Genomic DNA, 57,671 nt, shown 5'->3' on the forward strand with positions numbered 1-57,671 from the left:
AAGCAGATACGTTGTGATAATGGGCCTGAATACGTAAGCCATAAGCTCGCAAGATGGGCTAAAAATCACGATATTGAGCTTGTATTCATTCAGCCAGGTTGTCCGCAGCAAAATGCCTATATTGAGCGCTATAATCGTACTGTTCGGTATGACTGGCTTAATCAATACTTATTTGAGAGTATTGAACAAGTCCAGGAACAGGCCACCAAGTGGCTTTGGTCTTATAACAATGAACGTCCTAACTCGGCTATTGGAGGTATACCACCCAAAAGAAAATTGGCTCTAGCAGCCTAGGTTTCTACTTTTAGTGTCAGTTAAAAATGGGGGGATTACCGATACACCCCAGCATCTTATCCTTTTTCCATCAATATTCATTGATAGGATATGAATAATCAAATTTTTTCCATAAGTGTTGTCTATCTTAATATCTTGAGTATTACTTGTTTTTGTAGTAATTCTCCCAATTGAATTTCCATTACGATGGAACTCTATTAATATCTCGATATTGGATAAAGATACATTTTTTATTTTGGAATCTTTATGATATTTAATATGATAGGATTCCTTGCCTGCATAGGCGTTTATTGCTGTGAAGAAAAAAATAACAATAAGAACAACCTTAAAAAAGCTCATTTTTTCTATTTTAGACAGTCTGATATGCTTCATGTGAGTCATGCCCCCTTATTTTTTTGATATTCCAATAAAAATTTTCATGTTCCCCAGTTCTATAAAATTAATATTAATCCTTCTTCTGCATACATATAATCCCTCCAAGTTTAGACTACACAAAACAAATTTTTGAGGGGCAATGAACGTAAGTCTGATTCAGAGTATCCTTTGACAATATATAACCCAATCATTAATGCATCGTATTCTACTCCTCTGTTCTGCGTCACTGCAATTTTGTGCAGTGACGCAGAAAACCAACCTTGATTTTACCGGGTAAAATCAAAACATTAGCGCATTTTGTCCTGGCGCCCGTCTGGCGTCAGGACAAAATTCTCTTCTTCAAACCCTTGCGCAGCAAGCACCGCTTTGGTACTTTTTAATGAAGCACAACTGAAGAGCTGGTGTGATTCCAGCGAAACGTATCCAACGTCTTGTGCAAAGCCACTTCATTCCCTAACTCTGTGGCTAGACGTTCAGTCGGGAAAACCATCTAGGAATCTCTGCCATCCGGCAGGGCAACTCCCTCGGGAGTTTAAGTCAATTTATTTCAATTTGACCATGGACTTGTGACAAGGCCCATTGTCTTGTCGTTTTTATTAATCAGCAAAATAAGGAGAAATAACCACTAGAAAAACTGTAATAATCGGCGAGATCGTTTGCCTTATAACGATTGTTTTGCCCCCCAACTTCGAGCTTTATGGCTTTTGCCAGGTTTCATTTTTGAGTGAGCCGCTCGACCAACACTAAACCAGAAACAGGGCAAATGAATTTTCGGATTGGATGATGAGACAATATTCCTTAAGACAAACTGCTAATCGGTACTTTCAGCTTGATAACCGAGGCAGCTATCAAGAAAAGAAAAAGCGTGCTTACGTCATACAAAAAATGATTGATGATTTATTTTGCATTGGTGATGTGCCTACCTCATGGCAAGTCATGAAATCAGAGCATATTCAAAAGCTGGTTGAATATTGGAAAAAAGACCGTGTCAAAGACGCCACGATTATGCGTTACATGACAATTATCAGAAATTATTTACAGGATATTGATTGTCAAATACTCAATATTGATAACAAATCCTTGCAATTGCAAAGAAAAAAGCCAAAACGCCAACGATTAAAATGGCAACCTAACCTCTGGGAATCATTCTCTGATAGGACACCACGTATCATCATGGCACTGCAAACACAATTTGGCCTAACTTTTAGTGAAGCAATACATATTAGGCCAGGTATCCATATTAAAGAACATAAACTCTCGCTCACACGCGAGATCACTTTTAACTCGGTGGATAGAACCATTCCTATCAGAAATGAAATCCAAAAAAATATTCTGTCTGATTTAGAACAACTAACCAATAGGCAAAGCCTGGTACATTTTTTTAGCTACAAACGCATCAAGCTAGATTGGAATCATGCACTGGTAGACCACAGCATCCCAATAAAAAAATCCTGGCGTTATTTATATGCAAGACAGATGTACGAATACTTACTACCGATTCTGGGCAACTACCAAACCTGTTTAGTATTACATGATGAACTGGGAATAAAATCCCGCAACACACTATGGGCATACCTCCATGAGTAAATCAAAGCTGAAAAGCGCATTATTTTCGATCAATGAATGTGTCAAAGAGTTAGGCGTATATTCCCATGCCAGCAAAGCCGACACACGCCATATCTTAAATCGCTGCATTAAGGATCTACATGACCAGGGTTTTATGGTTGCTCATGTTAAAGGGCTAAAATCAAAACACATTTATGTGTTAGTAGAGCACTGGAAAAAACTGGGTAAAAACCCCGCTACTATCAAAAATTACATGTCTAAACTAAGGAAGTTATCTATCTGGCTCAATAAACCAGAATTGATCAAGCCGAGCAATGATCATTATCAAATTGACAAGCGGAATTATGTGCCAACACATAACAAAGCCATCACTAACGTAGATTTCTCAAAATGCGAAAATCCAATGATACGTCTATCTCTTGAGGCCCAATGCCTCTTTGGTTTACGCCGTGAAGAGTCAATGAAATTAGTTATCAGTGATGCTTGGAGAGGGGACCGTCTAATATTAAAATCCAGCTGGACAAAAGGCGGTATTGGGAGATCCATAGATATCACCAACGATGAACAAAAAGAATGGCTAGAAAAAGCGATTAAGCAAGTACCTCATGGTCGATCATTGATCCCCAAAGGCAAAACCTATAAACAATATTTAAGGCAATACCAAACTGAAACAGAAAAGCTGGGACTTAAAAAGTGCCATGGTCTGCGTCATGCCTATGCTCAAAAAAGATATCATGAAATCACGAGTCAGCTTTCTCCAGATAAACAGTCATTAAAATGTCCAATTGAGGGTGGAAAATCATCTAAATATTTGTCTCAATCAGAAAAAGCAATAGATCGTGAAGCCCGTGGAATTATAAGTAGAGACCTCGGCCACTCCAGAGTATCCATAACCAAAATTTATTTAGGCTGACACTTTTTGTTTTTTTAGCTTTTCAATACACAATTTCATTTTATAATGTGGCACTGGATGCCATGAAGCTAGAAATTCTCCAATAATTTCAAAACCAACCTTTTTATAAACATGAACCGCACGCTCATTAGAGATCTCAGGATCAATAAGCACTATTTTTGCATCAGAAAATTGACTTAAAATAAACTCATGAATCATCCATACTGATAATCCCTTACCGATATAATCCAATCTGCAAATGAATAAATCTAGAGTAACTGCACCATCAAGATATTCTTCTGATTTCTCTATTTCAGAAGTAATTAAATAAGCGAATGGGATTTCATTATCATAGGCTATCCAATGAGTAGCCCACGATTCCCCATCACTTAAAAATTGATCAATGTCTTTAATCGTATTACTTAGACCATCACCATGAAGCCATTCATTAATATGTGGCTGATGAATCCACGCCAGAACAAGTTCATGTTGAGATTTATTCATTGGTCTGAAACAAAAACGCAACTCATTTGAGGAGGCTTTAATCATCTAAATAATACTCAAATAACGGGGAGCTAATCTTTGAATTGTATCACTTATCAGAAAACTGTGTATTAATAAATTTTCAAATAAGTTCATTTACTATCATTTGGAAAAAGCGCTTGATTTCCAGTTCTGGCTTGATAATCTAAAAGCAACACAACTGAAGAGTCAGTGCGATTCTGACGAAACCTACAGGTCTTGTGATATGCCATCTTGTTCCCTAATTCCATGGCAAAGCGTTTAGCAGGGAAACCCCATCAGGAGTTGTCTTTACGGCCTTGCGCCCGAGGAGTGCTTCGAGCACATCATCATTAATAACCAGGTAAATCAACCGATGTTTCGGTGATCTTTTTGCATAACCCAATTGGGATTAATAGTCCCTTTGGGGCTAATCCTCCCTATTTCCAAGGAGCCTATAATGCAACAACTGGAACCAGCACAATTTGAGATCGAACATTTGCTGTTTGAGCTGAATTGTTGTGTCAATGATTTAAGTCGCCACCGACTGCAAATCAATCCCCATGATATTCAGCAAGCAGAGTTAAGTATGCACAAACTGGAATCTCTGATTTCTTTTGTCAAACTGTTTGATACTCAACGAATCGCTTGTTGATTGAAACGATTTAAGTCTTATCTGCATAACAGAAAACCATCTGCCTATGCGGATGTTTTTCTGTTATGCGCTCACATTTAACAAATAACAGGAGAATACAATGACTGCATCTTTAAACCGCGTTCAATTAATCGGCAATTTAGGGGCTGATCCTAAAAGCATCACCGGAAAAGACGGACAATCTTTTGTCACAGCCACTTTAGCAACCAATGAGTCATTCAAACAGAATGATGAATGGCAAACCAGAGTGGAATGGTATCAGCTAGTGCTTTTTGGAAAGCTGACTAAAGTGACTGAATATTTAAAGAAAGGGGCGCAAGTATACCTTGAAGGCAAACTACGTTCTAATCAATGGACTGACAATGAAGGTAAAGCGCGTCAAGCCTTAAGCATTGTTGTCAGCCATATTCAGCTACTCAGCACACCCAAATCTACTGATGAATCAAGCAGCAAAACCGCAGAACAGCACATGGCTCAGATGCGAGAAATACTGCAACCCGATTCAGAAGAACTACCGTTTTGATCATACCCTACCACGGGAGCAAGCTCCTGTGTGGGATTGCCCCCTTAACACAAGGAGATAATCCCATGGACACCCCTTCAATCTACGTTGCCTGTTTAGCCTCTTACAATAACTCCATATTGTATGGTGTTTGGATAGATGCCACGCAAAGCGAAGATGACATCATAGAAGAAATCTGGGAAATGCTGGATAACAGCCCTGAACCCAATGCTGAAGAATATGCCATACATGATTATGAAGGATTCGGCAGCATCAAAATCCATGAGTACGAATCAATATGCAATATTGTGGAGTACACCTCATTTATCCAAGAACACGGGGAGCTGGGTTTAGCTCTTCTCTCTGACTATTCGATAGATGATGCACAAACTATGTTGGAGGAGCATTACCAAGGTTGTTATGATTCAGAGGTTGATTTTTCCAGGCAGTTATTTGATGACTGTTATGCCCATCAATTGCCGGATAGTTTGATCTGCTATTTTGATTATGAAGCTTTTGCTCGTGATCTTTTTATTAGTGATTATTGTTCGGTAGAGTTTGGTGGACAGGCATATATTTTTTCAAGCTATTAAGCCCCTCTTTGGGGCTTCTTTTCTACTAGTTTAAACTCTAAAACCACTTTGAAACTTCTATTAGGTTTTAAACAAGTATTATAGCCCGTTGATTCAATGTTACAATAATCGATTATTTAACTCAAAATGAACTGAAATGGGTTCTGGTGTATTTATAATTTTATCCGCAATACTCCATGCAACATGGAATACATTTGCCAAACGCAATTCAACTCCCTATTACGAAGTATTGGGAATTATGAGTTTTGCAACTGTATTCTCGCTTCTATTTATTCCTCTTTTCTCTGGTCCATTGTTTGAAACATCTGATTCCTTTTTATGGGCACTAACCTCCGGTTTATTTGAAGGAGGCTATATAATCACATTAGCTATCAGTTTTAGTCAGTCTTCGCTTGGGAAAGCCTACATTATTATGCGAGGTAGCGCCATGGTAATTGTCTGGTTTATCTCAGCATGCTTCCTTGGTGAAAATATAAATTTATTTAGTGTCATTGGTGTATCCTCTGTTCTTTTTGGATTGATACTAACAAGCCAAACTTTTAACCCTGATCAATCAAGACAACTGTTATTTCCTGTTCTATGTGGCATCTGCATTGCTGGTTATCATTTATGCTACGGTCGTTCTTTAGCATATGGTGCAAACCCAGCTGCGCTCTTTTCTGCAGCTTTATGGATTGCTTTGCCTTGTGTTTTTCTTTTGATGAAGAAAAAACAAAGACAAATATTCAAAGAACAAGTTAAATCCAATTGGAAAATGACTTCTCTAGGAGGAATTATAAGTGCATTATCTTTCTTGCTATTTTTAATTGGATTGCGTCATGCTGAAGCTGGTCTAGCCCTTACTCTTCGTAATACCTCAGTGGTATTTGCGCAAATATTTGCTTATTTTATTGGTGAAAAGATTTCCCAATATCAGTGGATTGGAGCTTTACTGGTAGCTTTTGGTGCTAGCTTAATATATCCATACTAAAAGTGCATGAGTCCATTGATCGTTTGTCATCCATAAGTTGACAAAAAATTCCCTTAAAATACTCTATAGAGTTATTAGCACTAGCGCTTAGCTGTAGTAAATAAGTATTTTCATTATCCCACCACAGAGCATCATGTGGCCCATAACAATTATTAACACTGGCAATGTATATATTGCTGGAAATCATATCACTCTTCGGGTTTAGGACAGTTAAATTAAAATTACTGTATCCACTAAATGAATTCATATTTGGCAATCTAGAAAGTGCTGGCTTCTTTATTGGGAAAGAGGCTTTATTGAAAACACGAAACCATGCAATTTGGTTTTTCTTTTCATTCTTCGGAAACATAACAAATTGAATTTCTTCTACTTGATTTTCATTACCATAAATAATTTGGCTATCTGGAATAAAGTCTAAGTTAAGATGGTTTAAATACTTAGTATAGGAATCCGGCCTGCTACTTCTAAGGATATTATGCATTGGCCATCTTAAATTCCATAAACTTGAAGGTGGTTTATATTCATTTCTATTAATGCACGCATTTTCTACGCAGTTGTTGTAGCGTGACCAATACGATAGTTCAAAAAAGCTCTTTTCTAAGATTTCACTTGATGATGAAAGAGGAGAAAAAAATTTACAAAGATCTAAGAACTCCTCATCCTTCAAATTTCCTTCAAGTAAACGAAGTTCAATATTAGTTCCATGGGATAAAAAACTTAACGTTTTAGATTTCGAATAATCATAACCAATCCAACAAATACTTTCCTGATTCAAAACGTGGGGTTTCATTTCCCAAACCCAATGATCGTATAAAGCAGCATGATCTAATGTTGATAAAGGCCCAAAATCATACAAAAATTGCTTACATCTTAAGAGAGCATTTTTATACTTAACAAAGTAGTAATAAGAGGAGAAATGAGCAGAACACCAAGCAGACCATTTTTTAAATTGATAATGACTTGGTTGTTCATTATAAGGAACATCTTCTTCCCTAAGTATAGGGTTATATAAAGTAACTTCATCCGTATGAGGTATCAAAATAACAAAATTTACTTTTTCTTGAGCCTGTGTAGGGGATATTTCGTGCACTAAATTCATTTCTTAATTCCAAGCATATTAAGATTGGGGGTTGTCTATAATTTGGTGGGGCTCAAACTAATAATTATAAATGAATGGTCTTTTCAGCCCCCCTTTCACTTCCTGTATTTTGTCATTACTCATAAAAAAACCAGTTATCGATGCCCGTACATGATTTCCTGCTGCATTTTCTACTTTTTTTATACAATGCAAAATATTATTTTTAAAAATAACCAATCGATTAGGTTTCGGTACGATATAATAGCCTATTCCATCGCCAATATAGTTATTCAACTCTGAGCTATTAAGGTGGAACCCTGCTTTTTTCATCTCATTATTAATTAAAGAGACTTCAGGATATTCAAATTCTTGCTGGTGTATAGGATTAATTAATAATTCGGCTCCCCAATTCATATCCCAATTAGGATGACAGTAATAAACATACGCGCCTGAGATTTTATATTTTCCGTCGGTATGCCAAGAAAGTCCTGAACCCCTTGGGTAAAGGTAGGGCCTAGCATAGAAAAAGTCCCAATCTCTATCTTTAAACCCTATTAAATGAGAAAACTCCGCAGAGCCCACAATTAGTGCCTGTATAAATAAATCAATTGTTGTATCGGTAGGGTAAATTTGCTCTGTAGTGCAGGGTTCAGGCCTTGAATGAGAAATAGTAACGTTACCCCACAGAGGAGCGCCATCCTCGAGACTAAAAGCATTTATCCATCTAGAAGAATGAACAAACTTAAATTTTTCAGTTTGAATAAAATTCCAAATTTTTTCAAAAGGGGATGGCTCTAAGAAATCATCGATTACTGCAAACACATCATTGTTTAAGATTAATTTCATACTACTTCTACAGCAAAATATCAGATGGAATACTTTTTCTCTTCTTTAGTTACCAAGGCATATACTCATCTTTATCTTCTTCTGCATCGATTCTATTAATATAAAATTCTTTCATCACATCTCCTTGTTCAAAATTATTTTTTAGCAGAGTGCCGATTATAAATTCAATAGATGAAAGTGGCAATTGAATTGAGGAGCTATTTTTTTTACACACTAGCCTATGGAAAATTTTGAAAGTGTAGCCAGAAGTGTAGCCAAGAATTCATGCTAGGGGATGTGGATTCGTTATAACCCTTGATGAGACTGGTCGGGACGGAAGGATTTGAACCTTCGACCACTAGCACCCCATGCTAGTACGCTACCAGGCTGCGCTACGCCCCGACTGGATGCGAATAATAACTCGTCTCTTTAAAAATAACAAGATTATAACCAGTCTAAAGAGATGACTTTCTCTCTAACTGGTTAAAAAGCATTAATGCCTGTTAGATGCCGTCCTAAAACTAAAGTATGGACATTATCTGTACCTTCATAGGTAAATACTGATTCCAGATTCAACATGTGGCGGATCACGTGATATTCCAGGCTAATACCATTTGCTCCCAGAAGGTTACGGCAGGCGCGTGCGATTTTCAATGCTTCGCGACAAGCGTTACCTTTCGCTAAAGAAATCATAACGGAGGTTTCGCGTTGTTGATCTTTTAAACGACCAATTTGCAGATTCAGGCATTGTGCCTTAATGATTTCTGTATACATGTCAGCCAAATCTTTCTGAACCAGCTGAAAAGAAGCCAATGATTTATTAAATTGATTACGCTCCAATAGATAATCTCGAGTGATGTCAAAACAGGCCATTGCTGCGCCGATAGCTCCCCAGGCAATACCATAACGTGCCTGGCTTAAGCAACTCAATGGTGCACTTAACCCTTTGTTGCTGCCTGGTAACAGGTTTTCATCGGGTACAAAGACCTCCTCAAAAACCAGTTCACCGGTGATTGAGGCGCGCAAGGACATTTTCTGTTTAATTTCGAGACGTGTGAACCCTTTGAAATCCTTTTCTATAATGAAACCGCGGATACCCTCATCGGTTTTTGCCCAAACAATAGCAATATCGGCAATTGACGCGTTCGTAATCCACATTTTTGCGCCATTTAAACGCCAGCCTCCTGCCACTTTTTTTGCATAAGTTCGCATGCTGGCGGGATCTGAACCTGAATCAGGCTCTGTTAAACCGAAACAGCCGATAATTTCTCCGGCAGCCATTGCAGGGAGAAAGCGTTGTTTTTGAACCTCATTACCATAGCGAAAAATAGGATACATGCACAGGGAACTTTGGACAGAAACAAAGCTGCGTAAACCACTATCACCTCGCTCCAGTTCCTGACAAACCAGTCCATAAGCAACGTAAGATGCTTCGGCTCCACCATATTGAGCAGGCAGAGTTAATCCCAGCAAGCCCAATTCGGCCGATTTTTTAATCAATTGTCTGGGGAAATCACCATGCTCAAACGCATCAGCCATTAAAGGTATAACGTCCTGACTGACAAAACGAGCCACACTATCGCGGATCATTCGTTCATCAGCTTCTAATTGCTCATCAAGAAATAACAAGTCGTCCACGTTCCTTCTCTCCTCTAACTGAATTTAAACCTCTGACAGCGGCAATAATCGTGTCACGATCAGGCAATAAATATTGCCATGCGGTACCTAACGGAATAAAACAGTCTTCGCCTGTAATTCGTTTTATTTTTAACCGATTAGATGACTGTTCGACTAATAAAGTAATAAGACCTTCACTAAGTGACGCACTTTGTCGTCCTTCATCGACAATTAAAACGCGTTTCGCTTTGGCGACCTCACGTAGAATTGCTTCTTCAGGTAAGGGACTTAGCCAGCGTAAATCCACGACTTTTACTGCAATATCATGCTCTTCTTTCAGTATTTTTGCAGCTTGTCTGGATAAATAATAACCATTCGCATAACTGAGAATAACGGTATCCCCTTCACCGTACACCCCAACCTCCCCCGGTTCTATCATTTCATCGACAGCAGGATAATCAAAAAGCCAGGCGTTATCACCAGGTTGGTGTAAATCTTTGGTCATATATAAAGCAATAGGCTCCAGAAAAACCACAACACGACCCTCTTGATGAGCTAACCGCATACAGGTACGCAACATTTTTGCAGCATCAGAACCATTGGAAGGACAAGCAACCAGAACGCCTGGTAAATCCCGAAGCACTGCGATGGAGTTATCATTATGAAAATGACCACCGAATCCTTTTTGATAGGCTAAAGAAGCAATACGAATTACCATGGGATTTTGATACTGGCCATTAGAAAAAAACGATAAGGTAGCCGCTTCCCCTCGTAATTGATCTTCAGCATTATGGAGGTAAGCTAAAAATTGAATTTCCGGAACAGGCAAAAAACCATTATGTGCCAAACCTATTGCCGCACCTAAAATAGTTGTCTCATCCAACAGCGAATCAAAGACGCGTCGTTGACCAAAGCGTGCCTGTAAATCAGCCGTCACGCGATAAACCCCTCCTTTTTTACCAACATCTTCGCCGAAAATTAACATATTGGGATATTGCAACATTAAATCCGTTAAAGCGAAATTAAGGTGTTGACATAAATTACGTTTCAGGGTCAATTGGTTAAAAGCACTTCCAAATACTCGCGCACGTCGTTTCTCATTGGGAAATAAATAAACTCGTTTATTTCGTGTTTTGGGTAGTAATGAAGACATTATTTCCTGGGCCGAAGTCATTTTAGGAAGACGAATTGCCTCCATCGCCTTTACTTCAATAAGCGTTCTGTTATCGTGATATAAATCCAGAATGGCTTTTTGACTCATCCAGCCAGCCTCATAGAGGCTCCTTGCTGTATGCAATAGAGGATCATTCGCTTCTCTGTATTCTATTTCTTTTTGGCTATTGTATTGAGACTCGATATCAGAACCGGCATGGCCTAACAGGCGCGTGCATTTCATGTGTAAAAAAACAGGTTGTTTTTTTATACGTGCCCAATATTCTGCCTGTTTTGCTTTTAAATAAATATCAGCAAGATTTAATCCGTCACAAGCAAGATAATGCCAGCCAGGACGTTGTTTTATTGTGTCTTCAATCCAATGCGTGGGCGTAGGGACAGAAATTCCCAACCCGTTATCTTCACAGATAAAAATCAAGGGCAAAGGATATTGCTGACTGGTAATCCATGAGCAAGCATTCAGAGTAGTTTGTGCCGTAGCATGATTAACAGATGCATCACCAAATGAGCAAAGAATCACTGCATCAGCAGGCAATTTAGAGTTAATTGCCAATTCTTTAGCCCGTGTAATGGATAACGCGGCACCCAATGCCTTGGGTAAATGAGAAGCAATCGTTGACGTTTGTGGCGGGATGGTCAGAGGTACGCTACCCAATACTTTATGACGTCCCCCAGCAATAGGATCGGCGGCAGCGGCAACCAGAGAAAGCAGAATATCACGTACACCATCACAACTTCGTATCTGTTTGGCTCGCTGTAAGTAAAAAGCGCCGCTACGATAATGTAAAAAAGCCATGTCGCTTGCTCTAAACACCTGGCCAAATACCGCATTACCTTCGTGACCACTGCTGCCGATCGTGTAATACGCCAATCCTTTCTCTTTTAATTGACGGGCAATAAGATCTAATAAACGGGATTTAATTTGGGAATCGAATAACTCGATTACACCTTTTTTATCCAACTCGGCTTCCAGAAAGCTGGTTGAACTTGCAGGCTCAGGAAAATTCGCTTGATTGACGCGACTGATAAATTGTTCATCGACTATGCTTGCTCTATCTAACATCATTTACACCCTGTCTATACGAGTCGGTTAATTTACTATCAACAGACTCTGGTCCTTTTTTGCTTTATACTGCGCAATGATACTGTGGGCGCTATCAAGTAATTTGCTTGATAGCCGATAACAGTGGTCATCAGTATAGTGAAATGGCCTTGTATATGACAAGCGAATTAAAGGAATAAAAGACATGGCTGTTGATTTTACTTACACTCCTACCGCACATCTGTTTGCCGGAGAAGAATTAAAACTTACCAAACCAGGGATAAAGCTGTATGTTGGACAAATTTTAAAGGCTAAAATTGTTAAGCGCCTTTCTGAGAATCAGATCATAATTAGTATCGATGATGAAGTCATGAATGCCCAAACTTCGCATCATTTAGAATCAGGTGATTTACTCGAAGCAAAAGTAGCCCACTATGAAGATGGCATTGCTATATTACAAATACTAAGAGAAACATCACAAGCTCTTCCCTTTATTGGCACCGCTTTAGCACAAACGCTACCCAAACAGGCGCCAGCGAATCACTTGCTGGCTTCTCTAAGCGCACTTACAAAAACTGACAGCTTACCCTTATCTGTTAGAGGACAAATTGATCAAATTTTATCAAGCATTGCTTCTATTACTCAGTTACAACAATTAGCTCCCGCTGTAGCCAGCTGCGGACTTTTTTGGGAATCTTCCTTATTGGACTGGCGAAAAACCCACAGAACTGGCATCTTGCAGCATGATTTTAAGGGACAATGTCTTCGTCTATTAGCCAGTCTTATCAAGGAAGGCGCACAGCCTGCCAATCCGGTAACGCCAACAACCCAATCGGAATTATTACCACTTCCTGGAGCTATTCCTCAACCCTTGCCTCGTCTCCCTCTCCCCACGTTTACGGGCTTATCTACCCCCAGGATTTTGCATATTCTTCGGGAGCAAACTGAACAGGTACTGGCACGAATTAAAACCAGCCAACTGACCCATTTATTGCAAACCAATGATCAACCTTTCAATTTAATGCTTGATTTTCCGCTGCATACGGATACAGGAATCGATATTATCCCTTTACTTATTAAAGAATCTCCCCATGAAAAATCCGAACTCCCTTCAGCGTGGTCCATTACTTTTGCAATTAATCTTGCCACGTTAGGTGATATCCAGGCTAAAATAAAACTACAGGATTCAGCTATTGATGTTCATCTCAATGTGGATAAACAGGAAACAATAGAACTATTGGCTGCCAATCAACAAGCCTTTGATGCTTTATTGACGAATGCAGGATTAACTTTACGTTTGTGGTGCCTGCATTCAGGTTTGGAAACTCACGATATTGAGACTTGTGATTTGCGTTTATTGGATGTACGAATATGAAAGATGATAAACACCAAGCGACCATCCAACATCCTGGAGACACAACATCGTTGCAAACACTCAACCGCGGAGAAAGTTTTCTCGCGGAGGAAATTATTAGTGTCGCAAAGAAGCTTGGGGTTCCTCTGCAGGAAAAGGAAGAATTAACCTCCTTGCTTGCCCAGGTACGTCTGCATCCGGAAATCCCCCCTAAACTCTATCTGGCAGTAGCGCAATTGTTTGCTTTTCTTTATTACCTGGATACGACACCAGTGGACAACGAAAACCAGGAGAAAGAAAACTCCGATTAAATTGGCAAATGGTGTTCAAATAATCTACAATTCCTATAAAAGAATGGATTAGAGGTTCATCATGAAATGGATACTATTATCTCCTCTTGTAATCTTGTTAACCGCCTGTAACTGTTGTACTAATACCGCTGTTGAATATCGCCGTGTCACCTATACACCCGCTATAATGACCAAAACCGTGGTCACCCGACCCGCAGTGGTTAGAAGTCCGGTTGTAGTGACAACCCCGGTTTACTATAGCCCTGTTACTATTATTGATACCGATCCAATTGATGTAACCACGACCACTATTGATTATTATTAATCCATTTACTTGTTGGTAAGCCAAGTTTATTAGATGGGTTATTTAACAGAAGATTTTACGCTCAATATTTATTCAAAACTAAAATAATAGTAAAATACCGTCAATTATTGAATCATGAGAGGCTGGATTGAGTTATTATTAATCAACTCGAAATCTAACTTTCTCTTTTATTAATCAGGTCCGCCAATGAAACCCTATGTAATTGCAAGCTTTTATAAATTTGCTCCGCTTAATGATTATGAGTTAATGAGAGAGCCCTTATTAAAAACAATGAAAGAAAAAGGAATTAAAGGCACTATCATTTTGGCCAGCGAAGGGATAAATGGCAGTTTTTGCGCGAAGAAGGAAGACCTTTTACCATTAATGACCCAAATAAACAATTATCCCGGTTTAGAGGATCTGAAGTTTACTGAAACCTATGATGAGTTTAATCCTTTTGATAAAGCAAAAGTGAAACTGCGAAAAGAAATTGTCACCATGGGTGTGGAAAAAGTTGATCCGATAGCTCTTCCGGGAACTCATGTAAATCCGGCAGAATGGAACGAATTAATTACCGATCCGGAAGTTATTTTAATTGATACTCGAAATGACTACGAAGTAAAACTAGGCTCGTTTAAAAACGCGGTTAATCCTGACACGGAAAATTTCCGGGACTTTCCTGACTATGTGAAACATAATCTGCTTGATAAGAAGGACAAAAAAATAGCGATGTGTTGTACTGGAGGTATTCGCTGCGAAAAATCAACCTCTTATCTAAAACAGCTTGGATTTAACAACGTTTATCAACTCAATGGCGGTATATTAAATTATCTGGCATCCATTCCTCAGGAACAATCATTATGGGAAGGAAGTTGTTTTGTTTTTGACAATAGAGTTGCCTTGGACAAAAACTTGAACAGCCACGAAAAAGGTTCTATCGACACCGAGTGGAAAAACAAAAATCGAAAAAAACAAGATCATTCGATTTAAGAACTTTACCCTGCCAATCGTAAGTCCTACGTGCCATGACTTGTTCACGGCATTCAGGAAAATGCTGTATTGTGCCTCGCTCTCTGGATGCTGCGGCCAAGCGCTGAGAGATCTTCTCATTTTTTGCGCACCTGAGAGGTAATTGATTTATTTGAAATTATTTGACTTCACCTAATTTTTATTGATGTCACCCCCGCGAAAAGCGGGGGGATCTTCTCTCAGGCAAAGTAATGAGGTGAGTTGAGACATTAAAAACCTGGAATCATAACCATTCACCTGTTCAATGATGGAAGAGAGTCTGGCAAGTTGTTTTCTTCAGTCTTTTCCATTTCCATGACCTGTCCTTTAAACAACTTTTTAAATGCCGCCGCTAAATGCGCTTTATGGGCCTGCATACTATCAGCAAATTTTTGCCACAAACGAGTTAAATACCCTGTTTCGGCATGATTCGTATTATATTCAAAAAAACGGATAGCGCCTTTATTATTCCCGGAAGTGGCAAAAGCCTGCACTTTTGAGGCAGCGCCTTGATCTTCTTCACTCAAAGCGGCAGCGCACCCCTGAAGATTGTGCTTATTGTACGCAACATCCACTGCTTTTTGTATCGCAGCAACCGTTCCATTACCTGCCACAAACTCCTTCAAAGCCGTAAAAACAGCAAGACGCTCGGTTTCCTCCCCCTTGGATTTTTTTGCCGCCACATCGTCTGGAGAAAAACGGCCAATACTTTTCAACAATTCAACACGTCCTGACACAGCTTGATAACGTTCATTAGCACTCTTGCAACCGGCTTGTGACAAAGGTTCTATATAGATAGAAAGAGCCTGAACTAACATCCCAAATTGCTGCTTTTGATAATCATTATTAGCAAACATTTTAAATAGTGCCTGCACCACCAAAGCCTGTAAGTCATTTGCTGCGAACATAGACTGGATAGGTTCCTGCCATTGCTTTTTTTGCCGGGCAATATCGAATATTACCTGCTGGCCTTGAGCTGAATGTTTAAAATAATGATCACCGTCTTTTGCCTGAGGTAAAAAATGAAGATAATGGGCCTGCACGTTTTCATGTGTTTGGGTTATCGTATCGCGCAAGCTCGGCGGAAATACCCAAGCGTAATGATTGAATGTTGCTAACAAAGCAACGTCCGTCATTAATGTCGCTTCGGCAGTTGCATCATCAAAATCATCAATATTTAATGATCGCCCGTGCTGATTAACCGAAACATTTTGTACATAGACGAAGGCTTCAGTTTCTCCACGCTTCAATTGATTGAAATTATGAAGATGCGCGCCTTTTAAGATACGTGCAGCACTTGCCCGCTGTTTGGTTTTATCAATAAATAAATAATCGGAAATCTTAAGATAGGTGGAGGTCAGCAAGTTATAAATGAGAGGCCCTTTATATCCTCCTGCTTTTGCTCTTAACACGCTTTGACTGTAATCAAGTTTATCGGCTACGTCCCTGACCGTTACCGTATGGCCTTTTTTCTTTTCAGCAATAGCAGGAACCCGTGCTTCAATTGTTTGATCAAAGGGTACTACATTGCCAGTTCCAGCATCATAATGGTTACGTAAAAGAAGCCGTAAAGCCTGTTTTTCTTTACCAAACTCTTTATTATGTGCCGTATGTTCTGTTGCACTAATACGCCCTACAGTCTTGTTGCTGGCATCCGTACGTAAATAATCGAGATTAGTTGCTGAAGTACTAGTAAAAAAATGATCCGTAAGTTCTTTAGACACTTTTCGCTCAAATCGCTGTAATTCGCCTGGGTTCATGGTCTCAGAGAACACCTTGACTAGCAATTTTCGGCATTCAGGCGCTAATTCTTTGCGTGCTTCATCCAATGCCTTGTTTATTTTTTCATAATTGATGACAAGACTTCTTTTATCCGTGTAAGACTCTGCCAAAATAGTGCGAAATTTAGTCAGTACTAATTGATTAATCTCGTGGTTGAGTGCGTGTAAAGCCTCTGGCATTTGGTGTTCATTGGCACCCGAATTCCCCGTGTCGTGTTTCCCCTCTTGTTTAAAACGCTTAAGAGCTCGCCAACACAAAGAAACATGCATACTTAATTCTTCCTGTAGCGCTATGACAGAACCTCGCTCATTAGAAGACATATAAATTTGTAAAATCTGATCAAGTTCCTCAGAAGGTTTATCGCCCTGAACAGCAACGATAAATTGATTGCGTAAATAATCATCCTGAGCGACATCCAGATTACAAAACGTAGTGGAAGAAATTTTCGTCCCCAGCAGCTCTTCTAATAATCCTTGCTTATTGACATCTGGCTTATCAAGTAGTTCCCCATACTCGGGGCGAATCGCAAACACAATCGCGGCATAATCTTCCTCTTGTAAAGTGACCCTCACTAAAATATGACCTTGAGTATCAAAAACAGCGGGGATTCTCTGCTCTTTTACCCACTGCAAACCTTTTTCTACCAGTATTTTTTGATAAACAGCTTCGGCTTTCTTTTGTTTTTTTAATTTTCGAGACTGCCAAAATCGGGAAAATGAGCGATAGTAAGTCAATTCCTTTTTTATTGCCTGCTCTTCCCGAGAGTTACCTGTACTCGCAGGTTGCAACAATAGTCTTTTAACTTGCTTTTTTAAAAAGTTTTCCCGGGCTGCATTTGCCTCATATTTTGGGAATGGCATTAAGTGTCCGCTAACCAGCGCCGCTTGTTGTTCTTCATTCACCTTTGCTTCTGTTAGACAAGCCAGTTGATACAATTCCTTCATTACACCCATAGCGCGTGAATTCCTGGCTCCGGTCCACTTGGCAAACAACTTCTCCAGTTCTGTGCGGTTTAGTTTCTTTTGTAATAATTCGACAGATAATCCCTGGGTTTCAATCTCCTCACGCAATTGGCGGAAAAAATCTGTTTTAAACCAGTTAGGTTGCTTATGAAGATAAGCGTCTATTATCTTGAGGGCAGGTTTCTTCTGTAGACTACTGCATGCTGCCGCCTGATTTTTAAAAGCACGTTGAACGACAACTTGAAGTAATCTATTAAACGTTTCATGCTTTTCACATTGAGCAGCTTCTTGACGGTAATCAGGATTATCCAAAATAGCGTATAATTCGTTGCGATTAAAACCGCTTAGCGGTGAGTCAGCAGATTCTGTCGAGCTATCTGGTCGTACGCCCTTAATTAGCTGATGTTTTGTTGTATAATATTTTAATGAATGGAATACTTTCTCTTGCATTAAAGGGGGCAAGGTGAAAAAATCCTGTGAATTACGTACTACCACCGCAGCAAAGTCTGCATTTACTTTGCAGAGACTATTTATAAATTCCGGTCTAATTTCTTTTTTGCAAAAGCAGAATAATTGGTTGTAAAAGGAGAAGTGGGATGGAGAGATATACTTCTCTACCTCTCTATCGAAAAATCGAGCTACGATTTCGGGAAAATAATCGGGAGCTTTGGGATACAGCCACAACATACTCATAGAAAAGTCATAAACTCTATGAGATTGATCAGAGGCTAATACTCCTTCAAATAACTTGGCAGTGTTTTTAAGGGCAGTAATCAAAGATGAAGATTTACAGAAATCTTCCGGAAGTTGCATGGCAAAATGTGCTGATGCTTTTTTAAACTCTCCTTTTAATTCTCGCTCAAGATGATTGATGGCTACAGAAGATAACGGATTTTGCTGCCAATACTGGTAAGTATAATTAAGCAGTTGCTCTCGTAAAGCGTTACCTGGCCCGGATTCCTGGGATAAACCATGAGCAACAATAATTTCGAGTTGTGAATCAGACAGAGGCACACCCAACTCGCGATAAATTGTTTGAATTAATCGAGCAGCCTGACACTTCGAAGAGGCTTTTTCTTCCGGACTACCTGACTTTCGCCCCAGGTAAAAAAGTTGATAACGCTCTGTTTCGTTTAATTTCATTAACGCTTGAGTTAAATTACCCACGGTTAAATATTGTTTAGCCAATGAAGTAAAAAATGTTTTTTTTACATTATCAGGATGGAATTTTTTTTCCTTTTTGCTCGCAGCATAAGCGTTAATCCGGTCATATAAAGATAAAACCACAACCACTCCGAAACTTCTCTAAATTACTTTTACGTATACTAGCTATCTTATCTTAAGACAAGATTATAAAGAAACAATTAACGTTTTTTTTGCACATTTGTTACAAGAGGATGGCATTCCATGTCGTATGAAGACAAGAACCGTGACAAGTTATTAACGCACTCTATACTGAACCGCCTCCTCTTCATTAAAATGATATTCATGGTACGTGGGATGATCAGGAAAAATTAGCTGAGCAAGGGCCTGCTCATCGAAGTCGGGAACAGGTAAATACGATTGTCTTTTTATTTCATTTTTAATACATTTTTCTCTTTGCACCGTCTTAAAATATATGTCTTTTTGGAACTGGAATAATTTCTTCACATAAGTACTATACCAACCAACATAGTGTAATTGGTACGCTGTAAGGTCTAAATTAGCAAAGTGGGGTTTAATTTGTTTAATAAAATTAATAACCCTCTTTTCATAGAGTTGCCATAACTTCCGCAGAGTCTCTTCTTCGAAAGGCTTATTTGGATCATACTTGGAAATTTCTTTCACTGTACTTTGATAAAAAAAATCCACGGTATTGCACTGAAACATAGTGAGTTCTTCACACTTGATCATAAAGGAATCTTTCATAACTATTTTGGCCTCAATCACATACTTTTCGCTTAACTCGAAGCTTAAAAGACAAAAAAACTATCAGAAAGAACGATAAAATGTCAATCTTTTCTCTTAAGCAACTGCTTCACGAATGACCCAAATACGCTCAGCCTTACCTATAGAATTAGCAGGTTGCGTCCATAAAACCAGAGGCTTATCACTGGTAACAACAGGCATGAATTGAGAAGAAAGCGCCACTGCAAAAGGATATTTTTTCCTCAACGCCTGTAAAGTAACAAGTGTCTTGTTCGCGTCTGTCTGATTATCTCTGAGAATAAGTTCATTACTTCGATACAACACAGCAACAGGCTGTCCTTTAAAAGCCTGTTTGACTACTGTTTCAAGACGTCGCCACTTTGCCTGACGCCCCCGTTGTAATTCAGCTTGCGTTGGATTCTGCTGAAACTTGATTCGCCGATGGGGCGTAAAAACTTTGGCCAGAATATTATTCCCCGGTTTTTGTTGTAAAAAATAAGCGCATAAGGCATCAAGGAGATAACGCCCTGAAAACGCTTTCCCGCCTGCGCGTTTATTAATAAAAATAGCAAACGCTAACGTATGCGCGTTGGCGGTATACAAATAACCTGAAAGGCTGGCCACCCCAGTCATCGTTCCAGTTTTCGCGCGGACAAGATCTTGCTGATCGGGTTTTTTGAACCGCTTTTGCAAGGTTCCGTCACGACCAGACACAGGTAAGGCCGCAATATATTCATACGATAGAGGAAAACGCTCATGTAAAAAGCGCAACAGGCTAACTGTCTGGTTAGGTGTTAACAAATCATGACGCGATAAACCAGAACCATCCGTCAATACAGCGTTACCAAGCTCGATGCCTGTTTGCTGCTGGATGAAATGTTTTAAAATAGGTTGTGCTTCACCCCAATTCACAGGAGACCCGTACAACTTTTCTGCTGCGTGCAAAAATAAACTATCCGCATACAGATTATCCGAGGGCTTTAATGTATCCGCCATCAGTTGAGCAATTGGTTTTGAACTTTCAGTTGCAATAAGTAAAGATCCCACAGGGGCTTTACCTAGCAAGATATTCCCCTCAAGAATAATATTTGCTTCGCTTAACTGTCGTCTTATCAATCCTTGAGCATAGGCCAGGGGATTACGAATAGCCATCTTCTGCATGACGGCCCATTGACCCACCCCCACACAACCACGCACCGTTAAACGATTTTCTTTATCCATAGAAAAATCCACACCACAGTGCTGAGCAGTCGCCTTTGTTTTTACCTGATTATTAATTGTAATGCTGCCACTCGCATCATCTGTTTCAACGATAGCCGGTTCATCGGCCTTGTCGGCCGGATTTACGGTTACGGCTAAACGATTGGTATCCATGATTAAGGGGGCAACAGGGGCACCATAGCTATAAACCAGATCAGAAACCATCCATCCAGGAGGATAGGGATCAACAATAGCATGACTGCTATCGATATAGACATTCCCTTTAATATGATTGATATGCCAACTTTTTAAGCCCGCAAGCAGCGCCGCCAGCCGTTCATGACTAAAAGAAGGATCACCTGATAAGTGTAAGTACAACGAGCCTTTCAAAATACCCTGCTGCAATTGAGTGGCATTTGTACTCAATTGATTTTTGAAACGATAATCAGGCCCCAAAACCATGAGCGCCGCCGCATCCGAAAACAGTTTCATATTACTGGCTGGAATGAAAGTCCGTGTCTGGTTGCGGCGATAGATTGTTGCGCCTGTCGTTAAATCAATAACCTCGATGCCAATATTCATTGCCGGATCAATTTGATTGATCAAACGATCAACGCCGCCTTGCAAGGTCGCATAAGAGGATAACGACAAAAGTGCACACAATAGACTCGATAATGTCCTTTTCATCGATTTGGATTCCTTAGCCTTAAAAAATTTCATCGGGAAGAAAGCGCCTAATCATAGCGCAAGCCCATCTTCTCCAAAAGTCCTGCCAGAGTATCATTATCAAAAAATTTTACCTGGAGCCATCCACCGGAGTCAGCATCGTTAATAATTTGCACAGGAGCACCGACTTGCTCTGCGAGGCTGATTTGTAAACGTTCGATATCCCGATCTTTTTGAGGATTGGTTCTCGTTTTTTCCTGAGTTTTTAATTCCCGCACTTTCTTTTCCAACTGCCTTACTGACCAGTCATTTGCTTCAATTTGATTTGCCAGCATTAATTGCCGAGTATCCGACAGGCCAACCAGCATACGAGCATGACCTAAAGACAATTGACCCTGCCTTATTCGCTCTTGTACCGCTTCACAAAGGGAAAGCAAACGTAAAATATTTGCAATATGGCTGCGTGATTTTCCTACAAGAGTGGCAATTTCATCCTGTTGAAAACAAAACTCGTCCAGTAAACGACGATAACCGGTTGCTTCTTCAATTAAATTTAAATCCTGGCGTTGAATATTTTCAATCAGAGTCACCGCCGCGGCCTGCTCATCACTATAAGCGCCAATCAAGCAAGGTAATTCAGATAACCCGGCCAGCATGGCGGCTCGCCATCGGCGCTCTCCTGCAATAATTTCGTAATGACCGGCAGAAAGTTCCCTGACTACCAGCGCTTCGATTAGACCCTGGGTGGCAATTGATTGCGCTAACTCTTGCAGCGAGTTCGCGTCAAAATTCACTCTCGGTTGATAACGACCTGGTTGAAGATTCTCAATAGGAATCATTTTAAATCGGGCTTTCATTGACTGCCTGTCATTTTATGTTTGCTCATAAAGAAACCAACCGAAATGAAATAACATGTGAGAAATAATTGACGCTAACAACCCATATTGCCAAAAAAGCCATCCGAAAAGAATGGCTTGCCAGGTATTTAACATAAAGATTGAATAAATAAATCGACGATGAGGTTGACAACCTGCGGCTAAATAAACAGGCACCTGCCCTAATGAAAAAAGCATGCCGCTCACAAGGATTGCAGTCCAGACCGATATCGTATTTCTTGATCCTGTCAATAACATGGCAAAAAAAGCAACCATATTCATTAAACCCCATCGCACAAGAATTTCTTCCGCAATGCCGCTATACAGCACGCAACCATCAAGACCTGAAGCCGCATGCATTTTTTGCATAATTTGTTGAGTGTTTTCATCAAGGATACTGGCCACCACACCGTAATACAGAACAAAAAAAACAAGCAAACCACCCAATGTGTACAAGAAGACAGGAAGCAACATTGCCTGTACGTTGTTCACGACAAATTGTCCCTGCAATAAAGCATCCAAAATTGGCGCCGTTAAACCCGTGCGAACTGATAACAGGGAACCAACGAAACTCATCACCATCACCATAATTAACGATTGGGAAACGGCAATACGGCTGATACGCTTTCTCAGAGTCTCGCTGTTATCGGGTAACAAGAAATGAATAAGCCGAGGTATGGCAATAAAAACACCGGGAAGTGACAGAAAAAATAATACCATAACAAGCGGCCAGTTAATCTGCATTTTATTTTTTCCTGAGCAAACTATAAAAAAACCCATCGCCGTTAAAATCACCTGGCAAAATCTGCCAGCCATAATCTACTGCGCGCCCACAAGGTAACCCGGCGCATACCACTTCACAATCCGGTTGATCTACAATAAATGCTGCAATTTGTCGCTCGTTTTCTTCTTTCATTATCGAGCAGGTCGCATACACCAGCAAACCATTCAAGGCTAATAAAGGCCATAACTGATGTAATAATTGGTTCTGTAACCTCGCAACTGCACTAATTTCATCCTCTAACCGTAGTAAACGTATATCAGGATGACGCCGAATTACTCCTGTTGCAGAACAAGGTGCATCAAGGAGGATACGATCAAACAGTTGTCCATCCCACCAGGTTTCCGGTTTAAGACCATCCCCTTGCAACAAGGTTGCCTGTAAGTTTAAACGTACCAAATTATCAGCAACTCGTTCTAAACGTTTTTCATCCAAATCCACCGCAATACACGCAGCAAGTTCTGGTTGGGCTTCCAGAATGTGGCAGGTTTTACCACCTGGCGCGCAACAGGCATCCAGAACTCTTAATCCGGGTTGCAAATCTAAAAGGGATACAGCCAGTTGAGCAGACTCGTCCTGCACAGATACCGCACCACTAGCAAAACCGGGTAAATCATGAACATTGCAAGGAACATCCAAAGTAAATCCTACAGGCGAATAACATTGAGCATGAGCATCAATACCGGCTTGTTGCAAACAGGTCAGGTATTGTTGGCAAGAGAATTGCCGCTGGTTTACTCGTAAGCTCATAGGTGGATGTTCATCATTTGCTTTTAAGATAACTTGCCAGTTCTGGGGCCAATCTTTTTGGATCCGCCGAATAAACCAGTCAGGATGACCATAGAGAAAATCCTGATTAGTTTGCAAAGACGCCAGAATTTGTGCCTTTTCACGACAAAATCGTCTTAAAACGGCATTAGCCAAACCTTTAGCCCAATTTTTTTTTAATGCGTCAAGCAAATCCACGGTTTCCTTTACAACCGCATAATCAGGTTTTTGCATGAAATGTAATTGATAGAGGCCGATCAATAATACCAGCCACACCTCAGGTGCCTTGGGTCGTTTATCCACCAAAGAGTCCGCTAATGCTTGCAGGCGATAATAATGTCGGCAGACACCAAAGCACAATTCTTTCGTTAATGGAGACAAATGGGCGGGTTGCATCAGGTGAGAAAGAGGGGTTTTTGTTTCAACTACCTTGATTAACAGACGCAACGCTTCCAGACGTTCATTAGACTTCTTTCCAAACCCTGCCGTAGAGGTAAACTCTCGTCCTTTACCCTCTGAGGCAGCGTTGGAAAAGGGTTTATTTTTTTTCATCGCAGGACCCGATTCACCTGAAGTTGTGAGCGTCCTGCGTTTAGCCAGTCCGCAACGGACATTGCTTTTGCACCAGGAAATTGTATTTGCTCAACCATCAATGCCTGCTGGCCCGTTGCAACCAGCATTCCTTGTCTATCAAGAGAAACAATTGTCCCCGGTTCAACCGCAAGAGCAACGTCAGTAATTACATGAGCACGATGAATACGCAATACCTCGTTACCCACTTTAGTATAAGCAATTGGCCAGGGATTAAAAGCACGTATCTGCCTGTCAATGTCTACTGCCGATTTGTACCAATCAATAGCCGCCTCTTCTTTTTTAATCTTTTTCGCATAAGTGGCTAAATTGTCATCTTGTGCTTTGGGTATCGCCCTCCCGCAAGATAACGTTTCAAGTGTTGCAAGCAAAGGATTTATTGCTAACTGAGCAAGTTTGTCATGCAAGCTGCCGGCAGTCTCCTCAGGAAGAATCGGACAACTGATTTCTGCCAGCATATCGCCTGTATCCATGCCGACATCCATTTGCATAATGGTTACCCCTGCCTGTTTATCGCCATGCAATATCGTTTGTTGTATGGGAGAAGCACCACGCCAACGCGGGAGTAATGACGCATGTACATTAATGCAGCCCAAACGCGGTAAAGTTAACACTTCGCGCGGTAAAATCAAACCGTAAGCAATAACAACAAGAATATCAGGTTGTAACGCTTTAAGTTCCGCAACCGTTGCTTCAGTTTTGAAATGGGAAGGCTGATAAACAGGTAGATGCTGCGACAAAGCCCAGCTTTTAACCGCAGAAGCTTGTAATTTACGCCCGCGACCTGCCGGTCTGTCGGGCTGAGTATAAACAGCTAATAGCTGATGCCGGGAATGGGCAAGCGCGTTAAGGCAAGGCAGGCCAAATTCCGGGGTTCCAGCGAATATAATCTTTAAATTTTTCATCGTTTGCGCAAGTTTTTTTGACGCTTGAATTTATCAAGTTTTCTGCGTGCCATTGCCCGTTTGAGCGGAGAAAGCAAATCAACAAATAATTTGCCATTCAAATGATCAATCTCATGTTGAAAACACTCCCCCAAAAGCCCTTCCCCGCTCATTTCAAACACTTTACCAAAACGGTCCAAAGCCTGAATCGTGACTTTGCGAGCTCGTTTTACTTTGTCGTAAGCGCCCGGGACTGATAAACAACCTTCCTCGTATTCAGCCTCCCCTTCGGCTGCAATAATTTCGGGATTCACAAGAACCAATTGCTGTTTTTTATCACCGATCACATCAATAACCGATAAACGCAAACCAACGCCGATTTGGGGCGCAGCGAGTCCTACCCCTTTGGCGTGATACATGGTCTCGAACATATCTTCAATGAGCACTTGTAAAGCATCGTCAAACTGCTCGACAGGTTTGGCAACCTGCCGCAATCGTTCATCAGGCAAATAAAGAATCTTACGAATAGCCATATTTCAATCTATGTTACGACCAGGAATGCATGCTATTATCCTCAATACTATGTCATGCTGCAACTCGATTAATAACGTATAACGGAAAACAGAGCGACTGACTATTGAATCAGAACGGATATAAAGTAACCAACCATGAACAATACTTATTATTTTCTGGCCTTAAACCGAATCAGCCACATTGGCCCTCGTACTATTTTAAAATTACTAAACTATTGGCCCGACCTTGAAGAAATGTTTCAACTGTCTGCTGAACAACTACAGCAAGCTGGACTCTCGGCCAGAATCGCTTATTCAATCAGGCAATTTAATTTTGATCAGGTCGATGCTGATTTACGCTGGCAAGAATTACCTAATCACCATCTGTTAACCTGGGATGATGTCAATTATCCTGCTTTGCTTAAAGAAATTCATGACCCGCCCATTGTATTATATGCACAGGGTGATCTGACTTGCCTGCAACAAACAGCGCTGGCAATGGTCGGCAGTCGGAAACCATCCATCATCGGCAGCGAAACAGCCAGACGCTTTGCCTATGAATTGGCTCCTTATCTTACTATTGTGAGTGGTTTGGCTTCGGGCATCGATGGACAGGCGCATGAAGGTTGTCTTCAAGGCAATGGCAAAACGATTGCTGTCATGGGGACGGGTATCGATCATATCTATCCACGTCAACATGCCTCTCTTGCCACCAGAATTTACCAGAACGGTTTACTGCTCACCGAATTTCCATTAAAAACCACGCCTAAAGCTGGACATTTTCCACGCAGAAACCGTATAATAAGTGGTTTATCATTAGCCACGTTGGTCGTTGAGGCGGCAATCCGCAGCGGTTCTCTGGTAACAGCACGGCTTGCTTTGGAACAAAATCGCGATGTTCTGGCTATACCCGGTTCTATTCACAACCCTCAAGCCCAGGGTTGTCATTACTTATTACAGCAAGGCGCACGATTAATTACATCAACACAAGACATCCTGGAGGAATTAGGGATAGACCAACAAATGCAATGGCCCTCACAAGTCCTTGCCAGAGATAATGAAAACCTAGTAAAGTGCATTGGCTTTGAATTAACAACTGTTGATCAACTGGTTTTACGTAGTGGTTTAAGTGTTGAAGAGGTAACCTGTGGCTTAGCTACATTGGAATTGCAAGGTACTATTAAAGCAGTACCTGGCGGTTATATGAGGTCATTATGAAAGATAGCTTGTTTGAAATATTAATGAATTTTTTTACAAAAAGTTTGTCTCAGTTAAAAGAAAACAGCATTAATAGTAGAAAAATGGAGTCGGATCAAATAGATATTGAAGCTGATGATCTTACTGAACCGGAAAACAGATCGATTTTTATAAAATCAGCCCAAAATCATACTATACGTATCTTTACCGATGAAGAAAAAATAAAATTGACGAAAGCAAGCTATCAATTTTTAACCCGTCTCATGCAATGGGGGATTATTGCACCCGAAGTACTGGAATCTATTATTAATCAATTGCTTTTCTCCGAATCACGCTTTGTCAGCTTACAAGAAACAAAATGGGTTATCCGCAATCTATTGGCTGAAAATCTCGATAGCACACAGTTGGCTTTTCTTGATCTTGTGCTATACCACAAAGAAGATAAATTAACGTTACACTAGGATTTGTTGACATTTTGCTAGAAAATCGGCCTGTTTCGGCCAGAATAGCAGATAGGTTAACAGACCCTGATAGCCAACGAAGGAAAGGTTATTTTTATGAGCAAACACCTGGTTATCGTAGAATCACCTGCGAAAGCTAAAACCATACAAAAATATTTGGGCAAGGATTATGACGTTCTGGCTTCTTATGGCCATGTTCGTGACCTGCCGCCTCGCAAAGGTTCGGTCAATCCTGACAAACAATTTGCCATGACTTATAGTCCCATTGAAAAAAATGCTCGCCATATCGAATCCATTGCCAAGGCATTGAAAAAATCTGACTCTCTTTTACTTGCGACCGACCCTGATCGCGAAGGAGAAGCTATTTCATGGCATGTTTACGAATTGATGAAAGAACGTAATTTACTGAAAAACAAAGAAGTGCATCGCATCTTTTTTAATGAAATTACCAAATCGGCTATTCAGGAAGCAATAAGCAAGCCCCGTTCTATTTCCATGGATTTGGTTAATGCGCAGCAAGCCAGACGAGCATTGGATTATCTGGTGGGTTTTAACCTCTCCCCTTTACTCTGGAAAAAAATTCGCCGTGGTCTTTCCGCAGGTCGGGTACAAAGTCCTGCACTTAGACTTATCGTAGAGCGGGAAGAGGAAATTGAGCAATTTGTTTCGCAAGAATATTGGCGTATTATTGCGCAATGCCAGCATGATAAAACACCTTTTGAAGCAAGACTTACTCATTATGAACAGGAAAAATTACAGCAGTTTACGATCAATGAAACTGACTATGCCCATCGTGTCAGAGATAGTCTGCTTAAACAAGCGCAGGGTATTCTTTTAGTTAGTCATGTTGAAAAGAAACAGCGTAAACGCAAACCGGCTGCGCCTTTTATTACATCAACTTTACAGCAGGAAGCTGCACGAAAATTAGGGTTTACCGCACGAAAAACCATGATGGTGGCCCAGCAACTCTATGAAGGAATTGACATCGGTACCGGTACCGTGGGTTTAATTACTTATATGCGTACTGATTCTGTTAATCTCGCAGTTGAAGCAATCGACGAAATTCGCAATTTTATTGGTGAGCGCTACGGAAAGGATAATTGTCCTGAGAAAGCACGTCTTTTTAAAACCAAATCGAAAAATGCTCAAGAAGCGCATGAAGCAATACGCCCTACCTCAATCAAACGAACGCCGGAATTGATGCAACAGGCGCTGACAGGAGATCAGTTTAAACTTTATACGTTAATTTGGAAACGAACCATCGCCTGTCAAATGGCCGAAGCATTGCTCGATACGGTAGCAGTTGATCTCACTTGCGGTGAAGGAAATATTTTTCGTGCCAATGGGTCAACCATTACCTTTTCAGGCTTTCTTACCGTCTATGAAGAAGGACGAGACGATTCTCAACTGGAAGATGAGCAAAATACGTTATTACCCAACTTGAAAGCCGGTGATAAAGTCCATTTGGATAATATTCTCGCCAATCAACATTTTACTGAACCGCCTCCCCGTTATTCTGAAGCATCGCTTGTTAAAGCACTGGAAGAATACGACATAGGTCGTCCATCCACCTACGCTTCTATTATCCATACTTTACAACAACGTGAATATGTTATTGTTGATAAAAAACGTTTTGTTCCTACGGATGTAGGACGTATTGTCAATCGTTTTTTAACGGGTTATTTCACTCGTTATGTCGATTATACATTTACCGCTCATCTCGAAGACACCCTTGATGCGGTATCGAGAGGAGAAAAGGAATGGATCCCTGTATTAGAAGAATTCTGGAAACCTTTTATCCAACAGATTCATACTACCGATGAACAAGTGCAACGTAAAGACGTCACCACAGAGACACTCGATGAGCAATGCCCTAAATGTGGCAAACCTCTGGCAATTCGTTTAGGCAAACGCGGTCGTTTTATTGGCTGCACAGGCTATCCTGAATGCGATTATACACAGGATTTAAGTAATCCGGACACTGAAAAAACCGAACCCCAGATTATTGAAGATCGCCCCTGTCCCGATTGTGGAGGACCTCTTCATATCAAAACCGGACGTTATGGCCGCTTTATAGGCTGTGGCAATTATCCTCAATGCAAACACATAGAGCCTTTGGAAAAACCGGCAGATACTGGTGTTGAATGCCCTAAATGCCATGATGCTAAAATTCTCAAACGTAAATCACGAAAGGGAAAAATATTTTACTCTTGCGGTAGTTATCCCAAGTGTGATTATGCATTGTGGAACGAACCAATCGATAAACCCTGCCCACAATGTGCCTGGCCTTTATTAACAGTCAAGGAAACGAAACGCGCCGGACGACAAATTATTTGTCCCCATGAAGGATGTGGTTACTCTGTGCATGAGGATTGATATTACCTTGCACAATCAACAATGATTAAAGTTTAACTACTAATTTATCGATAGACATGGGTAATGGGCATAATGCCATAATAATGGTAAGTGTCCACGCAATGGCGTGAACTTAAGGCCAATTTTCATTACCCCATTCCACGACTTACCCTTGGGTTCAGGATTAACGTACGTGCTGGATTCCACGGACAAGCCGTGGAACGTAGACATTCTCTTAAGTTGAAGCCATTGAGCGCTCATATAAGGGGGTAACTTAAGAACAATTTTGCATTGTCCAAGTCCTACAGGCCCGAGGAACCCAGAATTAACGTACGTGCTGGATTCCACGGACAAGCCGTGGAACGTAGGCATTCTCTTAAGTTGAAGCCATTGCGTGAACAATTACTAATAATGTTCTCTAATAAATTGCCAGACCCTAGACGGTCTGGCTAATAGATAATGGAGTTAATACGTTAGCTTCGGGCACAACGAACGTCAAGCCCCTGATCCTTAGTGACAATGCGGATCTGAAAGCTGTTGCCAGATTCGAAGTGCTGCCCCCCACGCGATGTATCTGTGTCCTCGGTAGAACTCCAGTAATCAGTATTAAGGCCGCCAAATCCGAAGACATCACCTGAGCGTTCGCGATGTTTGAATTGCCTCATCGTCCCCGTCCCATTGTTCACCGTACAAATCTGGATCGCTGGTTGAGACGAAACTGTGACATAATAAAACGCGCTCTGAGCTAATGGCGTGGCAAGGTAAAACGGCCATCGCTTTGCGTCAGTGTATTGCCACCGTTATTTTACAACGACACAGAACCTGCAAGACCCGAAAAAGACGTCCATGGGCAAATAAAAAGAGCGGTAATCAAATCAGACTAACATTAATCATTTAAGCTAAAATTTGAATCCTGTTATCAACTATGCATTAGCTGTTCAATGTAACGCCTGCAAGTGAGTGGTTTATCAAGATAATTGATCATATAACGGGTTCCACCTGTGCCGGTGATTATCAAAGTGCCATAACGAAAAATGCTACCTAATACAGATTGGCGGATATCAATGGATTCAATTTTGCTTAAAGGAATATCCGTTGTGTTTCTAACTAACATACCTGTGCATAAAATGACTTGTTTGTTTTTGATAGTCAGGGATGAAAAATGGTAGGTAACCCAGGTCATTACTCCCCAAATAAACGCAAAAATAACCAGGAGCAGGGCCACCTCTTTTAACTGAGTAATCATTATACCGACTATCATTGCCAAACAAGCAAAGACGATTGGCCCTAAAAACAAAACCCAATGAAGTCTTGCCAAATATATTACATTATTATCAGTATTATCCGCCATTGTCTGCTCTTTATTGTCACTTTGTTGGGATATATCATATTGTAGATACTACAAATTTGCTATGCTATAGTTTTTTAATTATGTCACAGGATAGCTTGCAATGAGCGTAATTTTGCTTGACACTGGCAAAGCCCAACGTGCCTGTCACAGCATCCAGGAAAAAGCTGGCATCGTGCCTCAATCTCTGGATACCGCGGACAAGCCGCGGTACGTAGGCATCGTTAAAAATCAACGAATACTTAAGACTAAGTGCAGGGGCGGGGAATGACATTGTAATCTTTGTACCGGAGAAAACATTGTAATAGCTCAGGTGGAGGATGTTAATGTTTCCAATGATCAGAGTTGATCTCAACTATTCGATGTGTTCACCCTGCCCCTGTCGAAAATAACGTTTATTAGCAAAGTGAATTAAATGCGTCCTATTAGCCATTGTTTAAACTCTCGACTCCTGGATATTTGCCATCGAGCCACACAACTGGACGACTTAAATAAAAAACTAAACGATTATTTACCTTTTTCTTTAATCGGCCATTGTCAGGCAGGTGCATTTAATCGAGGCTGTCTTCTTCTTATCGCTTCAAATGCAGCCTGGGCTACCGAACTGCGTTATTATCTTCCCGAGCTACGTGATAAATTACGAAAAGCTGGCTTATATCAATTAACGTCTATTAAGATTGCTCTCGCTGAACCTGATGTTCATACACCGTCCAAACAACTTAATAAACTGGCTTTATCCGCTTCTGCGCGAGATAGCATTCGGACAGCAGGAGAGCTTTGTTCTTATCAACCGCTAAAAGACGCACTCTATCAGTTAGCTGATATTAAAGCGCAGGATAAAATCATTGAATAGATCAATACAAATCATTGCAACTTGCTAAGGCATGAATAGTATGAGTTGTCCATAAAATAACAAAACATTGAAACAAGCTGAAGAACGTAGGTATTCTTCTTAAATGCGAATTATACTTCAACAGGAGCAAGACAAAAAGCTGTCGTGGGTTGATAATTTTCCGCATCAAAATAGGTGTATTCCCAAGCATCCTGGCGTACCATTAGTTCACGTAACAAACGATTATTGAGGCCATGGCCTGATTTATACCCTTCAAAAGCACCAATTAATCCACAACCCAAAAGATACAAATCACCAATTGCATCCAGAACTTTATGGGTAACAAATTCGCTATCAAAACGCAACCCATCTTCGTTCAATACTCGGTAATCATCAACTACAATCGCATTATCCAGACTCCCTCCCTTTGCAAGATCGGCTTCACGCAATTTTTCATAATCCGATAAAAAACCAAAAGTTCTTGCACGACAAACTTCTTTTACATAGGATGTGGCGGAAAAATCAAAAGTAGCTGTTTGAGGTTTATCATTAAATACCGGGTGGTCGAAATCAATTGTAAAAGACACTTTGTAACCATCGTAAGGTAAAAACTGGACGTATTTGTCCTCGTCCTCAATACGAATAGGTTTTAAAATACGAATAAAACGCTTGGCAGCGCCTTGCTCGCGAATGCCCGCAGATTGAATTAAGAAAACAAAAGGTGCAGCACTCCCATCCATGATGGGTAGCTCGGATGCATTAACATCCACATAAGCATTGTCAATACCAAGACCGGCAAAAGCAGAAAGCAAATGCTCCACTGTCGCTACTTTCACGCCATTTTTTTGCAGTGAAGTACAAAGCATTGTATCTCCAACACAATCATATAGCGCAGGAATTTCTACCACAGGACTCAAATCAGTACGTCTAAAAATAATGCCGGTATTAATGGGAGCCGGGTGTAAAGTAAGAAGAACTTTTTCGCCGGAATGCAAACCAACGCCTGTCGCTTGAATGACTTTTTTAGGAGTTCTTTGTTTTATCATTCAGTGATCACCTTTTTCGATATCCCATATTTTGCGCGCAATAGACCTGCAAATCATAGCAATAAATTACTGATTTGTCTAAGATTGTCGCTCGTGATATGCAAAAAACTCCTTTTTTAATTGTATTTAAAACCAGTTAGACCTAAAAAAATACATTATTCCTCCAGGCAAACTGATTACAATCAGGTATCCTGCGAATGTCAGCCATTACGAATAACATTCGTTTACCTGTATATAGGGTCCCAAAACGACAAAACTATAACTTTTTATGCCTCTTCTTTCTCTTCCTGACGACGCAAAAATGCAGGAATATCAAGATAATCGACATCCGGAGCTGGCGATTCGTTAACCGATTTGAGTGGGGCAGTTGCCTGCTTACGCATGAATGCAGGTCTATCAAGTTGTTGATAATCAAAAGAACCATCACTACGAGTCGAATCAGCAAGGCGAGTTTTTGCTATCACAGTTTGCTGTTGACGGGTGCGCGGCGAATCGTTACTACCACCAAGACCAGTGACAATCACTGTAACTCGCATTTCATCGGTCATTTCGGGATCAATCACTGTACCAACAACAACAGTCGCATCATCCGAAATGAACTCTTTAACAACATCGCCCACTTCTTCAAATTCGCCAATGGACATGTCCAAACCGGCAGTAATATTGACCAGAATACCTCGCGCTCCCGAAAAATTAACATCTTCCAATAAAGGCGAAGCAATAGCCGCTTCTGCTGCCTGCCGCGCTCTTTGTTCACCTGTAGCACTTCCTGTTCCCATCATTGCCATGCCCATTTCAGACATTACTGTACGAACATCAGCAAAATCGACATTAATTAATCCGGGACGGGTTATGAGGTCAGAAATACCTTTTACTGCGCCTAAAAGGACATTGTTTGCTGCTTTAAACGCATTCAGTAAACTAATATTTTTACCTAAAACACTGAGTAATTTGTTATTGGGAATAGTAATCAGAGAATCAACGTGTTGCGCCAGGCATTGAATTCCTTCTTCAGCAGCCAATGCTCGTTGCTTTCCTTCAAAGGAAAAAGGCTTGGTGACGACAGCCACAGTAAGAATGCCTAATTCTTTCGCAACTTCTGCAAAAACAGGCGCAGCCCCCGTACCCGTTCCTCCTCCCATACCGGCCGTGATAAATACCATGTCAGCGCCTGCCAACACTTCTTTGATCCGCTCGCGATCTTCTTCCGCTGCTTCACGGCCAATCTTGGGATTTGCACCAGCACCCAGTCCTTTGGTTAACTCATCCCCCAATTGAATATGAATTTTTGCATTGGAATTTCGTAGTGCCTGCGCATCCGTGTTAGCGCAAACAAATTGCACGCCATCAATGTGGTGTTCCAACATGTGCTGTACAGCATTTCCACCGCCACCACCGACACCAACGACCGTAATTACGGCAATGTCCTGCTGTCTTTCCGTTATTTCAAACATTCGACCTCTCCACTAATTCTGCGATTAGAATATTAATTAGACTGTAATTCCCAAGCTAAAAATTACCATGAAACCATTCTTTCATACGCCTCCACACCCCTTTACTACTATCGTTCAGAGCAGGAACATTATAACTGCCTTCATATTGCTGTTGAAAGCCATGCAACAGTAAACCGACACAAGTTGCCAGGGATGGATTGACTGTCGCTTCAACCAGACCTGAAACTCGTTGATGTTGAGCATAACCGTGACGAACCGGCATTTCAAAACACACTTCAGCCAATTCAATACCGCCTTGAACGCAAGACCCGCCCCCTGTGATAACTACACCCGCAGCGAGGCGCTGCTCCAAACCATGGCGTCTTAATTCATTACGTACCAAAGAAAATAATTCTTCATAGCGAGCAGAGACTACTTCAGAGAGTACCTTCGCCGAGATTTTCCGGCCTGGCCGTTCATTCATGCTTAATACTTCCAGCATATCGCTTGTTTTGGCAAGTTCAGGCATGGCAAAAGCATGCTTGATTTTAATGGCCTCCGCCGCTTTTGTAGGTGTTCGCAATGCCATGGCAATATCATTGGTGACCTGATCACCCGCAATTGGAATTACAGCGGTGTATTGAATAGCGCCATCATAAAATACAGCAATATCAGTAGTTCCTCCACCGATATCAATCAAACAAACACCTAACTCTTTTTCGTCCTCCGTTAACACAGCATGGCTTGAAGCCAGTTGCTCAAGGATAATGTCATTCACTTCAAGGCCACAACGGCGCACGCATTTAATAATATTTTGAGCAGCACTGACAGCACCGGTTACAATATGTACCCGGGCTTCAAGACGAACGCCCGCCATCCCTGCCGGCTCACGAATACTGCCTTGATTATCAACAATAAATTCCTGCGGTAAAATGTGAAGAATTTTTTGATCGGCAGGAATAGCGACTGCCTTGGCCGCATCAATAACACGCTCTACATCGACCTGAGAAACTTCCTTGTCGCGAATAGCAACTATACCATGAGAATTCAAACTGCGAATATGGCTTCCTGCAATTCCTGTATAGACGCTCCGAACTTCACAGCCTGCCATCAGTTCAGCTTCCTGCACAGCGCGCTGAATCGTGTTGACAGTCGCTTCAATGTCAACAACTACTCCGCGTTTCAATCCGCGTGAAGGATGGCATCCCAGACCAATAATTTCTATGGCGCCATCTGCAGTCACTTCACCAATCAGCGCCACCACCTTGGATGTGCCAATATCCAAACCGGTAATGATATTTTTTTCTTGTTTTTTAGCCATTATCGTTCCGTTCAGTAACTTTTAATTTGAGAGCTACCCCTTTATTTTTTCCATTGCACCGCCATACCTCGCGGATACCGTAAATCAACGCTTGCCAACTGCTCAGATCGCTCTGCAAAAACAGCAGGATAGGCTTTACAGAATCGAGTTATTCGTAATTCCAAATCCCGTTTTCCTAAACGTAACTGCAAACCATTAGCCAGGGTAAGTTGCCAGGCTTGATTATCACGCCACTCCAGTGAAGCCGCATGCAAACCATATATTGATAATATCTTACTCATTTTTTCATAAACTTGTAAGACTTCCTTCTGTTGATTAATAGGGCCAAGAAGACGGGGCAATGAGGAATCGGTTAAAACCTTTCCTTCATTGAACAACTCCCCCTCTGCTGTGAGCAACGCGTTATTCCAGATAGCAACCGGAGTTTTTTCAATTAGCTTAATTTTTAATACATCAGGCCATACACGTTCAATTTGAACGTTTTCTGCCCACTCCAAAGCCGCTAAATCTGCTTGTAAACGTCGCACCGGCAAGGAAAAAAAACTGTTGTCCAGATACCTTGTCAATATGGATTCCAGTTGTTTATGGCTAATATGTTGATAACTTGCAGCGATTTTAACAGTATGAATAGGAAAACGCTGCGGATCAATAATAAATAAATAAAGTAAGCGAGCAATCAAAATAAAGGCAAAAAAAATCAGAACCATCAAGAAACCAGTATAGTTTGCTCGCCGATTAGTCTTCATCGAGTTGTCCCATTTTCTAAACGGGTACCATTTATTATTGCAAGGCTTTTTTCGTTCACCTGGATAGCCTCTTGTTATTATTATTGATAGCTGGTTACTAATTGCTCTCGACAACGCTGATGAGTCATGGCTAAATTAAGTAGCTCATCGAGGAGCTGAGAATAACTGAGTCCGCTGGCCTGCCATAATTTTGGATACATGCTAATCGAAGTGAATCCGGGAAGCGTATTAATTTCATTAAAATAAATTTGGCCACTTTGATCATTTACAAAAAAGTCGACACGCGCCATACCTTTACATTTCAAACGCGTAAAAACTTTACCTGCTATATCTTGTAGCTGTGTTATTAGTTTGTCATCAAGTTGGGCCGGGATATATAAATCTGTCTGACCGCTTTCCAAATATTTTGCCGTATACGAATAAAATCCATCGGCATGATTCACACAGATTTCTCCTGCTATACTGACACGTGGTGGAGAGGAAGGAGTGGGATGTTCAAGTACGGCCAATTCTATTTCACGTCCAGCAATGAATTCCTCTACTAAAATCGCTTCGTCATAACGCAAGGCATTTTCAATAGCATGCAATAATTCATCAATATTCTTTACCTTATGAATACCAACGCTCGATCCCAGAGAACAGGGTTTCACAAATAAAGGCCAACCTAATTCAGCAATAACCTGCTGACAAAATTGCTGTTTTTCTGTAGCGGTACTATGCCAGGACAACACGCGGTAACGGGCCGAACGAATGTTATCCGTACAAGCAACCCGTCTTGCCATGTCCTTATCCATGCCAATAGCCGATGATAATACGTCACATCCTACGTAGGCAACACCCGCGAGTTTTAACAGGCCCTGCAAACAACCATCTTCATAAAGAGGACCGTGAACGACAGGAAAAACAATTTGAGCATCCACCGAAAGACGGCCATCGACTAATAAACTTGGTAAAGACCTGGAGCGCGGGGTAACGACAGGTAAACTTTCTTTAAAAGCCAGCAAATCCTGATACTCATTTTGATAAAAACGACCTTCTTTATCCATGCCCACTGGAATAATATGATATTTATCAGCATTTAAATGCGCTAATACCGAAGCCGCAGAAATTAATGAAATTTCATGTTCACCCGATTTGCCCCCATAGAGCAACAGCAGGTTTATTTTAGACATTACGATCTCCAATAATATGCACCTCACGAATTAATTCAATATTCGTTTGCTGATGCACGGTATCACGCACTAATTCAATCAGCGATTCAATATCACTGGCCAACGCGTTACCTTGTTGATTAATTATAAAATTGGCATGTTTTGTTGAAACAATAGCACCGCCAAGTTGTTTTCCTTTTAAGCCGCAGGACTCAATAAGACGAGCAGCAAAATTACCGGGCGGGTTTCTGAAAACCGATCCGCAATTATATTCGCTGGTCGGTTGAGTATTCGCACGATGGGCCAGTAACTCCTTGATAAGCTGGAGTGATTTTTCTTTCTCACCTTTATTTAAACGACAGGTTGCTGCAACAAACCATTCATCTTGTAAACCTGCGACATGGCGATAAGCAATGTCGAACTCTTCCGGTCGGCGTATTTTTATTTCACCTTCACGAGTCATCGTTTCAACCTCAATAACTGACTGCCAGGTTTCTCCACCAAAACATCCCGCATTCATACGCAAAGCACCGCCCATTGTCCCTGGAATGCCTGCCCAGAACTCACCACCGGCAAGATTAGCACGAGCACAAAATCTTGCCATGGTGGCACAGGAAACACCCGCTTCAACATGGACAAGATTATCGTCAATCAAATGAATGTCTTTAAGACATCCCTGGGTTAATACGACCGTACCAGCAAACCCCCGATCTCTGATTAGTGAATTAGAACCTAAACCCAGCCATAATAACGGCTCATCCCTGGGAAGCTGTTTAATAAACAAAGCCAGGTCGGTAATATTTTTAGGTTTATATAATTTATTTGCACGCCCGCCTACTCGCCAGGTCGTGTAATCAGCCAGGAGTTCATTAAAAAGCAACTCTCCTTGCCACGTTGTCTGATTTACAGCTGTTTCCGCTGGATTTTTCACACTGGCTCTCTGGTTGTTTGCATTAAATTAAGTGCCAATTGACCTACATTCCCGGCCCCCTGCATTAAAATAACATTACCATCTTTTATCACTTCATCCAAAGTTTGTGTAAGATTTCGGGCCGTCACCAATCGGGCGTTAGAATTATGCTGCCTGATCTGTTGCAGCAATTCTTCACTTGACACACCCGGAATTGCCGACTCGCCGGCAGGGTAAATATCCAATAATAATAATTCATCGGCCAAACTTAGCGCGGTAACAAATTGCATAAACAACGATTGCGTTCGAGTATAACGATGAGGTTGAAATACGTGAATCAAACGTCTATCAGGCCAAACACGACGGAATGCCTCAATCGTTGATTTAATTTCCTGGGGATGATGGCCGTAGTCATCCACTACAATTGCTGAACCTTGCTCAAAACGACGCTCGCCCAGCATTTGAAAACGCCTGCCGACCCCTTCAAATTTGAATAAACCATTGATAATCGCGTCATCACTGACACCCAATTCGGTAGCAATAGCAATGGCTGCCAACGCATTAAGCACATTATGACGGCCTGGCCACTTAAATTGGATACTTAATGGGTTATGTGGCGCGGGTCGCTCTACATTAAATTCACTGAGCAAACCATTTTGAGTCCAATCAAATGCCCGATAATGCGCGCCTTCACGAAAACCATACGTGCGAGAAGGGCGTTGAATAGCGGGTAAAATCCGGCATACCTCTTCGTCTTCAATACAAAGAACAGCTAACCCATAAAAAGGCAAGTGATGTAAAAACTCGATAAACGTATTACGCAATTTATCAAAATTATCATCATAAGTGCCCATATGATCAGCATCAATATTGGTGACTACTGCCATCATTGGTTTTAAAAATAAAAACGAAGCGTCACTTTCATCTGCTTCAGCCACAAAATAAGCAGACTTTCCCAATTGAGCGTTGGAATCACAACTATTCAGTTTACCCCCAATAACAAAACTGGGATCAAGCCCTCCTTCCGCCAGTATACTGCTGACCAGACTCGTCGTCGTGGTTTTCCCATGGGTACCTGCAATAGCAATGCCGTGGCGAAAACGCATTAACTCCGCAAGCATGGCAGCACGAGGAATAACCGGTATTAATTGAGCCTGAGCAGCCACAATTTCCGGGTTATCCGCGGCAACAGCGGTTGAGCGCACTACAACGTCTGCACCAGCAATATTTTCAACCTGATGACCAATATACACGTCAATACCTAATGACTTTAAACGTTGAATCACTCGACTCTCACTGAGATCAGAGCCAGTAATCCGATAGCCTTGATTATGTAAAACCTCAGCAATGCCGCACATACCGGCACCACCAATACCAACAAAATGAATTTGTTCTACTCGCCCCATCCTTGGCGATAAAAAATGTCCCATGTTATCCACAAAGTTCCCCTTATTATAAGGTTAGCGATCTTAATCCCAGAGCTTGCCAACGATTTTCATGATCAATCCTTAGTAAAAGCGCAATAACCACACAATTAATAACAATACTTGCTCCACCATAGCTTAGCATCGGCAATGTCAAACCTTTTGTGGGTAACAATCCTGAATTGACTCCCATATTAATAGCAGCCTGCAAACCAAGCCAGAACGTTAACCCGTAGGCTGTAAAAGCAGCAAACAAACGCTCCTGGCTGTAGGCAATAAAACCTATTGTTAAACCACGAATGACTAGTATACTATACAAAATCAGCACCAGGAGAACACCTAATAATCCCAATTCTTCTGCTAACACCGCAAATAAAAAATCGGTATGAGCCTCAGGCAGATAAAACATTTTCTGCACACTTTCACCCAGGCCAGTACCCAGCCAACCGCCTCGTCCAAATGCAATAAGAGACTGGGTTAATTGGTAACCTGAATTAAACTGATCCGCCCACGGGTCAAGAAATGCCGTCAAACGCGCCACACGATAAGGGGATGACACGGCAATTATTGCCAAACCGGCACTAACGACCACCATCAAACCGGCATAATAACGCAACTTTACACCTGCCAAAAACAACATCGCCATGACCGTACCAGTAATAACTACGGTAGCACCAAAATCTGGCTCTTGTAAAAGCAAAATGGTAACAAGACCCAGGATGATCATGGGCTTTATAAAACCAAAAATACTTTGCTGAACGTGAGCCTGTCGTCGCACCAGATATCCAGCCACATAAAAAATCATTGTCATTTTGGCAAGTTCTGAAACCTGAATCCCAATAGGCCCGAAAGCGAGCCAACGACGGCTCCCATTCACAGAACGACCAATACCGGGAATTAAAACGATTAATAACATGAATAAACAAACAAGCAATAAAGGCATGCTTATTTTTTCCCACACGGAACTGTCGATACGCATTACAATAATTGCAATAAAAAAACCCACAATAAGGTAACAAATCTGTCGGATTAAAAAATGAAACGGCTGATGATAATATTTAGTAGAAATTACCACCGAACTGGAAGCAACCATCATCAAACCAATAATTAATAAAGCCAATACCGCCCCCATTAACCATTTATCATAAAGCGCGATGGGCTTGTGTGTGGGTTTACCGCGCTGGTTATAATGACGAGGGTGCATTGTACTCACAATTGACCAACCAAAGCGGCGAACGATTCACCACGGTGGTTAAAATCACGAAACATGTCAAAACTGGCACATGCAGGGGATAATAACACGACATCACCCGGCATTGCCTGTGACCTGGCCATCATCACGGCGCTCTCCAACGAAGGAGCACGCAGGATCGGTATAACATCGATTAGCGCATGTTCAATCTTGTCAGCATCTTCCCCAATCAAAATCACGGAGCGAACGTAATGAGCAACCGATGTGCGCAGCTCAGTAAAATCAGCGCCCTTGCCCAAACCTCCCGCAATGAGAACCATTTTTCCGGCGATAGAACTCCCTATGCCTGAAATGGCAGAAATCGTGGCACCAGTATTGGTTCCCTTGGAGTCATTAATCCAGTCCACTTCATCAAGAGTCCGCACCCACTGGCACCGATGCGGTAAGCCAGCAAACGACGTTAACGCTTTAATAATTGACTCGGCATCAATACCGGCGGCCGTGGCTATAGCGCAGGCAGCCAACGCATTTTGCCAATTATGCTTCCCCTTAAGGCGCAGTTTATCAGTCGCCAGCCAAAGTTTATCCCCTTGAGCCAGATAACTGACACCTTTTTTCTTAATAATTCCCCAATGGTTTGACGCGGGTTCATCCAAACCAAAACTGCTTGATACAACCGATTTTTCAGCAGGCAACGTTTGTTGATCATTTCGATTATATACAGAAAATTTTGCCTGATGGTAAATACGATGTTTGGCTGCGACATAAGCTGCAAGGGTGTGATGTCTATCTAAATGATCTGGTGAAATATTAAGAACGGCGGCTACAAGAGGTTTTAAGGAATAAGTTAAATCGAGTTGAAAACTGGATAATTCCAATATCCACATTGCATAATCCTGACCATCGTCTAATAAATCAAGAACAGGCAAACCAATATTTCCGGCAACCGCAACCGATAAACCAGCAGCTTTCGCCATTTCTCCTACCAGCGTAGTGACGGTTGATTTACCGTTGGTACCGGTGATTGCTATGACTGGTGCTGATATTTCGCGTGCCAGGCATTCAATATCCCCAAAAACAGGAATAGCTAACTTATAAGCCTGCCGTAGAAAAGATTCGTCAAGAGATACGCCCGGACTGGCAATAATGCCTGCCAGTTGCGGATAAATCGTTGCAGGCAACTCGCCTAAAAAGAGATCAACGCCAGGAAATTCGGCGCTGAATTCTGCTAACCCCTCTACTTCTTTCCGAGTGTCAAAAACTATAAAAGGTTTATTACGCCGTTTTAAATAACCCGCAATAGAGTGCCCGGTTTTTCCAAGACCTGCGACCAGATAGAATGGTTGGTTCATAATTGCGCCTAACGTAGTTTTAAAGTTGCCAGACCACATAGTACAAAAACGACAGTCATTATCCAGAAGCGGACGATGACTTTTGGTTCAGACCATCCTTTTAACTCGAAATGATGGTGTAACGGCGCCATGCGAAATAAACGCTTCCCTTTCGTATATTTAAAGTAGCCAACCTGCAAAATCACCGATAATGTTTCAATAACAAATAAACCACCCATAATCAACAATACCAGTTCTTGCCTTACTATAATAGCGACGGTACCTAACGCAGCGCCAAGTGCCAAAGAACCAACATCACCCATAAATACCTGAGCAGGATAACTGTTATACCAGAGAAAACCAAGACCGGCACCTACAAGCGCTGAGCAAAAAATAGTAAGCTCTCCTGTATTAGGCACGAAAGGAATTGCCAGATAATGGGCATATAACACATTGGAACTCGCATAAGCAAAAATGCCTAAGGCGCCTCCCACCATTACAATAGGCATAATGGCTAACCCATCCAATCCATCGGTTAAATTAACGGCATTACTACTCCCTACTATGACAAAATAAGCGAAGACGGGAAATAAAGGACCAAGATGAATAAAGCTGTTCTTTAAAAAGGGAATCGTTAACTGGGAGCTAACAGGCAGATCAGGACTCCAATAGAGGTAAACGATAGCAACAAGGGCAATGAGTGATTGCCACAAATATTTCCAACGTGCCGGTAAGCCCTTGGAGTTTTTGCGGACTATTTTACGGTAATCATCAATCCAGCCAATTAGGCCAAAACCTGTGGTCACTAAAAGAACTAACCATAAAGCAGATTGACGTAAATCACCCCATAACAGGCAACTGGAAAGAACAGCTACTAAAATTAAAACGCCGCCCATTGTGGGGGTTCCTGCTTTGGATAGATGGCTTTGAGGGCCATCATCACGCACCATTTGTCCGATTTGCAAACTTCGTAACCAACGAATCATTAAAGGACCACAAAACAACCCCACCAGAAGTGCCGTTAAAGCAGCTAAAATTGAACGAAAGGTTAAATATTGAAAAACTCTAAACGCATGATACTGTCCTTGTAAGAGCTGCGTTAACCAATAAAGCATATCTCTTTACCCCTTGTAAGATTAAAGTTAACCAATTCAGAGCGAGCCAGAATCATTCCGCAAACCCTAAATCAAATGGCTTTGTGCTAATGGCATTTACTCGTATTCACCGTCCTGTTTAAGCCGCACAAAAAGTTGCCAAGCATAACATAATCTTGTCTGTTCAACCTACCAGTTGATGCACAATTTTTTCCATTGCTGCTGAACGTGAACCTTTTACTAAAACGGTAGTTTCTTTATCCAGTTTAGAGAGCAAATCTCGCGCCAACTCTTCTTGCGTTTTATAATGTAAAGCCGAAGAACCAAACGCCCTGGCGCTGGATTCACTGTGAATACCGCAGGTCATTAACAAATCAATTCCTTGCTGATAAGCTGCCCGTCCTATTTCTGCGTGATGCTGTTGAGCCCAGATACCCAACTCGCCCATATCCCCTAAAACAAGAATACGGCGACCTCGCCGTTTAGCCAATACGGCAACAGCCGTTAGTACCGAACGCAAATTAGCATTATAGGTATCATCAATAATCAACGCTTGATTTTTGCCCTCAAGAAACGTCATCCTGCCCGGAACACCTCGAAACTGGTGTAATCCTTCCTGAATAGCTGACAAAGAAATACCGGCTGCATAACAACATGCTGCGGCTGCCAATGCATTGCTTACCGTATGCTCACCAGGCACCCGCAAGGTGATGTCTACCTGTCCTGCCGGCAAAACCAGCATAAACCGGGCGCATCCCTGTTCATTAAAGGTTAGATCCTTTGCGTAAACATCAACGGCTTTTGCTAAGGAAAAACGGATGATTTTTTTATTAACCAGCAAATCATCCCAAAAATGCGCATACTCATCATCGTCATTAATAATAGCTGTTCCACCCGCCCTAAGTCCTTGATAAATTTCTCCCTTGCTGCGCGCAACGCCATCAATAGACCCAAACCCTTCAATATGTGCAGGAGCGATGTTATTAACAAGGGCTACCTGAGGCTGTACTGCTGCTACTGTGTAAGCAATGTCGCCTGGATGACTGGCGCCCAGTTCAAATACGGCATACCGGTGCTCAGGTTGCAATTGCAATACGCTTAAGGGAGCGCCTATATGATTGTTCAGATTACCTTGAGTAGCGTGGGCGGGTTGGGGCAAAATAGCGGCAATCATTTCTTTAACCGTCGTTTTACCATTACTACCAGTCAGAGCAATAACCGGGCAGGAAATGGTCTGGCGATGGTACGCAGCTAATGTTGCCAATGCCTGTAATGTATCCTCAACCAGGATTTGTGGTATTTTAATTTGCTCCGCTCTATTATTGCAAATTATTGCCGCAGCACCTTGTGTCGCAGCATCCTTAATAAAATCATGACCATCAAATGTTTCGCCGCGTAAAGCCACAAACAAATTACCTGGCTTAATCTTACGACTATCAATACAAACCCCGGTGACATCAATCTGTTCAGAACAGAAATTATTAAATAGTGCCGCAATAGATTGTAAGTTCATGCTACTTTTATCTGGTTAAAACCCTAGTGTACTGATTATTAGCGCAACTCACCAGATCTGCTTCAAACTGTTCTATGGATTGACTGCCGTTGACACGGGACTTCTTTTCGCAAGCTATTTCCTTTAACAATTGGGATATTGCAGGTTCCTGGAACACTTCAGCGATTGCAGGAATTCGGCAATCGGGCCGACCTGATTTATCAAATAGACCTAACCTTTTCAATATCTTGTTGACAAGAGGATCTCCCTTCAGCGCTTGATAAATAACCTGGGACAACGTAGCATCCGGGGGCAAGCCAGACTGACTACAATTAAAAAAATTTAATCCCTGATTCTTGGTTTTATTATAACGATAAGCGCGCATGAAGCGCTTTAAAATGTCTTCCTGAGTTTCCTGTTTTAAATTATGAATCTCGGCATCAGGTTCTTCAAAGCGGAAAAGCTCGCAAGCCCAATTAAAAAAATCCAGCCCAATATATGCATGTCCCGTAGCAATAGGATGTATGTCATCCCAAAACATATAGCCGGGAGCTGGATATACCCCATCTCTCTCTACAAAATCAGGGGAATCTTTATAGGGTATTGTTTTTTTTGCCGGATCAAATTTATACATTTCGGGATGATCATAGATATCTTGTAAAATAGAATTCACATCGTATATATTAAAAGTACAATCAGGAAATTCTTCTTTTAATTTGTTATATTCTTCTACAATTCGCACATTCATGTGATTGGAGCAGGTTTGTGCATTATGCTGTTGCTTTGCGGAAAGCCTTTGAAAACGAGGGGTCAATGATATATCAGGTTGATTAAATATAACGAAATGAGAATATCCGGCCCGAAGCAGTTTACGTGTATTGTTAATTCTCGCCTGTACAGCCCGCTCAACCGCCTCCCTGGCAGGTTTATTATTTACTGTAACAAGATCATTACCCCCTGACCATTCTATAATTAATGTTTCTTTTTTATCGCGATAAGTTACCCCATTTTCCAAATCAAAACTCATTATTTGCTTACGCATACTGTCGAGGTTACTCAGAATCCAGCGCTTGAAAAGCAACGGTATATTCAGAGTCAATTTCCATTTGTAATTCGCCGCCGTTAACCCTCCTTCACAATTTGTGCGTGCCCATGTTTTACCACGATACCGCATTCCTTTATCGTTAGCCAAAGTAAAGTCGTGACAACCAGGCTCTTCGTAAGTATGTATGATTTTTCCGTGACAGATATCATCATCAGCGTATGCTCTTTTCTTCACATGATAGGCAGGCTTTTGGCCTATTTCTTTCAGCAATTTTTGATCATTGGAAATGATGCGATCGGCAATATCATCATCTTTTTTAAAAACACGGCGTGCTATTTTTATAGCAAATCCTTCTGCAAGCCCTGAAAGAAAAAAATCATTCCAAACATAGCCATTGGTAAAACGACCCGCAGGAGAAGCCTCTTTTAAGCCACTTAATGCAGCCATGCTAAAAATGTTCAATAGCTTCCGCTCTTCCATCGTTCCTCGATCAGAGAGGCTATCCCCCATAAAAATCAAACGCTTAATGAGTGGTGATTCCACCTTTGAATTTATAAGAAAAGACCTATAGGAAGAACCAGGAACGTCTGCCCATCGATCTTTGGGTATATCAAATAGAATTTTGAAACAGTTTTTTTTAAGAGCATTGTCCAGCTTTAGAACTTCCCTCTCTTGATTAGGGCTATCCTGATTAGAACTCTCTCGATTAGGCATAAATCCTCCTGGAAAATAACCTGACCTGTTTTTTATTAAGTACCAACATCCTGTTTACTCATCTGACTGACATTCGCTTGCATTCCGCGTTTCAGGCAACCTCATCTTCCTGGATATTCAATACCGATCGATAATAGGCCAAACTGTTTTCGGATAAGGGCCGCTTCTGTTCATCCAGCAAATACGTATCCAAACCATCGCTGAGTTGCTTTGCTGTCTCGTACATAATATGAAAACGTTCAGCATCAATGGTAGGGTTCCCGGAAGCCTGCATAAACAAACAAAGCCCTCTAACACTAAATCCACCGATATTCTGAAGATCAAAAGTACCACTTGGCGTTGCCGCCGCCAGACTACAAAGCACAGGCCCTTGACCGTTAGCATATTGATGACGATGAAATAATTGTCCCTCGCCAAAACGAAGGCCCGCCGCTAAAACCGTCTGTAATAGTTCATAACCCGCCAATTGACGATTTTCTTTAGCCGACAAAAACATCATTAGTGGTTTGCCGTTTTCCGCATCAAGAGGAGAATTATATTGCCTTTGAGATTCTCCACGTATCTCTGCTTTATGGGATGGTGTCTTCGCGCGAGCATCATTGGCATCGCTGGATTCATTTTGCGAATCATAATTCACTTTTCGTACTGCAATGATCTCGTCAAAGGGCTTTCCTTCAGCTATCCCTAAAGAAGGAGACAGAGCTGGAGGAGTCAGACTGCGACGACGCGCTTTCATTAAGCGTCCAATAGCAATGACGACCCCCATTAATAACAACACATTAAGGATAAGGCTCCAATTTGCCTGCATGTTTCATTCCTCTTATCATTAGCCAGGTATTTTTGACATTTCGTCACCTTCCATTCAAAGACTTGAATTTCGGATATGACGCGAGCACACTTATAAGGCTTTTTGACGCAAAATTATAGAAATGTCAACCTGCTTATTATATTGCACTGAATTTATTGTGAATACCATGTTTTTTATGCAGGAATTCTGTTTATCCTGGTTCGCTCATTGATAATGCTTCCTCTACATCCACTGCAACTATTCGTGAAACACCTGGCTCCCGCATAGTGACTCCTATCAGATGATCGGCCAATTCCATCGTGATCTTATTATGAGTAATAAATAAAAATTGCACGGATTGAGACATTTCTTTAACCAGATCGCAAAATCGGCTTACGTTGACATCATCCAAAGGCGCATCCACTTCGTCCAGCATACAAAAAGGAGAAGGATTTAATTGAAAAATCGCAAAGACTAACGCTACCGCCGTCATTGCCTTTTCTCCACCAGAGAGTAAATGGATGGTAGAATTCCGCTTGCCGGGTGGCTGCGCCAGCACTACAATACCTGCGTCTAGCAGATTATCACCCGTTAATTCCAACAGGGCACGTCCTCCTCCAAAAAGACGAGGAAAAAGGGCCTGAAAGGCCGTATTCACCTCTTCAAAGGTTGAACGCAAACGCTGCCGCGTTTCTTTATCCATTTTCTCAATCGCTGTTTCAAGCATTACCACCGCTTCAGTTAAATCCTGATGTTGATTATCCAAATGTTGCCGGCGCTGGAATTCATTATTATATTCCTCAATGGCTACTAAATTAATGGCGCCTAATTTATTGATTTTAATAACAATATCGTCAAGATGACGTTGGCGAAGATCTTCATTGATATCCGATGACAGCGTAGAGAGCAATGTTTCAACATCTGCTTCCAGCTCATCCAATGCCTCTAAAATACTCCCGGCACGAACAGAAAGAGCCTGCTCTTGCATCTGCACTTGCTGTATTTTTTCCTGGGTTACTCTAGCCTGTTTTTCTTCGGTTCTTATTAAAGACTCTAATGCCTCCAGTTCATGAGTTAAGCTACTCGACTGTTCACGCTGCAAACTCAATGCAACATCCAATTCATTGTGTTGCATGATTTTTTCATTCAAAACACTGTGAAGTGTAGCGTCAGGCACTTCAAGTTCCCTGAGGCGATCAGCCACATGACTCTGGCGACTATTTAAAGTGTTCAGGCGTAATTGTTCACGATTGATGTGATCATTAATCTGTTGAATTTTTAAATGTTCTCGCTCCACTTGCAACTGACTGTGGTGACACAGCGTTCTTGCTTCATTCAAGGATTGTTGGGCGAGTAATAGTACTTCACTCCAGCGATCTTTCTCTTGAGTTAATTGATGCTGTTCCTCTTCGTATTGTCGAAAAACCCGAGTGGCCGTTGCCAGAAGACCAGTAGCTTCGTCCTGTTGGCTTGCCAACTCCTCCAGATTATACTCAAGTGCTTCTTTTTCCTCGATTAAGTCTTTTTTCCTCCTCTGACCTTGCTGCAAGGTACGTTCCTGATGATTAATTTCTGCTTCACAAGCATGTAAAGCGTTATGGCTCGTTGATAACGATTGTTTAGCGCTCTCAAGTTGTAACTCATTCTCCTTAAGCTGAGTGTAGGATATATCGCGCATCTCCTGGAGAATTTTTAATTCATTTTGCGTTGCTGTAAGTGTTTCCTGAAGACTTATTAATTCGTCCTGCCGGCACAACAAACTTGCCTCATCCTGAGTTTCTTTACCAGCAATCTTTATCCAACCTCTGCCCAGCCAATATCCATCGGCAGTAATGACTGACTCATCAGTGTCCAGATTGGTTACACAAGCCAATGCTTCGTCCAAAGACGATGCGGTATAAATTTTATCCAAAGGGTGAATCCAGTTGGGTTGAATGCCGGTAATTTTATCGCTCAACCGTGGATCATTCTTTTTACCATGAGCTGGATGACTTTCTGTAAGGAAGAGTGCTGCATTAGTTTGCAACTCACTGATTTGCGGCCATAATTCATCCAGAGAATCGAGCACCACGCCCTGCAAACCATCAGCCAGTACCATTTCACAAGCCGATTGCCATGTTTTTTCTACCTGAATCACCTCAACCAGCCGCGGTTTGTCCAACCACTGGGTCAATCGTGTCGTCTTTATATCTTTCCCTAAAGCAGTCTGTTGAGCCGCCAACAAACTTGCATGTTTTATGGTAAAATGACGCACTTTATCCTGGGTTTGATACAACTGTTTTTCTGTTTTTTCCAATTGCTGACGTAATTGTGTAACTCCAGTTAAAAGGTGTTGGTATTTCTTTTCCTCCTGCTGCAAACTCTCCTGCAAATTAAATCGCAACGCTTGTTGTGCACCGAACGCTTTACCAAGACCGTCTACATCAATTAATTGCAACTCAGCATTAATTTTTTCCAAGCGTAATTGAATCTGTTGTTTTTGTTGATTCAGATGCTGTAACCGTGCTCGTTCCAGTTGTTCTTCACGCTGTGCTTTATTTAAATCGGCCTGTTTTTGTTGTATTTTTACAGTCCAATCATGATATTGTTTTTGCTCGTCCTCCAACGCCCGTTGCTTACCATCAAAACTCTCCTGTTGCACTTGCAAATTTTCTTGTAGTTGTACTGTCAGCAGTTGACTGACTTGTAATGCTTCCTTATCTTGTTGTAATTGGTTCTCAGCCTGTTGCCAGTCTTCCTGTAATTGTTGTTGCTCGTTTTTTAAACGTATTTTTTCCCGCTGATGTTGTTGAATGCTTTCTTCCAGACGGGCAATTTCTGTAGCCAGTTGATAAAAAGTCGTCTGCGTTTGTTGAAATAGCGCGTTAGTCTCATGCAATTTTTCCCGGATTAATGTACTTTGCTTGTACGCATCAGTGGCCTTGGCCTGATATTGCTCATATTCTATCGAAAGCTGGTGCAGTTCGCGCTGTTTTGTTTGTTGTTCATTAGTCAAAGTCTGCCATTTTAAAGCCAGGATTTTAGCTTTGCACAACCGTTCTTCTGCCTTAAGAATTTTGTAGCGCTCCGCAGCTTTCGCTTGCCGCTCAAGCCGTTGCAGCTGTTTATCCAATTCATCACGAATATCGGCAACACGAGCCAGATTTTCGCGTGTATGCTCGATACGTAACATTGTTTCACGCCGCCGTTCCTTGTATTTGGAAACACCGGCCGCCTCTTCCAGATAAGCTCTTAATTCTTCGGGACGTGCCTCAATAAGGCGAGAAATAGTTCCCTGACCAATGATGGAATAACCACGGGTGCCAACACCTGTACCTAAAAAAATATCGGTAATATCGCGCCGTCGACATCGGCTACCGTTGAGATAATAAGACGACTCACCATCTCGTGTTACGACCCGTTTGACTGCTATTTCCTGATAACTGGTATATTGCCCGGTCAAGCGTCCCAGACTATTATCGAAAATTAATTCAATAGACGCCTGACCCACTGCTTTACGGTGAGAAGAACCATTGAAAATGACATCTGTCATTGATTCACCCCGTAAAGTTTTTGCCGAACTCTCACCCATTACCCAACGCACGGCATCAATAATGTTTGATTTCCCACATCCATTAGGCCCAACTACAGCAACAAGTTGGCTTGGGAAAGGCACCACTGTGGGATCAACAAACGATTTAAACCCTGCCAGTTTTAACTGTTTCAGATGCATTAAAAATCAAATTATTAATAATAAAAAAATGATTATAATGCTAATCTAAAGCTTAATAAAAGCATCATTGTCTTGCGCTTAATCTTCTCTATACCAATGGAGTATTGTAAATCTCACTGACGTGACATAAGGATAGAACCATGCAAAGAACACAACGCCATTTTTTCAGGAATATTCTACTGACGGCCTTTTTCTGCTGTCTAATGCTGTCGAGTGGGCAGGCGGCCATGCCCTTATGGACGTTTGTACCCCAAACACCGACCGATATTACCTTAGCCAAAGGAAGTAGCGCGCAGGTTATCTACACTGTGCATAATCAATCCCCCAGACCAAAAACGCTGGTGATGAAACCGATTGCCGGGATAAGTCACAGCGCACTCTGCCAACTTCCCGCCCAAGGAATCTGTACGCTGATACTCAATGTGAATGGCGCTACCTTGCAGGGAGATGTCGTGGGTGGCCCGGTATTGTGCCAACAGGGCAACGACTTGCAATGCTACCAGCCAGGTTCGGCCAATATTTTACGCATTCGTCTGATAGAGCAGCCCCCCGTTCAGCAATTCACCGTCACGCCATCGGCGGGTGCGAACGGAACGATTTTGCCTGCAACAGCACAGGTAGTCAATGCCGGTGCAAGCCTGACCTTTACGGCAACACCCAATACCGGCTTCGGAGTCAATCAGTGGTTGCTGGATGGCAATGTGGTGCAAAATGGCGGGACTACCTTTCAGTTAAACAATATCCAGGCTAATCATACCGTAGAGGTGACCTTTGGTCAGACAACGCTGTCTCCTCTCACACAAAACCTGGCACTGTCAATCAACAGCCCCGGAGCTGACCCCGCTCTAATCGGCAATGCACGCATCATCCGCATAGAAAATACAGGCTCCATGCCAGCAGAAAACCTGCAGGTGAATACTTCCGGATTTCCAACCGGCACCTCAATTACCAGTAATGGTTGCACGGGTACACTTAACGCAGGTGCTACCTGCGACATTACCATCACCCCGGGTGGCACAGCCAGCCCCGATAACAGTGCTAATGCCTGTACCACGTCACCAGGGACTGAGCCTGAGCCGACTATTGTCACAGTCAGTGCCGATAATGCCCCATCGACAAACATCAATGTCCTGATATTAGGGTATGGTTGTATTTATCAAGGCGGGTTTTTGTTTTCTGTCGATGATTCCACCTCCAATAGCGGCAGTATCGCCGGGAAAGTGGCGGCATTGACGGATGAAGAAGAAAATCCAGGTGATTTTAGTTTCCTATGGGCAACAATATTGGATGATACGGCAGCGGACAGTATCACGGATGGACTTGCCAATACCAATACTCTTGCAACCCCGGTGGGTCAATATCCAGCCGCGCAGGCGTGTCTGAACAAAAGTGACCAGGGGTTTGCTGACTGGTTCATGCCCGCTATTTGCGAGTTGGGGCGATATGTAGGTTTTGGTTCTGATGCTGGTTGTGGCACTACTAATCCTAATTTATATACCACTTTGCATACGAATAATTTGGGCGGTTTTACCAATCTGTTCTACTGGAGTTCTACCGAGGACGCGGGGAATCCTACAGACTCTGCTTGGGGTCAAGGCTTCTCCAGTAGCTTCCAGTTCCAAAGCGATAAGAATCTCGCTAGTTCGGTTAGGTGCATCCGGGATTTTACCCCTTAAACCACCTTTATCCCTTTTTCTTTGGAGGCAGCGTAGCTGCCTCATGATTTTTTAAAAATGCAAGTCATGATTTTAGAAGGCTTTAAGGTTGTAAAGCCATTGATGTATTGAGAAAGGGTAGTATCGGATTACACGATGCATTACTTTATTGGATATACACATTAAAGGCCAAGAGATACTCTGAGAAAGTGATTTGATTTTATTTGACAAATTGGCGCGGCGTACATGAATATCCGCCGCGCCTGTACAGTTTACTCCTGGTGTTCGTGATCACCAAAGCAATAACGATAAGTCAATCCGGCTAATAAAGCTCCGATAAGAGGGGCCAGCCAAAAAAGCCACAGCTGAGATAATGCCCAATCGCCCGTCACCAGAGCAGGACCCGTACTCCTTGCCGGATTAACAGAGGTATTAGTAACAGGAATACTGATAAGATGAATCAACGTTAAAGTCAATCCGATCGCTAACGGCGCAAAACCTTTCGGCGCATGAAAATCTGTCACACCTAATATAATGATTAAAAACATAAAACTCATTACGACTTCGGTAACAAAACAGGATACCAATGAATAACCACCAGGAGAATGTTCACCGTAACCGTTGTTAGCAAAACCGTCAATTAAACTGAAACCGGCCTTGCCACTTGCAATGAAATATAATAAAAAAGCGGCGAGAATAGCGCCTAGTACCTGTGCAATAATATAAGGGATCAAGTCGCTACCGCTAAATCGCCCGCCTGCAAAAAGACCCAATGAAATAGCAGGATTTAAATGTCCTCCCGAAATACGGGCTACCGCATACAACATGGTCAGGACGGTTAATCCAAAAGCAAGGGCCACACCCAGAATTCCAATACCTGTTTCCGGAAATTTTGCAGTCAGGACAGCACTACCACACCCACCCAGTACCAGCCAAAAGGTACCAATGAATTCAGCACTTAATCGCTTGAATAATGGCATTCTATCTTCCTTAATAGTGTTATGTATGAATAGACTACTCTACTTAAGCATTCCAGGGCAATCAAGTAGAGTTGACTCTATTCATCAAAAACCATAATGAACGACAAGTCAATATTTTGATGAATTGACGAAGTGTCCCAAACACGTGAGAATAGGAAAAGCTTACTATTTGCCTTGAGGAACCCGGATGACCCAAGACACAGAACTCAGCGATATTTTGCAATCCATTGCTGAAAAAAGCATGCGAATTTTGGATGGTTTTAAAAATCAGCCTGCACAATTATCCCGACTCCTGAAACAATATATGGAGTTAACGAGCGATTTCCAAACATTAGTCACCGTCCTTCTTAAAAATCCTGAGCAAGTATGGAGCATGCAAATGGCCTATTGGCAAGATGCTTTCAGCCTGGCCCAGGAGCAGCTTGGTTATTGGATGGAAGGAAAACCCATGCCTGTCAACGATCGTCGTTTTAGTAGTGACGAATGGGTAAATAATCCTTTTTTCAATTTTATGAGCCAGCACTACTTACTGGCTAGTGAACATATGAATTCATTGCTTGAACACATTGAATATGGTGATAAACAACTCGCCAAACGAGTACAGTTTTTCACCAGACAATATCTGGATGCGCTATCACCTGCCAATTTTCTCCACACCAATCCCCAATTAATGGCGGAAACTATACAAACTCATGGAAAAAATTTACTGCGCGGCTTACAAAATTTGCTTACTGATATTGAAGCAGGCCCGTCTCGTTTGATTATAAAAATGACAGACACCGACGCATTTAAAGTAGGTGTTAATCTGGCAACTACCCCGGGAAAAGTCATTTATCGTAATGCGATGATGGAACTAATTCAATTCACGGCACAAACAGAACAAGTTAAAGCCATTCCAATATTAATGATCCCGCCCTGGATTAATAAATATTATATTCTTGATTTGAGCAAGGATAACTCACTAATTGGTTGGCTTGTGGCGCAAGGTATTACCGTCTTTGTCATTTCCTGGATCAACCCCGATGCAAGTTATGCGGATAAAGGCTTGTTTGATTATTTGAAAGAGGGGCCCCTGACCGCTATTAAAGTGATGCAGGAACAACTACAGATCAAACAGGTTAATACACTCGGTTTTTGTATCGGCGGCACTTTACTGGCCTGCTTGCTCGCGTATTTGAAAGCCCGACATGAAAATCCAATACGTTCAGCCACTTTTCTTGCCTCCATGATTGATTTTAGTGATCCCGGCGATATTTCTGTTTTCATTGATGAACAACAGATTTTACGTATTGAGGAAGAAATGCACGCTAAAGGATTTTTAGATGGTCGCTTTATGGCCAGCACCTTTAATTCCTTACGCGCTAACGACCTGGTCTGGTCCTTTTTTATCAAAAATTACCTGCAAGGCAAAAATCCGGTACCCTTTGATATTTTATTCTGGAATGCTGATGTGACTAACATGCCTGCTAAAATGCATTCACAATATTTACGGTGGATGTATTTGCATAACGATCTGATTAAGCCAGGAAAAATTCATCTTGACCATACACCATTGGATGTGAGTCAAATTGATATTCCTACTTTTTTTATCTCCACTAAAAAAGATCACATTGCTCCCTGGCAAACCACTTATCTTGGTTTTCAGCAAATGAAAGGAAAAAAACGGTTTCTACTGGGTGGTTCGGGACATATTGCGGGGATTATTAATCCTCCCACTTCAGAAAAATACGGCTTTTACCGCAACCCAAGCATGACTCAAACTGCCACTGAGTGGCTGGAAAATGCCAAAGAATGTAAAGGCTCCTGGTGGCCCGAATGGTTGGCCTGGTTAAAAAAAGAATCAGGACGTTTGATTAAAGCACCTGATTTTAACCATCTTCCGTTTAAAGGTCTGATGGACGCCCCTGGTCGTTACGTTCATAAAAGCTATAAGGATTCTCATCAAGTTGTGGAGCGTAGGCATTCTTCTTAAGTTAACGCCATTGCTTGAACGCTTACTTTGATACCGAGATTACACAGAGAAAGAAAAGCCTGTGCATTACAGGCTTTATTGGTGTAAACAAGAAAAAATTTACTTTTTTACTTCCGCTTTATTTTTAACTTCCTGCACTAACGATAACATGGCTTTTTCAATAATCCGAAAGGATTCTTGCATGTAGTTTAATGCTTTGTGGCCGTTTTCAACGGCAACATTAATTTGTTTTTCCCATAACTCTTCGGGTTTCTTAATAGTAGCTAATTGTTCTGGTTTTAGATAAGTCAAACCTTGCAAAGTTTTTACATTAAGCTCAGCGATTGCTTGAAAAGGCTCCTGCACTTTTTTAGCGATTTCACTCCATTTTTCAAATGGCTGATTCATGATACTTTCTCCTCATTATGTTGCACTGCACAATATAAGATTAGCCTCATTTGAACTCGTGTGTCAAGAAATATTAATACTTTATTCAAAAATGAGATCTAAAAAATATACCAGATTTTTATGTCTGACAAGATTGAATAAAAATTGTATTTTTTCTCTTATCCTTACACTACCGACTGGTTATATAATGCAAATACATCGCACAAATGAATGAAGAGGATTTATTTATGACTAGTACTGGCCAGACTGATATTATTTCATCCGATGGCTCTTCCCTTAAACTAATGAAGACTGTCGTTTGTCGTCCATTGATGTTCTTATTGTGTATTTCTTTACTTCATGCCTTTTATAAAATAAGCAGCTTTTATTTAAAAGACTTTTCATTGTTAAAAAGCGGACTAACTAATCTGGAGCTTTATGGTTACTGGGCAGGTTTAATGTGGGGTAGTTATTGGTTATTAAGTCGTACTTTAAATAAAAGTAACGAAGCATGGGCTAAAAGTACTTTGTTTTCCAGGCACTTATCGTTACGCATTTTATTTCCTTTTTTTTCTTCGATCATTAAAATTGTCTATTGGCTGATAGTAGCCAATCTTTTAGTTCAGTATGCGCCCCTCACTACACTGACGTCTTATTGCTTAAATAAAATAAGTTCTGTTTTAATCATTGCAGCGCTTTCGTGGATTATCATCAGGTTTGTGGATGTAGTCAGCCTATTATTACTTCATCATTATACTTCTATCGATAGCAAGAATAATACTACGCGAAAAATTCATACCCAAATACTGATTATCAAGCGCTTGATAACAGGGTTAATCTTTCTGTTAACACTGGGTGCAAGTTTAATGTTATTCGACAATGTACGTGCTCTCGGCGCAAGTGTTTTAACGACTGCCGGAATTGCCGGCTTGGTTATTACTTTTGCGGCACAGCGCTCTCTTGGAAGTGTATTTGCAGGCATCGAAATTGCTCTCACCCAACCTATTAAACTGGGTGATTTAATTTTAATTGAAAATGAATTGGGGACTGTCGAAGAAATAAATTTTAGAAGTGTTATCATTAAATTGTGGGACTTACGACGCTTAAGCGTACCGACCAGTTATTTTTTAGAAAAATCA

Annotated in this window: 49 protein-coding genes and 1 tRNA gene (1 of these 50 running past the window's edge); 18 read left to right on the top strand and 32 right to left on the bottom strand. The window is 41.5% G+C overall.

Going from position 1 to position 57,671, the window contains the following annotated elements; translation table 11 throughout:
* A partial coding sequence (locus T345_RS0103640; RefSeq protein ID WP_028388153.1) for an integrase core domain-containing protein occupies nt 1–294 on the top strand: 294 nt, incomplete at its 5' end.
* Here T345_RS0103640 and T345_RS13475 read toward each other — a convergent pair.
* On the bottom strand, nt 283–666 hold the full coding sequence (locus tag T345_RS13475; protein WP_044497860.1) for a hypothetical protein: 384 nt from the start codon (nt 664–666) through the stop codon (nt 283–285). The two genes, T345_RS0103640 and T345_RS13475, sit on opposite strands and share 12 nt — an antisense overlap.
* Nucleotides 667–1,452: 786 nt before the next feature.
* On the opposite strand from T345_RS13475, the gene T345_RS0103650 reads away from it, so the two are divergent.
* Nucleotides 1,453–2,256: an integrase gene (locus tag T345_RS0103650; protein WP_014842625.1), complete on the top strand. Its 804-nt coding sequence runs from the start codon at nt 1,453–1,455 to the stop codon at nt 2,254–2,256.
* Nucleotides 2,249–3,148, top strand: coding sequence for a phage integrase N-terminal domain-containing protein (locus T345_RS0103655; protein WP_014842626.1), 900 nt, complete (start codon nt 2,249–2,251; stop codon nt 3,146–3,148). The genes T345_RS0103650 and T345_RS0103655 overlap by 8 nt, the downstream gene beginning before the upstream one ends.
* On the opposite strand, the gene T345_RS0103660 is transcribed toward T345_RS0103655, so the two are convergent.
* Entirely contained in the window at nt 3,140–3,676 is a 537-nt protein-coding gene (locus T345_RS0103660; RefSeq protein ID WP_014842627.1) for a GNAT family N-acetyltransferase, read from the bottom strand. The genes T345_RS0103655 and T345_RS0103660 overlap by 9 nt on opposite strands.
* Before the next feature lie 412 nt (nt 3,677–4,088).
* Here T345_RS0103660 and T345_RS0103670 point away from each other — a divergent pair, with 412 nt between their 5' ends.
* The 4 genes from T345_RS0103670 to T345_RS0103685 all read left to right on the top strand — a co-directional run bounded on the left by T345_RS0103670 (nt 4,089) and on the right by T345_RS0103685 (nt 6,348).
* Complete coding sequence (locus T345_RS0103670) at nt 4,089–4,283, top strand: hypothetical protein (protein ID WP_014842628.1); 195 nt, start codon at nt 4,089–4,091, stop codon at nt 4,281–4,283.
* A gap of 100 nt (nt 4,284–4,383) precedes the next feature.
* Entirely contained in the window at nt 4,384–4,806 is a 423-nt protein-coding gene (locus T345_RS0103675; RefSeq protein WP_014842629.1) for a single-stranded DNA-binding protein, read from the top strand.
* Nucleotides 4,807–4,871: 65 nt separating this feature from the next.
* Entirely contained in the window at nt 4,872–5,378 is a 507-nt protein-coding gene (locus tag T345_RS0103680) for an antirestriction protein ArdA (protein WP_014842630.1), read from the top strand.
* Between the two features lie 136 nt (nt 5,379–5,514).
* Nucleotides 5,515–6,348, top strand: a complete 834-nt coding sequence (locus T345_RS0103685) for an EamA family transporter (RefSeq protein WP_014842631.1) — start codon at nt 5,515–5,517, stop codon at nt 6,346–6,348.
* Here T345_RS0103685 and T345_RS0103690 read toward each other — a convergent pair.
* The 5 genes from T345_RS0103690 to T345_RS0103715 form a co-directional block, all read right to left on the bottom strand.
* Nucleotides 6,326–7,447: a hypothetical protein gene (locus T345_RS0103690; protein WP_014842632.1), complete on the bottom strand. Its 1,122-nt coding sequence runs from the start codon at nt 7,445–7,447 to the stop codon at nt 6,326–6,328. The two genes, T345_RS0103685 and T345_RS0103690, sit on opposite strands and share 23 nt — an antisense overlap.
* A 57-nt stretch (nt 7,448–7,504) precedes the next feature.
* Nucleotides 7,505–8,272: a 2OG-Fe(II) oxygenase gene (locus tag T345_RS0103695; RefSeq protein WP_014842633.1), complete on the bottom strand. Its 768-nt coding sequence runs from the start codon at nt 8,270–8,272 to the stop codon at nt 7,505–7,507.
* Nucleotides 8,273–8,576: 304 nt separating this feature from the next.
* Nucleotides 8,577–8,653: transfer RNA gene (locus T345_RS0103705), tRNA-Pro, on the bottom strand.
* Nucleotides 8,654–8,734: 81 nt separating this feature from the next.
* Complete coding sequence (locus T345_RS0103710) at nt 8,735–9,889, bottom strand: acyl-CoA dehydrogenase family protein (RefSeq protein WP_028388154.1); 1,155 nt, start codon at nt 9,887–9,889, stop codon at nt 8,735–8,737.
* Complete coding sequence (locus T345_RS0103715; protein ID WP_028388155.1) at nt 9,867–12,104, bottom strand: thiamine pyrophosphate-dependent enzyme; 2,238 nt, start codon at nt 12,102–12,104, stop codon at nt 9,867–9,869. Before T345_RS0103715 ends, T345_RS0103710 begins: the two co-directional genes overlap by 23 nt.
* Before the next feature lie 184 nt (nt 12,105–12,288).
* Here T345_RS0103715 and fliK point away from each other — a divergent pair, with 184 nt between their 5' ends.
* From fliK to trhO, 4 genes are all read left to right on the top strand, one after another.
* Nucleotides 12,289–13,458 carry a flagellar hook-length control protein FliK gene (gene fliK / locus T345_RS0103720; protein WP_028388156.1) on the top strand — a complete coding sequence of 390 codons (1,170 nt, stop codon included), beginning with the start codon at nt 12,289–12,291 and terminating at the stop codon, nt 13,456–13,458.
* On the top strand, nt 13,455–13,748 hold the full coding sequence (locus T345_RS13480; RefSeq protein ID WP_035918094.1) for an EscU/YscU/HrcU family type III secretion system export apparatus switch protein: 294 nt from the start codon (nt 13,455–13,457) through the stop codon (nt 13,746–13,748). The genes fliK and T345_RS13480 overlap by 4 nt, the downstream gene beginning before the upstream one ends.
* A 61-nt stretch (nt 13,749–13,809) precedes the next feature.
* On the top strand, nt 13,810–14,052 hold the full coding sequence (locus T345_RS14730; RefSeq protein WP_028388157.1) for a hypothetical protein: 243 nt from the start codon (nt 13,810–13,812) through the stop codon (nt 14,050–14,052).
* A gap of 186 nt (nt 14,053–14,238) precedes the next feature.
* Nucleotides 14,239–15,021, top strand: coding sequence for an oxygen-dependent tRNA uridine(34) hydroxylase TrhO (gene trhO / locus T345_RS13485; protein ID WP_084273727.1), 783 nt, complete (start codon nt 14,239–14,241; stop codon nt 15,019–15,021).
* Nucleotides 15,022–15,293: 272 nt separating this feature from the next.
* Here trhO and T345_RS0103740 read toward each other — a convergent pair whose 3' ends face one another.
* The 8 genes from T345_RS0103740 to def form a co-directional block, all read right to left on the bottom strand.
* Nucleotides 15,294–19,070: a hypothetical protein gene (locus T345_RS0103740; protein ID WP_028388158.1), complete on the bottom strand. Its 3,777-nt coding sequence runs from the start codon at nt 19,068–19,070 to the stop codon at nt 15,294–15,296.
* 153 nt (nt 19,071–19,223) lie between these two features.
* Nucleotides 19,224–19,676, bottom strand: a complete 453-nt coding sequence (locus tag T345_RS0103745) for a hypothetical protein (protein WP_028388159.1) — start codon at nt 19,674–19,676, stop codon at nt 19,224–19,226.
* Nucleotides 19,677–19,787: 111 nt separating this feature from the next.
* Nucleotides 19,788–21,578: a D-alanyl-D-alanine carboxypeptidase/D-alanyl-D-alanine endopeptidase gene (gene dacB, locus T345_RS0103750; RefSeq protein ID WP_028388160.1), complete on the bottom strand. Its 1,791-nt coding sequence runs from the start codon at nt 21,576–21,578 to the stop codon at nt 19,788–19,790.
* 47 nt (nt 21,579–21,625) lie between these two features.
* The gene (locus T345_RS0103755; RefSeq protein WP_028388161.1) at nt 21,626–22,414 is read right to left on the bottom strand and encodes a ParB/RepB/Spo0J family partition protein; all 789 of its coding nucleotides are present in this window, start codon (nt 22,412–22,414) and stop codon (nt 21,626–21,628) included.
* Nucleotides 22,415–22,429: 15 nt separating this feature from the next.
* Nucleotides 22,430–23,176 carry a CPBP family glutamic-type intramembrane protease gene (locus T345_RS0103760; RefSeq protein ID WP_028388162.1) on the bottom strand — a complete coding sequence of 249 codons (747 nt, stop codon included), beginning with the start codon at nt 23,174–23,176 and terminating at the stop codon, nt 22,430–22,432.
* Nucleotide 23,177: 1 nt separating this feature from the next.
* The gene (rsmB, locus tag T345_RS0103765; protein ID WP_035918096.1) at nt 23,178–24,533 is read right to left on the bottom strand and encodes a 16S rRNA (cytosine(967)-C(5))-methyltransferase RsmB; all 1,356 of its coding nucleotides are present in this window, start codon (nt 24,531–24,533) and stop codon (nt 23,178–23,180) included.
* Complete coding sequence (gene fmt / locus T345_RS0103770; RefSeq protein ID WP_028388164.1) at nt 24,530–25,477, bottom strand: methionyl-tRNA formyltransferase; 948 nt, start codon at nt 25,475–25,477, stop codon at nt 24,530–24,532. The genes rsmB and fmt overlap by 4 nt, the downstream gene beginning before the upstream one ends.
* The gene (gene def / locus T345_RS0103775; RefSeq protein ID WP_028388165.1) at nt 25,474–25,989 is read right to left on the bottom strand and encodes a peptide deformylase; all 516 of its coding nucleotides are present in this window, start codon (nt 25,987–25,989) and stop codon (nt 25,474–25,476) included. Before def ends, fmt begins: the two co-directional genes overlap by 4 nt.
* Before the next feature lie 135 nt (nt 25,990–26,124).
* Here def and dprA point away from each other — a divergent pair, with 135 nt between their 5' ends.
* The 3 genes from dprA to topA all read left to right on the top strand — a co-directional run bounded on the left by dprA (nt 26,125) and on the right by topA (nt 30,002).
* Nucleotides 26,125–27,186 carry a DNA-processing protein DprA gene (gene dprA / locus T345_RS0103780; protein WP_028388166.1) on the top strand — a complete coding sequence of 354 codons (1,062 nt, stop codon included), beginning with the start codon at nt 26,125–26,127 and terminating at the stop codon, nt 27,184–27,186.
* Complete coding sequence (locus tag T345_RS0103785) at nt 27,183–27,626, top strand: DUF494 family protein (RefSeq protein ID WP_028388167.1); 444 nt, start codon at nt 27,183–27,185, stop codon at nt 27,624–27,626. Before dprA ends, T345_RS0103785 begins: the two co-directional genes overlap by 4 nt.
* A 96-nt stretch (nt 27,627–27,722) precedes the next feature.
* Entirely contained in the window at nt 27,723–30,002 is a 2,280-nt protein-coding gene (gene topA / locus T345_RS0103790; RefSeq protein WP_028388168.1) for a type I DNA topoisomerase, read from the top strand.
* A gap of 898 nt (nt 30,003–30,900) precedes the next feature.
* On the opposite strand, the gene T345_RS0103795 is transcribed toward topA, so the two are convergent.
* Nucleotides 30,901–31,332, bottom strand: a complete 432-nt coding sequence (locus T345_RS0103795) for a PH domain-containing protein (protein WP_028388169.1) — start codon at nt 31,330–31,332, stop codon at nt 30,901–30,903.
* 412 nt (nt 31,333–31,744) lie between these two features.
* Here T345_RS0103795 and T345_RS0103805 point away from each other — a divergent pair, with 412 nt between their 5' ends.
* Nucleotides 31,745–32,182 (top strand): DciA family protein, encoded by a 438-nt coding sequence (locus tag T345_RS0103805; protein WP_028388170.1) that lies wholly within the window; start codon nt 31,745–31,747, stop codon nt 32,180–32,182.
* A 110-nt stretch (nt 32,183–32,292) separates the two neighbouring features.
* Here T345_RS0103805 and lpxC read toward each other — a convergent pair whose 3' ends face one another.
* From lpxC to smc, 14 genes are all read right to left on the bottom strand, one after another.
* Complete coding sequence (gene lpxC / locus T345_RS0103810; protein WP_028388171.1) at nt 32,293–33,207, bottom strand: UDP-3-O-acyl-N-acetylglucosamine deacetylase; 915 nt, start codon at nt 33,205–33,207, stop codon at nt 32,293–32,295.
* Nucleotides 33,208–33,473: 266 nt separating this feature from the next.
* On the bottom strand, nt 33,474–34,661 hold the full coding sequence (ftsZ, locus tag T345_RS0103815; RefSeq protein ID WP_028388172.1) for a cell division protein FtsZ: 1,188 nt from the start codon (nt 34,659–34,661) through the stop codon (nt 33,474–33,476).
* Between the two features lie 55 nt (nt 34,662–34,716).
* Nucleotides 34,717–35,961 (bottom strand): cell division protein FtsA, encoded by a 1,245-nt coding sequence (gene ftsA, locus T345_RS0103820; protein ID WP_028388173.1) that lies wholly within the window; start codon nt 35,959–35,961, stop codon nt 34,717–34,719.
* A gap of 41 nt (nt 35,962–36,002) precedes the next feature.
* Nucleotides 36,003–36,707, bottom strand: coding sequence for a cell division protein FtsQ/DivIB (locus tag T345_RS0103825; RefSeq protein ID WP_028388174.1), 705 nt, complete (start codon nt 36,705–36,707; stop codon nt 36,003–36,005).
* A gap of 80 nt (nt 36,708–36,787) precedes the next feature.
* Nucleotides 36,788–37,879 carry a D-alanine--D-alanine ligase family protein gene (locus T345_RS0103830; RefSeq protein ID WP_028388175.1) on the bottom strand — a complete coding sequence of 364 codons (1,092 nt, stop codon included), beginning with the start codon at nt 37,877–37,879 and terminating at the stop codon, nt 36,788–36,790.
* Nucleotides 37,872–38,789: a UDP-N-acetylmuramate dehydrogenase gene (gene murB, locus T345_RS0103835; protein ID WP_028388176.1), complete on the bottom strand. Its 918-nt coding sequence runs from the start codon at nt 38,787–38,789 to the stop codon at nt 37,872–37,874. Before murB ends, T345_RS0103830 begins: the two co-directional genes overlap by 8 nt.
* The gene (gene murC / locus T345_RS0103840; protein WP_423202086.1) at nt 38,786–40,198 is read right to left on the bottom strand and encodes a UDP-N-acetylmuramate--L-alanine ligase; all 1,413 of its coding nucleotides are present in this window, start codon (nt 40,196–40,198) and stop codon (nt 38,786–38,788) included. Before murC ends, murB begins: the two co-directional genes overlap by 4 nt.
* A gap of 22 nt (nt 40,199–40,220) precedes the next feature.
* Nucleotides 40,221–41,396, bottom strand: a complete 1,176-nt coding sequence (gene ftsW / locus T345_RS0103845; RefSeq protein WP_028388178.1) for a putative lipid II flippase FtsW — start codon at nt 41,394–41,396, stop codon at nt 40,221–40,223.
* 5 nt (nt 41,397–41,401) lie between these two features.
* Complete coding sequence (gene murD / locus T345_RS0103850) at nt 41,402–42,736, bottom strand: UDP-N-acetylmuramoyl-L-alanine--D-glutamate ligase (protein ID WP_028388179.1); 1,335 nt, start codon at nt 42,734–42,736, stop codon at nt 41,402–41,404.
* A gap of 8 nt (nt 42,737–42,744) precedes the next feature.
* Nucleotides 42,745–43,830 carry a phospho-N-acetylmuramoyl-pentapeptide-transferase gene (mraY, locus tag T345_RS0103855; RefSeq protein WP_028388180.1) on the bottom strand — a complete coding sequence of 362 codons (1,086 nt, stop codon included), beginning with the start codon at nt 43,828–43,830 and terminating at the stop codon, nt 42,745–42,747.
* A 163-nt stretch (nt 43,831–43,993) separates the two neighbouring features.
* A complete protein-coding gene (locus T345_RS0103860) occupies nt 43,994–45,322 on the bottom strand; it encodes a UDP-N-acetylmuramoyl-tripeptide--D-alanyl-D-alanine ligase (protein WP_028388181.1) in 1,329 nt (442 codons plus the stop codon).
* Between the two features lie 7 nt (nt 45,323–45,329).
* The gene (locus T345_RS0103865; protein WP_028388182.1) at nt 45,330–47,060 is read right to left on the bottom strand and encodes an SGNH/GDSL hydrolase family protein; all 1,731 of its coding nucleotides are present in this window, start codon (nt 47,058–47,060) and stop codon (nt 45,330–45,332) included.
* Nucleotides 47,061–47,151: 91 nt separating this feature from the next.
* Nucleotides 47,152–47,868 (bottom strand): cell division protein ZipA C-terminal FtsZ-binding domain-containing protein, encoded by a 717-nt coding sequence (locus tag T345_RS0103870; protein WP_028388183.1) that lies wholly within the window; start codon nt 47,866–47,868, stop codon nt 47,152–47,154.
* A 190-nt stretch (nt 47,869–48,058) separates the two neighbouring features.
* Nucleotides 48,059–51,559, bottom strand: a complete 3,501-nt coding sequence (gene smc / locus T345_RS0103875; RefSeq protein WP_028388184.1) for a chromosome segregation protein SMC — start codon at nt 51,557–51,559, stop codon at nt 48,059–48,061.
* Between the two features lie 227 nt (nt 51,560–51,786).
* Between smc and T345_RS0103880 the strand changes: the two genes are divergently transcribed.
* Complete coding sequence (locus T345_RS0103880; RefSeq protein ID WP_428829170.1) at nt 51,787–53,235, top strand: InlB B-repeat-containing protein; 1,449 nt, start codon at nt 51,787–51,789, stop codon at nt 53,233–53,235.
* Between the two features lie 251 nt (nt 53,236–53,486).
* Here the strand turns inward: T345_RS0103880 and aqpZ are convergent, their stop codons facing one another.
* Nucleotides 53,487–54,194, bottom strand: a complete 708-nt coding sequence (aqpZ, locus tag T345_RS0103885; protein WP_028388186.1) for an aquaporin Z — start codon at nt 54,192–54,194, stop codon at nt 53,487–53,489.
* Between the two features lie 187 nt (nt 54,195–54,381).
* On the opposite strand from aqpZ, the gene T345_RS13490 reads away from it, so the two are divergent.
* Entirely contained in the window at nt 54,382–56,166 is a 1,785-nt protein-coding gene (locus T345_RS13490; RefSeq protein WP_051555121.1) for a PHA/PHB synthase family protein, read from the top strand.
* A gap of 99 nt (nt 56,167–56,265) precedes the next feature.
* Here the strand turns inward: T345_RS13490 and T345_RS0103895 are convergent, their stop codons facing one another.
* A complete protein-coding gene (locus tag T345_RS0103895) occupies nt 56,266–56,553 on the bottom strand; it encodes a phasin family protein (protein WP_028388187.1) in 288 nt (95 codons plus the stop codon).
* Nucleotides 56,554–56,780: 227 nt separating this feature from the next.
* Between T345_RS0103895 and T345_RS13495 the strand changes: the two genes are divergently transcribed.
* A protein-coding gene (locus T345_RS13495) for a mechanosensitive ion channel family protein (protein ID WP_051555122.1) crosses the window boundary here: on the top strand, nt 56,781–57,671 show its 5' portion. Its footprint extends 393 nt past the window's final position; 891 of the gene's 1,284 nt are visible here — the first part of the coding sequence; the start codon lies at nt 56,781–56,783; its stop codon lies off the right edge, out of view.

The sequence above is a fragment of the Legionella fairfieldensis ATCC 49588 genome, assembly GCF_000621525.1.
In the GTDB taxonomy this organism is placed as follows: domain Bacteria; phylum Pseudomonadota; class Gammaproteobacteria; order Legionellales; family Legionellaceae; genus Tatlockia; species Tatlockia fairfieldensis.

Excerpts from the sequence above, each read along its gene's own strand:
- T345_RS13475 (WP_044497860.1), bottom strand. The coding sequence starts at position 666 with ATGAAGCATATCAGACTGTCTAAAATAGAAAAAATGAGCTTTTTTAAG.
- T345_RS0103650 (WP_014842625.1), top strand. The coding sequence starts at position 1,453 with ATGAGACAATATTCCTTAAGACAAACTGCTAATCGGTACTTTCAGCTT.
- T345_RS0103655 (WP_014842626.1), top strand. The coding sequence starts at position 2,249 with ATGAGTAAATCAAAGCTGAAAAGCGCATTATTTTCGATCAATGAATGT.
- T345_RS0103660 (WP_014842627.1), bottom strand. The coding sequence starts at position 3,676 with ATGATTAAAGCCTCCTCAAATGAGTTGCGTTTTTGTTTCAGACCAATG.
- T345_RS0103670 (WP_014842628.1), top strand. The coding sequence starts at position 4,089 with ATGCAACAACTGGAACCAGCACAATTTGAGATCGAACATTTGCTGTTT.
- T345_RS0103675 (WP_014842629.1), top strand. The coding sequence starts at position 4,384 with ATGACTGCATCTTTAAACCGCGTTCAATTAATCGGCAATTTAGGGGCT.
- T345_RS0103680 (WP_014842630.1), top strand. The coding sequence starts at position 4,872 with ATGGACACCCCTTCAATCTACGTTGCCTGTTTAGCCTCTTACAATAAC.
- T345_RS0103685 (WP_014842631.1), top strand. The coding sequence starts at position 5,515 with ATGGGTTCTGGTGTATTTATAATTTTATCCGCAATACTCCATGCAACA.
- T345_RS0103690 (WP_014842632.1), bottom strand. The coding sequence starts at position 7,447 with ATGAATTTAGTGCACGAAATATCCCCTACACAGGCTCAAGAAAAAGTA.
- T345_RS0103695 (WP_014842633.1), bottom strand. The coding sequence starts at position 8,272 with ATGAAATTAATCTTAAACAATGATGTGTTTGCAGTAATCGATGATTTC.
- T345_RS0103715 (WP_028388155.1), bottom strand. The coding sequence starts at position 12,104 with ATGTTAGATAGAGCAAGCATAGTCGATGAACAATTTATCAGTCGCGTC.
- fliK (WP_028388156.1), top strand. The coding sequence starts at position 12,289 with ATGGCTGTTGATTTTACTTACACTCCTACCGCACATCTGTTTGCCGGA.
- T345_RS13480 (WP_035918094.1), top strand. The coding sequence starts at position 13,455 with ATGAAAGATGATAAACACCAAGCGACCATCCAACATCCTGGAGACACA.
- T345_RS14730 (WP_028388157.1), top strand. The coding sequence starts at position 13,810 with ATGAAATGGATACTATTATCTCCTCTTGTAATCTTGTTAACCGCCTGT.
- trhO (WP_084273727.1), top strand. The coding sequence starts at position 14,239 with ATGAAACCCTATGTAATTGCAAGCTTTTATAAATTTGCTCCGCTTAAT.
- T345_RS0103745 (WP_028388159.1), bottom strand. The coding sequence starts at position 19,676 with ATGATCAAGTGTGAAGAACTCACTATGTTTCAGTGCAATACCGTGGAT.
- dacB (WP_028388160.1), bottom strand. The coding sequence starts at position 21,578 with ATGAAAAGGACATTATCGAGTCTATTGTGTGCACTTTTGTCGTTATCC.
- T345_RS0103755 (WP_028388161.1), bottom strand. The coding sequence starts at position 22,414 with ATGAAAGCCCGATTTAAAATGATTCCTATTGAGAATCTTCAACCAGGT.
- T345_RS0103760 (WP_028388162.1), bottom strand. The coding sequence starts at position 23,176 with ATGCAGATTAACTGGCCGCTTGTTATGGTATTATTTTTTCTGTCACTT.
- rsmB (WP_035918096.1), bottom strand. The coding sequence starts at position 24,533 with ATGAAAAAAAATAAACCCTTTTCCAACGCTGCCTCAGAGGGTAAAGGA.
- fmt (WP_028388164.1), bottom strand. The coding sequence starts at position 25,477 with ATGAAAAATTTAAAGATTATATTCGCTGGAACCCCGGAATTTGGCCTG.
- def (WP_028388165.1), bottom strand. The coding sequence starts at position 25,989 with ATGGCTATTCGTAAGATTCTTTATTTGCCTGATGAACGATTGCGGCAG.
- dprA (WP_028388166.1), top strand. The coding sequence starts at position 26,125 with ATGAACAATACTTATTATTTTCTGGCCTTAAACCGAATCAGCCACATT.
- T345_RS0103785 (WP_028388167.1), top strand. The coding sequence starts at position 27,183 with ATGAAAGATAGCTTGTTTGAAATATTAATGAATTTTTTTACAAAAAGT.
- topA (WP_028388168.1), top strand. The coding sequence starts at position 27,723 with ATGAGCAAACACCTGGTTATCGTAGAATCACCTGCGAAAGCTAAAACC.
- T345_RS0103795 (WP_028388169.1), bottom strand. The coding sequence starts at position 31,332 with ATGGCGGATAATACTGATAATAATGTAATATATTTGGCAAGACTTCAT.
- T345_RS0103805 (WP_028388170.1), top strand. The coding sequence starts at position 31,745 with ATGCGTCCTATTAGCCATTGTTTAAACTCTCGACTCCTGGATATTTGC.
- lpxC (WP_028388171.1), bottom strand. The coding sequence starts at position 33,207 with ATGATAAAACAAAGAACTCCTAAAAAAGTCATTCAAGCGACAGGCGTT.
- ftsZ (WP_028388172.1), bottom strand. The coding sequence starts at position 34,661 with ATGTTTGAAATAACGGAAAGACAGCAGGACATTGCCGTAATTACGGTC.
- ftsA (WP_028388173.1), bottom strand. The coding sequence starts at position 35,961 with ATGGCTAAAAAACAAGAAAAAAATATCATTACCGGTTTGGATATTGGC.
- T345_RS0103825 (WP_028388174.1), bottom strand. The coding sequence starts at position 36,707 with ATGAAGACTAATCGGCGAGCAAACTATACTGGTTTCTTGATGGTTCTG.
- T345_RS0103830 (WP_028388175.1), bottom strand. The coding sequence starts at position 37,879 with ATGTCTAAAATAAACCTGCTGTTGCTCTATGGGGGCAAATCGGGTGAA.
- murC (WP_423202086.1), bottom strand. The coding sequence starts at position 40,198 with ATGGGACATTTTTTATCGCCAAGGATGGGGCGAGTAGAACAAATTCAT.
- ftsW (WP_028388178.1), bottom strand. The coding sequence starts at position 41,396 with ATGCACCCTCGTCATTATAACCAGCGCGGTAAACCCACACACAAGCCC.
- murD (WP_028388179.1), bottom strand. The coding sequence starts at position 42,736 with ATGAACCAACCATTCTATCTGGTCGCAGGTCTTGGAAAAACCGGGCAC.
- mraY (WP_028388180.1), bottom strand. The coding sequence starts at position 43,830 with ATGCTTTATTGGTTAACGCAGCTCTTACAAGGACAGTATCATGCGTTT.
- T345_RS0103860 (WP_028388181.1), bottom strand. The coding sequence starts at position 45,322 with ATGAACTTACAATCTATTGCGGCACTATTTAATAATTTCTGTTCTGAA.
- T345_RS0103865 (WP_028388182.1), bottom strand. The coding sequence starts at position 47,060 with ATGCCTAATCGAGAGAGTTCTAATCAGGATAGCCCTAATCAAGAGAGG.
- T345_RS0103870 (WP_028388183.1), bottom strand. The coding sequence starts at position 47,868 with ATGCAGGCAAATTGGAGCCTTATCCTTAATGTGTTGTTATTAATGGGG.
- smc (WP_028388184.1), bottom strand. The coding sequence starts at position 51,559 with ATGCATCTGAAACAGTTAAAACTGGCAGGGTTTAAATCGTTTGTTGAT.
- T345_RS0103880 (WP_428829170.1), top strand. The coding sequence starts at position 51,787 with ATGCCCTTATGGACGTTTGTACCCCAAACACCGACCGATATTACCTTA.
- aqpZ (WP_028388186.1), bottom strand. The coding sequence starts at position 54,194 with ATGCCATTATTCAAGCGATTAAGTGCTGAATTCATTGGTACCTTTTGG.
- T345_RS13490 (WP_051555121.1), top strand. The coding sequence starts at position 54,382 with ATGACCCAAGACACAGAACTCAGCGATATTTTGCAATCCATTGCTGAA.
- T345_RS0103895 (WP_028388187.1), bottom strand. The coding sequence starts at position 56,553 with ATGAATCAGCCATTTGAAAAATGGAGTGAAATCGCTAAAAAAGTGCAG.